47 protein-coding genes and 1 tRNA gene are annotated in these 52,927 nt (G+C 41.5%); 20 read left to right on the top strand and 28 right to left on the bottom strand.

The annotated features are described in order from the left end of the window. Positions 1–152: 152 nt before the first annotated feature. Positions 153–1,061 carry a polyprenyl synthetase family protein gene (locus tag NI468_RS10810; RefSeq protein WP_253101794.1) on the bottom strand — a complete coding sequence of 303 codons (909 nt, stop codon included), beginning with the start codon at positions 1,059–1,061 and terminating at the stop codon, positions 153–155. Positions 1,062–1,286: 225 nt separating this feature from the next. Beyond that, positions 1,287–2,477, bottom strand: coding sequence for a 2-methylaconitate cis-trans isomerase PrpF (prpF, locus tag NI468_RS10805; protein ID WP_253101792.1), 1,191 nt, complete (start codon positions 2,475–2,477; stop codon positions 1,287–1,289). Between the two features lie 332 nt (positions 2,478–2,809). Here prpF and NI468_RS10800 point away from each other — a divergent pair, with 332 nt between their 5' ends. The 4 genes from NI468_RS10800 (at position 2,810) to NI468_RS10785 (ending at position 7,630) form a co-directional block, all read left to right on the top strand. Beyond that, a complete protein-coding gene (locus tag NI468_RS10800; RefSeq protein WP_005247009.1) occupies positions 2,810–4,165 on the top strand; it encodes an amino acid permease in 1,356 nt (451 codons plus the stop codon). An 87-nt stretch (positions 4,166–4,252) separates the two neighbouring features. Further along, positions 4,253–4,328: transfer RNA gene (locus tag NI468_RS10795), tRNA-Arg, on the top strand. Between the two features lie 337 nt (positions 4,329–4,665). Next, positions 4,666–6,096, top strand: a complete 1,431-nt coding sequence (locus NI468_RS10790) for an outer membrane protein transport protein (protein ID WP_004646227.1) — start codon at positions 4,666–4,668, stop codon at positions 6,094–6,096. A gap of 313 nt (positions 6,097–6,409) precedes the next feature. Further along, the gene (locus tag NI468_RS10785; RefSeq protein ID WP_114541185.1) at positions 6,410–7,630 is read left to right on the top strand and encodes an OmpP1/FadL family transporter; all 1,221 of its coding nucleotides are present in this window, start codon (positions 6,410–6,412) and stop codon (positions 7,628–7,630) included. A 63-nt stretch (positions 7,631–7,693) separates the two neighbouring features. On the opposite strand, the gene thrH is transcribed toward NI468_RS10785, so the two are convergent. Next, positions 7,694–8,311: a bifunctional phosphoserine phosphatase/homoserine phosphotransferase ThrH gene (gene thrH, locus NI468_RS10780; RefSeq protein ID WP_004646225.1), complete on the bottom strand. Its 618-nt coding sequence runs from the start codon at positions 8,309–8,311 to the stop codon at positions 7,694–7,696. Between the two features lie 204 nt (positions 8,312–8,515). Here thrH and NI468_RS10775 point away from each other — a divergent pair, with 204 nt between their 5' ends. Together NI468_RS10775 and NI468_RS10770 are read left to right on the top strand one after the other, a co-directional pair. Next, on the top strand, positions 8,516–9,250 hold the full coding sequence (locus tag NI468_RS10775; protein ID WP_005104697.1) for a phosphoadenylyl-sulfate reductase: 735 nt from the start codon (positions 8,516–8,518) through the stop codon (positions 9,248–9,250). A 462-nt stretch (positions 9,251–9,712) separates the two neighbouring features. Then, positions 9,713–11,095, top strand: coding sequence for a WS/DGAT/MGAT family O-acyltransferase (locus tag NI468_RS10770; protein ID WP_004646223.1), 1,383 nt, complete (start codon positions 9,713–9,715; stop codon positions 11,093–11,095). A 208-nt stretch (positions 11,096–11,303) separates the two neighbouring features. On the opposite strand, the gene NI468_RS10765 is transcribed toward NI468_RS10770, so the two are convergent. From NI468_RS10765 to NI468_RS10740, 6 genes are all read right to left on the bottom strand, one after another. After that, complete coding sequence (locus NI468_RS10765) at positions 11,304–11,477, bottom strand: PA1571 family protein (RefSeq protein WP_004646222.1); 174 nt, start codon at positions 11,475–11,477, stop codon at positions 11,304–11,306. Positions 11,478–11,609: 132 nt separating this feature from the next. After that, complete coding sequence (gene rng, locus NI468_RS10760) at positions 11,610–13,064, bottom strand: ribonuclease G (protein WP_216985880.1); 1,455 nt, start codon at positions 13,062–13,064, stop codon at positions 11,610–11,612. A gap of 38 nt (positions 13,065–13,102) precedes the next feature. Then, complete coding sequence (locus NI468_RS10755) at positions 13,103–13,669, bottom strand: Maf-like protein (protein ID WP_216985879.1); 567 nt, start codon at positions 13,667–13,669, stop codon at positions 13,103–13,105. Beyond that, positions 13,657–14,148: a rod shape-determining protein MreD gene (gene mreD / locus NI468_RS10750; RefSeq protein ID WP_004730376.1), complete on the bottom strand. Its 492-nt coding sequence runs from the start codon at positions 14,146–14,148 to the stop codon at positions 13,657–13,659. Before mreD ends, NI468_RS10755 begins: the two co-directional genes overlap by 13 nt. Next, positions 14,135–14,992: a rod shape-determining protein MreC gene (gene mreC, locus NI468_RS10745; RefSeq protein ID WP_004279362.1), complete on the bottom strand. Its 858-nt coding sequence runs from the start codon at positions 14,990–14,992 to the stop codon at positions 14,135–14,137. The genes mreD and mreC overlap by 14 nt, the downstream gene beginning before the upstream one ends. Positions 14,993–15,008: 16 nt before the next feature. Continuing rightward, positions 15,009–16,055, bottom strand: a complete 1,047-nt coding sequence (locus tag NI468_RS10740) for a rod shape-determining protein (RefSeq protein ID WP_004279360.1) — start codon at positions 16,053–16,055, stop codon at positions 15,009–15,011. A 132-nt stretch (positions 16,056–16,187) separates the two neighbouring features. Here NI468_RS10740 and gatC point away from each other — a divergent pair, with 132 nt between their 5' ends. The 5 genes from gatC (at position 16,188) to NI468_RS10715 (ending at position 21,811) form a co-directional block, all read left to right on the top strand. After that, a complete protein-coding gene (gene gatC / locus NI468_RS10735; RefSeq protein WP_005262428.1) occupies positions 16,188–16,502 on the top strand; it encodes an Asp-tRNA(Asn)/Glu-tRNA(Gln) amidotransferase subunit GatC in 315 nt (104 codons plus the stop codon). 52 nt (positions 16,503–16,554) lie between these two features. Further along, positions 16,555–18,033: an Asp-tRNA(Asn)/Glu-tRNA(Gln) amidotransferase subunit GatA gene (gene gatA / locus NI468_RS10730; protein WP_216985878.1), complete on the top strand. Its 1,479-nt coding sequence runs from the start codon at positions 16,555–16,557 to the stop codon at positions 18,031–18,033. Next, positions 18,033–19,514: an Asp-tRNA(Asn)/Glu-tRNA(Gln) amidotransferase subunit GatB gene (gene gatB / locus NI468_RS10725; RefSeq protein WP_253101790.1), complete on the top strand. Its 1,482-nt coding sequence runs from the start codon at positions 18,033–18,035 to the stop codon at positions 19,512–19,514. Before gatA ends, gatB begins: the two co-directional genes overlap by 1 nt. An 82-nt stretch (positions 19,515–19,596) precedes the next feature. After that, positions 19,597–21,138, top strand: a complete 1,542-nt coding sequence (locus NI468_RS10720; RefSeq protein WP_253101788.1) for an FRG domain-containing protein — start codon at positions 19,597–19,599, stop codon at positions 21,136–21,138. Positions 21,139–21,205: 67 nt separating this feature from the next. Beyond that, a complete protein-coding gene (locus NI468_RS10715) occupies positions 21,206–21,811 on the top strand; it encodes a hypothetical protein (RefSeq protein ID WP_005096158.1) in 606 nt (201 codons plus the stop codon). Between the two features lie 151 nt (positions 21,812–21,962). Here NI468_RS10715 and NI468_RS10710 read toward each other — a convergent pair whose 3' ends face one another. The 4 genes from NI468_RS10710 to sbmA all read right to left on the bottom strand — a co-directional run bounded on the left by NI468_RS10710 (position 21,963) and on the right by sbmA (position 26,097). Further along, the gene (locus tag NI468_RS10710; protein WP_004279354.1) at positions 21,963–22,358 is read right to left on the bottom strand and encodes a lysozyme inhibitor LprI family protein; all 396 of its coding nucleotides are present in this window, start codon (positions 22,356–22,358) and stop codon (positions 21,963–21,965) included. 77 nt (positions 22,359–22,435) lie between these two features. After that, entirely contained in the window at positions 22,436–22,957 is a 522-nt protein-coding gene (locus NI468_RS10705) for a hypothetical protein (protein ID WP_005251208.1), read from the bottom strand. A gap of 277 nt (positions 22,958–23,234) precedes the next feature. Beyond that, a complete protein-coding gene (locus NI468_RS10700; RefSeq protein WP_228722556.1) occupies positions 23,235–24,215 on the bottom strand; it encodes a hypothetical protein in 981 nt (326 codons plus the stop codon). Between the two features lie 688 nt (positions 24,216–24,903). Then, complete coding sequence (gene sbmA, locus NI468_RS10695; protein WP_004279349.1) at positions 24,904–26,097, bottom strand: peptide antibiotic transporter SbmA; 1,194 nt, start codon at positions 26,095–26,097, stop codon at positions 24,904–24,906. A gap of 503 nt (positions 26,098–26,600) precedes the next feature. On the opposite strand from sbmA, the gene NI468_RS10690 reads away from it, so the two are divergent. The 3 genes from NI468_RS10690 to NI468_RS10680 all read left to right on the top strand — a co-directional run bounded on the left by NI468_RS10690 (position 26,601) and on the right by NI468_RS10680 (position 30,129). After that, on the top strand, positions 26,601–26,795 hold the full coding sequence (locus tag NI468_RS10690; RefSeq protein ID WP_004279347.1) for a hypothetical protein: 195 nt from the start codon (positions 26,601–26,603) through the stop codon (positions 26,793–26,795). Positions 26,796–27,857: 1,062 nt separating this feature from the next. Then, entirely contained in the window at positions 27,858–28,739 is an 882-nt protein-coding gene (otsB, locus tag NI468_RS10685; protein WP_114541524.1) for a trehalose-phosphatase, read from the top strand. Beyond that, positions 28,696–30,129 carry an alpha,alpha-trehalose-phosphate synthase (UDP-forming) gene (locus tag NI468_RS10680; protein ID WP_005247031.1) on the top strand — a complete coding sequence of 478 codons (1,434 nt, stop codon included), beginning with the start codon at positions 28,696–28,698 and terminating at the stop codon, positions 30,127–30,129. Before otsB ends, NI468_RS10680 begins: the two co-directional genes overlap by 44 nt. 25 nt (positions 30,130–30,154) lie before the next feature. On the opposite strand, the gene NI468_RS10675 is transcribed toward NI468_RS10680, so the two are convergent. The 7 genes from NI468_RS10675 to katE form a co-directional block, all read right to left on the bottom strand. Beyond that, positions 30,155–31,399, bottom strand: a complete 1,245-nt coding sequence (locus tag NI468_RS10675; RefSeq protein WP_253101786.1) for an MFS transporter — start codon at positions 31,397–31,399, stop codon at positions 30,155–30,157. Positions 31,400–31,604: 205 nt separating this feature from the next. Next, positions 31,605–32,318, bottom strand: a complete 714-nt coding sequence (locus NI468_RS10670) for a glycosyltransferase family 2 protein (protein WP_253101783.1) — start codon at positions 32,316–32,318, stop codon at positions 31,605–31,607. Further along, positions 32,315–32,929, bottom strand: a complete 615-nt coding sequence (locus tag NI468_RS10665) for a class I SAM-dependent DNA methyltransferase (RefSeq protein WP_005267169.1) — start codon at positions 32,927–32,929, stop codon at positions 32,315–32,317. The genes NI468_RS10670 and NI468_RS10665 overlap by 4 nt, the downstream gene beginning before the upstream one ends. Continuing rightward, on the bottom strand, positions 32,919–33,704 hold the full coding sequence (locus tag NI468_RS10660) for a PIG-L deacetylase family protein (protein WP_121980081.1): 786 nt from the start codon (positions 33,702–33,704) through the stop codon (positions 32,919–32,921). Before NI468_RS10660 ends, NI468_RS10665 begins: the two co-directional genes overlap by 11 nt. Continuing rightward, positions 33,692–34,675: an acyl-CoA dehydrogenase gene (locus NI468_RS10655; RefSeq protein ID WP_253101780.1), complete on the bottom strand. Its 984-nt coding sequence runs from the start codon at positions 34,673–34,675 to the stop codon at positions 33,692–33,694. The genes NI468_RS10660 and NI468_RS10655 overlap by 13 nt, the downstream gene beginning before the upstream one ends. Before the next feature lie 52 nt (positions 34,676–34,727). Beyond that, positions 34,728–34,937 (bottom strand): hypothetical protein, encoded by a 210-nt coding sequence (locus NI468_RS10650; RefSeq protein ID WP_121980087.1) that lies wholly within the window; start codon positions 34,935–34,937, stop codon positions 34,728–34,730. 69 nt (positions 34,938–35,006) lie between these two features. Continuing rightward, entirely contained in the window at positions 35,007–37,130 is a 2,124-nt protein-coding gene (katE, locus tag NI468_RS10645) for a catalase HPII (RefSeq protein WP_253101777.1), read from the bottom strand. A gap of 759 nt (positions 37,131–37,889) precedes the next feature. On the opposite strand from katE, the gene NI468_RS10640 reads away from it, so the two are divergent. Next, the gene (locus NI468_RS10640; RefSeq protein ID WP_004646199.1) at positions 37,890–38,390 is read left to right on the top strand and encodes a Dps family protein; all 501 of its coding nucleotides are present in this window, start codon (positions 37,890–37,892) and stop codon (positions 38,388–38,390) included. Between the two features lie 329 nt (positions 38,391–38,719). Here NI468_RS10640 and NI468_RS10635 read toward each other — a convergent pair whose 3' ends face one another. From NI468_RS10635 to NI468_RS10605, 7 genes are all read right to left on the bottom strand, one after another. Further along, on the bottom strand, positions 38,720–39,436 hold the full coding sequence (locus tag NI468_RS10635; protein WP_004646198.1) for an ABC transporter ATP-binding protein: 717 nt from the start codon (positions 39,434–39,436) through the stop codon (positions 38,720–38,722). Then, positions 39,429–40,652: an ABC transporter permease gene (locus NI468_RS10630; RefSeq protein WP_253101775.1), complete on the bottom strand. Its 1,224-nt coding sequence runs from the start codon at positions 40,650–40,652 to the stop codon at positions 39,429–39,431. The genes NI468_RS10635 and NI468_RS10630 overlap by 8 nt, the downstream gene beginning before the upstream one ends. Next, positions 40,649–41,872, bottom strand: coding sequence for an efflux RND transporter periplasmic adaptor subunit (locus NI468_RS10625; RefSeq protein ID WP_253101771.1), 1,224 nt, complete (start codon positions 41,870–41,872; stop codon positions 40,649–40,651). Before NI468_RS10625 ends, NI468_RS10630 begins: the two co-directional genes overlap by 4 nt. Before the next feature lie 331 nt (positions 41,873–42,203). Then, the gene (locus NI468_RS10620; protein WP_228733305.1) at positions 42,204–42,761 is read right to left on the bottom strand and encodes an MlrC C-terminal domain-containing protein; all 558 of its coding nucleotides are present in this window, start codon (positions 42,759–42,761) and stop codon (positions 42,204–42,206) included. Further along, a complete protein-coding gene (locus NI468_RS10615; protein WP_228733304.1) occupies positions 42,704–43,735 on the bottom strand; it encodes a M81 family metallopeptidase in 1,032 nt (343 codons plus the stop codon). Before NI468_RS10615 ends, NI468_RS10620 begins: the two co-directional genes overlap by 58 nt. A 30-nt stretch (positions 43,736–43,765) precedes the next feature. Next, entirely contained in the window at positions 43,766–43,909 is a 144-nt protein-coding gene (locus tag NI468_RS10610) for a hypothetical protein (protein ID WP_216985871.1), read from the bottom strand. Positions 43,910–43,912: 3 nt separating this feature from the next. Next, positions 43,913–45,094 (bottom strand): MFS transporter, encoded by a 1,182-nt coding sequence (locus NI468_RS10605; RefSeq protein ID WP_216985870.1) that lies wholly within the window; start codon positions 45,092–45,094, stop codon positions 43,913–43,915. 118 nt (positions 45,095–45,212) lie between these two features. On the opposite strand from NI468_RS10605, the gene NI468_RS10600 reads away from it, so the two are divergent. Continuing rightward, positions 45,213–46,151, top strand: coding sequence for a LysR family transcriptional regulator (locus NI468_RS10600; protein WP_253101769.1), 939 nt, complete (start codon positions 45,213–45,215; stop codon positions 46,149–46,151). Positions 46,152–46,482: 331 nt separating this feature from the next. On the opposite strand, the gene NI468_RS10595 is transcribed toward NI468_RS10600, so the two are convergent. Further along, complete coding sequence (locus NI468_RS10595) at positions 46,483–47,475, bottom strand: Fic family protein (RefSeq protein ID WP_180071930.1); 993 nt, start codon at positions 47,473–47,475, stop codon at positions 46,483–46,485. An 88-nt stretch (positions 47,476–47,563) separates the two neighbouring features. Here NI468_RS10595 and NI468_RS10590 point away from each other — a divergent pair, with 88 nt between their 5' ends. From NI468_RS10590 to NI468_RS10575, 4 genes are all read left to right on the top strand, one after another. Beyond that, a complete protein-coding gene (locus NI468_RS10590) occupies positions 47,564–48,256 on the top strand; it encodes a Fic family protein (RefSeq protein WP_004730429.1) in 693 nt (230 codons plus the stop codon). 212 nt (positions 48,257–48,468) lie between these two features. Beyond that, on the top strand, positions 48,469–48,795 hold the full coding sequence (locus tag NI468_RS10585; protein WP_004730431.1) for a DUF4236 domain-containing protein: 327 nt from the start codon (positions 48,469–48,471) through the stop codon (positions 48,793–48,795). 75 nt (positions 48,796–48,870) lie between these two features. Continuing rightward, the gene (locus tag NI468_RS10580) at positions 48,871–50,532 is read left to right on the top strand and encodes an ATP-dependent DNA helicase (protein WP_276534292.1); all 1,662 of its coding nucleotides are present in this window, start codon (positions 48,871–48,873) and stop codon (positions 50,530–50,532) included. A gap of 2 nt (positions 50,533–50,534) precedes the next feature. Beyond that, a partial coding sequence (locus NI468_RS10575) for an ATP-dependent helicase (RefSeq protein WP_253101763.1) occupies positions 50,535–52,927 on the top strand: 2,393 nt, incomplete at its 3' end.

Below are 52,927 nucleotides of genomic sequence, written 5' to 3'. Positions count from 1 at the left end.
TAAAAGCTTTATTTTCACCCGATAAAATACCCATAAAACAAGAGGAAGCTCAAATGAGCTTCCTCTTGTGAAAAATTGTGGGACAGCAATGACTTGAAGTCCTCTTTTTTTATGCGGTTACTTTAAACTTTTTTAGAAAAATAATTTTTTAATCAGCTTTTGCGCGTGAGCAAGAACTGGGTAATTTGCATCAACTCTTCCGCCTGACCTTCAAAATGGTTCAAGGCATTGATCGCCTGATCATGTAATTGCTGGGCATAGGCTTTGGCCTGCTCCAGCCCCATCAATGCCGGATAGGTTGATTTTTCAACCTGTTCATCCTTGCCGGCGGTTTTCCCCAACACTTCGGTATCGGAAATAATATCCAGAATATCATCCTGTACCTGGAAGGCCAGACCAATCGCCTGTCCAAACTCACGTAATTTAGGAATGGCCAGATCGGTGCCTTCAAAGATTGTCACCGCCGCCATCATGATCGCAGCGCTAATCAAAGCACCGGTTTTATTGCGATGAATATTTTCCAGTGCTTGCTGATCGATTTTCTTGCCTTCAGACTGCAAATCTAAAACCTGACCATTCACCATTTTCGAAGAGGCTGTTGCCAGAATCTGCATCTGCTTCAGTACGATGGGAGCTTCTACCGCTGGACCCTGATCAAACAGACGACTACCCAAAATTTCAAAAGCCATAGACTGCAGGATATCACCTGCCAAAAGCGCGGTATCTTCTCCATAAGCCACATGACAGGTTGGCTGGCCACGGCGCAACAAATCATTGTCCATACACGGCAGATCATCATGGGCCAGTGAATAGCAGTGAATAAACTCGATCGCAACCGCTGCACGGCGCACTGCAGCACTATTCTGGTTGGGTTTTAATGCGGCGGTAGCATAGCATAGCGCTGGACGTACTCGTTTACCGCCAAGCATCACAGCATGATGGACTGCCGACCTTAAAGGTTCCGGAATGGCAAAGGCTTCCAGAGCGGTCAATAAATCCTGTTGAATGCGATGTTGTGCTTGTGTGAGTGCATGGGTTGATACGTCAGTGATAGATGACACATTCGCCTCGAATACGTAGTCCAGAAAAATAAAATGACAAGCGAATAAATGCCTGTAAGCTGATTCAGGCATTGTACCTAGAAATGCCTTGAATTTTCAGCCATAAATCGTATTGTTCTGCTGAAATTTACTATTCAACATCAAATAAGCAAGGCAGAGATTTTAAACCATAAAAAACCACCGCAGAACCGGTGGTTTTATTCAAGCTAAATGTATGCACGGCATTTAAACGAGAACATCTTCTGGTACGCGCACCCAGCCTTCCATCAACACGCGGGCACTACGGCTCATAATCGCTTTCGTCACTTTCCACTCACCATTTTCAAAACTTGCTTGTGCACCCACTCTCAACGTCCCGGAAGGATGACCGAAACGCACCGCTTCACGCTCTACCCCACCTGCGACCCGGTTCACCAATGTTCCGGGAATGGCAGCTGCTGTACCAATAGCCACCGCAGCCGTGCCCATCATGGCATGATGGAGTTTACCCATAGACAAGGCCCGAACCAGAATATCGGTATCCGATTCGGTAACCGTCTTGCCACTGGATGAGGTATAAGTTTTAGATGGGGCAATAAATGCAATTTTCGGGGTATGTTGTCGGGTAACTGCTTCTGCAATATCCTGAATTAGTCCCATGTGCTTCGCCGCATAGGCGCGAATCGTTTCGAACTTTGTCAGGGCTGCCACATCATTATTGATATGATCCTGAAGTTCTGTGCCCTTATAGCCGAGATCTCCAGCATTTAAAAATACGGTTGGAATGCCGGCATTAATCATAGTCACTTCGAAGCTGCCAATATTTGGAACCACCAGCGTGTCGGTTAAATTTCCAGTTGGGAACATTGAACCGCCTTCAGCATCGTCATCAGCTGGATCCAGAAACTCGATCTGCACTTCGGCTGCAGGAAAGGTTACGCCATCCAGTTCGAAATCACCCAGCTCCTGCACCTGTCCATTCTGCATCGGCACATGTGCAATAATGGTTTTCTGAATATTGGCCTGCCAGATGCGTACTGTGCACAACCCATTTTCAGGAATACGTTCGGCATCAACCAGACCATTAGAAATAGCGAATGCACCTACTGCCGCAGTCAGATTGCCACAGTTGCCACTCCAGTCCACAAAAGGACGGTCAATTGACACCTGACCAAATAAATAATCGACATCATGATCAGCGTGTTGGCTTTTTGACAGGATCACCGTTTTACTGGTACTGGAACTGGCGCCACCCATGCCATCAATCTGTTTCCCGTATGGATCGGGGCTACCAATCACGCGCAGCAAAAGCTGATCACGAATCCGGCCCGGCTGTTGTGCTTCTACAGGCAGGTCATCTAGCTTAAAGAAAACACCTTTACTGGTGCCTCCACGCATATAGGTTGCAGGAATCTTGATTTGGGCGGCAAAACTCATGAATTATCTCATCCTTTGACTTGTCTTTGTTTTCGTACAGGTTATTCAATATTTATATTCAAAGTATAGTATGTTGAAAGCAGAACTGCTTGACTGCCAGACCTTAGTATAAAAAAACGGCATTTGTATTTTATCCAAGAAAATAGAGAACTCATCAGTAACAGTTTCAATAAAATTAATATATTGATTCATTTATATTTTATTTCAGTTATTTATATGAATATTTTTTATTATTCCTCCAACAATATTTCATTCTTAGGATGGACTAGGCTTCTTTAGTCTGATCAATTACAATCAGCCACTTATCATTTTCCATTGTCGGGCTGAACACTTTGAATAACGAGTCTTCACAACTTCAGCGTGGCTTAAAGAACCGTCATATTCAGTTGATCGCCATGGGCGGTGCAATTGGCACAGGCTTATTCTTAGGTTCCGCACAGGTGATCCAATCTGCGGGTCCTTCTATTATTTTAGGCTATGCCATTGGGGGCCTGATTGCATTTTTAATCATGCGTCAATTGGGTGAGATGATTGTTCATGAACCTGTCGCAGGTTCATTCAGCCATTTTGCTTATAAATACTGGGGAAAATTTCCCGGTTTCCTTGCGGGTTGGAACTACTGGATTCTGTATATCCTGGTGGCCATGACCGAACTTACTGCGGTTGCGAAATATATCAACTACTGGTGGCCGCATATTCCAGCCTGGGCATCGGTACTGTTTTTCTTTATCGTGATTACACTGGTCAACCTCGGCAATGTGAAATTCTACGGTGAATCGGAATTCTGGCTTTCTATCATTAAAGTGACTGCGGTCATCTCGATGATTGTCTTTGGCTTGTATCTGATCCTGACTGCTGATGCTTCTTCAGGCGCATCTTTTAGCAATCTTTGGACCGCGGGCGGTTTCTTCCCGAATGGTTTTGAAGGTCTGTTCTACATGCTGGCCTTCCTGATGTTTGCCTTCGGTGGTATTGAACTGATCGGCATGGCGGCTGCAGAAGCTGAAAATCCGGAAAAAACCATTCCGAAAGCCATTAATCAGGTGGTTTTCCGTATTCTGATTTTCTATGTCGGTGCTTTGACGATTCTGTTGTCACTCGTGCCTTGGAATCAGCTTGAACTTGGTGGTCTGGACAAAAGTCCGTTCGTGATGATTTTCAGCCAGCTTGGCATTGACTGGGCAGCACACTTACTGAACTTTATTATCCTGACAGCAGCATTGTCTGTATATAACAGTGGTATGTACGCCAACAGCCGTATGCTCTATGGTCTGGCTCAACAAGGAAATGCACCTAAAGTCTTCATGAAAGTGAATAAGCAAGGTACGCCAATTCCTGCTGTATTGTTCTCTGCCGCGCTGATTTTTGGCTGTGTACTACTTAATTACTTCGTGCCTGAAGATGCCTTAAGCCATCTGATTTACATCGTAGTGGGTGCATTGGTATTAAACTGGGCCATGATTACGCTGACCCATCTCAAGTTTATTCAAAGCATGAAAAAGCTAGGACAGAAGACTTCCTTCCCTGCGCTTTGGTCTCCGGCGGGTAATATTCTGGTTCTAGGTTTCATTCTTACGATTCTTTACATCATGTGGACGCAAGGATTCCAGGAATCTATTTTGATGATCCCGCTTTGGATCGTGGTCATGTTCGGTCTGTTTAAGTTACTTAAGCCTAAAAATACCTAGACAACTCCTGTAGCTATGAGTCCTTAAAAGTTATTGCTTCGGCAATAACTTTTTTTGTATTTTTTACAGTACAATAGCCTTCTTTTCGCGCCCTTAGCTTAACTGGATAGAGCAGTTGCCTCCTAAGCGACCGACGTGGGTTCGAGTCCCGCAGGGCGCACCATCCTTTCAAAATGTGATCTATACTTCAAAAAATTAGCGTTAATCTTCATATTTTTAGAATATTTTTTATACAAAAAATCATTTTTTCTTCATTATTTTATTTCTTTTACTTTCAAATACTTATTTCAAAATGAGGCTATTTTTTGGTGTAAAAACTCTATTTTGATGCTTTTTTAGACTAATTAGTTTTTTCTAGAGCATTTACTCTTATTTTAATTGTGCTATTTTTGTCACATGGAGTAACAAATGATTGCGGATAAATACCCGAAATCTCCAAGAATTTAATAAGTGCAAACAACAACGCTAGATATAAATTTGTACCTCAAGGAAAGACGTAAATGAAATTAAAAACATTAACTACTGCAATGATTCTTGCAACTGTACCAATGACGGGTGCTTTTGCAGCAGCTCTAGATCGTTCAGGCCAATCAATGGCGGCCTTCCTGCAACCAGGTAATTATTTTGAAGCAGGTATTTCTGTCCTAGACCCAGATGTATCTGGTAAAGAAGCTGGTACAAGTGAAACACGCCGTAATATTGATGATATGGCTGGTGATTACTATTTCCCAAGTGCAGCATTAAAGTTTCAACCTACTGAAAAATTCTCAGTTGGTATTTTATATGATCAACCATATGGTGCTGATGCTGAATACCAAGGCACTAATGTCTTTACTTCAAACCCAGGTACAGACACTATCTTATCAACTGGTGCAATAAACAATATTGTACGCGCTAGAGCAGTTGCAGCTCTTGAAGCCCTAGGAGCACCAGTAAATGAACAAACGCTAGCAGGTGCTGAAGCACAAGTTAGAAGTAGTCCAGCTTTTCAACAGTTAACTGGAGCACTTGCTGCAGGTAATAATTTCTTAGGCGAAGGCAATACTAAAGTTGAAGTAGATACTCAAAACCTATCTTTAGTTTTTGGTTACCAACCGACTGAAAACTGGAATATCTATGGTGGTGGTGTCTATCAAACCGTTAAAGGGAATCTAAGCTTACGCGGTCAAGCATATAGCCTTTTCAATGGTTATGATGCGACATTTAAAGAAACAAGTGGTACAGGCTGGTTAGCAGGTTTAGCCTTCCAAATCCCAGATATTGCTTTAAAAGCTTCTGTAACTTATCGTTCAGAAATTGACCATGATATTTCAGCTTCTGAAGACTTATCACTTTTAAACTTCCCTTTACTAACAACTGTATTAGGTGGTCTAGGTGTTTCTCCTGCTCAGCTTGCTACTCTAGATGATTCTGGAAAAACCAAAATTACTACACCTCAATCTGTAAACTTGGATTTCCAAACAGGTGTAATGGCAAACACTGTAGCTTTCGCTAATGTACGCTGGGTAGACTGGTCAAACTTTTCTATTCGTCCTTACCAATTTGGCAATGTAAGTGAAGCTGTAGGCCCTCTAATAGGTCGTCCAAATGGCTTTAATCTGGTTGAATATGAAGATGACCAAATTTCAGCAACTGTAGGTGTAGGCCGTAAATTTAATGACCTATGGGCTGGTAACGTATCAGTAGGTTGGGATTCTGGTGCAGGCAACCCTGTATCTACACTTGGTCCAACTGAAGGTTACTGGAATGTTGGCCTAGGTCTTCAATACAGCCCAACCCCAGCCACTTTCATTGCTGGTGGTGTAAAATACTTCATGTTAGGTGATGCAAAAGCACAAACTGGTGCACAAGCTGGTGGTCCTGAGTATGTTGCTGAATTTGAAGATAACGATGCATGGGCATATGGTCTGAAAATCGGCTATCGCTTCTAAGCTCTGATTAAATAAAAACCACTTTCGAGTGGTTTTTATTTTTTAACTCTAATTTTATACACTTGCATATCATTCGATTATTTTAGCACCAATTAAAATTAACAGAACTTCAATCCTTTCACATTATTTAAAGTTAATTTAATCTGATATTTTTCATATATTTATACCAATAAAATTAGTATAAAAACTCTAATCAAGCCCTTTCCTTAACCGCCTTAGTTCATTTCTTCGACAAAGCTGAGCATTTACTCTTTTTAAATTTATGTTACTTTTCCATCACATTTTTGTTACAGATGGCATCAGGGAACGTACCATGAAGCTTAATAAAATTTATTCTGCTATTTTACTTAGCACTTTACCTCTTTCTGCAGTTCAAGCAGCTGGCTTAGACCGTTCTGGTCAATCTATTTCTGCTTTTTTACAGCCGGGTAACTATGCGGAAGCAGGTATTTCTGTTTTAGATCCAGAAGTTCAAGGTAAAGACAATGCCGGCAATAAAGTCAGCGATATGGCTGAAGATTACTACTTCCCTACTGCTGCTATAAAAATTCAGGCAACTGATAAAATATCTCTGGGTTTACTTTATGACCAGCCATTTGGAGCTGACTCTCAATATGCGCCTGAATCTAATGCTTTTGCTACAGTAAATACCAATACTGGTGTATTGGAAGGCACTTCTGTTGAAGTAAAAACCAATAGCATTACAGCACTTATAGGGTATCAGCCAAATGAGAACTGGAATGTTTATGCCGGACCTGTCTATCAAAGCGTAAAGGCGAAAGTCTCCCTACGTGGTACAGCTTATAGAGGCCCGCAAGTTCTTGGCGGTTATGATATTGACCTTAAAGAAAGTGAAGCTTACGGTTGGTTAGCTGGTTTTGCATATTCTATTCCTGAAATTGCCTTAAAAGCTGCTGTGACTTATCGCTCTGAAATTAAACATGAATTAGATACCACAGAAACCTTCGGTTTTGGTACAGATGGGGCTTTATATATTCCTGGATTAACTGGCACATTATTGGGTAAACCAGTAATTCCAACTTACCATAAAGCGGAAATTACTACACCACAATCAGTCAACATTGACTTACAGTCAGGCATTGCAAAAAATACCTTAGCCTTTGCTAATATTCGCTGGGTACATTGGGATCAGTTTGCAGTAAAACCTGCTTATTTATCTCAGCTAACTGGCGCACTCACCGGAAAACAGCAGAATCTTGTCGATTATTCAGATGATCAATGGTCTGCAACAGTAGGTTTAGGTCGTAAATTTAATAATAAATGGTCAGGTTCAGCTTCTGTAGGTTATGACTCAGGAGCGGGCAACCCGGTAACCACCTTGGGTCCAACTGAAGGCTACTGGAATGTAGGTTTAGGCGGTCAATACAGTCCAGCTGAAAATTACTTTATCCAAGCTGGTGTCAAATACTTCTGGCTAGGTGATGCAACTGCACAAACTGGTGGAAATCCAGTTGGAAAATTTGAAGACAATCATGCAATCGGCTATGGTATGAAAATCGGTTACCGCTTCTAATTCAAGCGAACCCAATAAAAAAGGCGCATATTGCGCCTTTTTTTATTGCTTAAATTTTAATACTTAAGCTGGAATATCACGTACTGAAGCATTACGAATCGCTTCTTTTAACGCATCATAACCACGAATTGGCGGGAATTGTGGGAATTCAGCAATCACGTTCTCAGGGGCATCAAACAGGAAACCATGATCTGCTTCACCCAGCATTGTCGTATCGTTATAAGAATCCCCTGCCGCAATCACACGGAAGTTCAAACCATGCAGTGCTTTAACAGCTTGACGTTTCTGATCTGGCTGACGAAGTTTATAGGCTGAGATCATACCTGCTTCATCTGTTTCCAGTTTATGACAGAAAATAGTTGGCCAATCCAGCTGCTTCATTAGTGGATGCGCAAATTCATAGAAAGTATCTGAAAGAATAATCAATTGAAAATGCGTACTCACCCATTTCACAAATTCTTTTGCTCCCGGGAACGGCCCCATTTCTGCAATCACTTCCTGAATATCGTTCAAGCCTAAACCGTGCTGTTTTAAAATATTCAGACGTTGGGTCATCAGTACATCATAGTCAGGAATGTCACGAGTCGTCGCTTCAAGCTCTTTAATACCGGTTTTTTTAGCAAAGTTAATCCAGATTTCTGGAACCAACACACCTTCTAAATCTAGACATACGACTTCCATGAACATTCCCTCTAAGTTGTATTGAAAAAATTTTGCACTATCATAGCTGAAGAAACAGATTTTGCACTGTACTTTTTTAAATCTATTTTTTTCATAAGTATTTATTTTTTAGTGATAAGTCAATTAAATCAATTCTATTAAAATAGATGTGAAATTAACTAATATAGGCCATGTCCTTTCCAAGCCTATATCGCCAGGACTCTCATGACCATCATTCCTACTATTGATCGTATTGATGCGCTTGCATCTGAATATGCTGATAAATCGCCCAATGAAATTTTGGCACTTGCACTGAGCCAGCAAGGTGAAATTGCGATTTCATTTTCTGGTGCTGAAGATGTTGTATTGATTGATATGGCGTCGCATCTCGGTAAACCGTTCCGGGTATTCAGTCTGGACACTGGCCGTCTACATGCAGAGACGTATCAGTTTATTGAACGGGTGCGTAAGCATTACAACATCGAAATTGAAATCTGCTTCCCTGAAACGGATGCAGTACAAAATTTAGTGACCACCAAAGGTTTATTCAGTTTCTTTGAAGATGGTCATCAGGAATGTTGCGGTATACGCAAGGTTCAACCGCTACGTAAAAAACTGGCCACATTAGATGGCTGGATTACTGGTCAGCGCAAAGACCAAAGTCCGGGTACACGCAATGAAATTCCTGTGGTTCAGGCCGATCCAGGTTTCTCCGGTCCTGGAAAGCAGTTGATTAAGTACAATCCTCTAGCCAACTGGTCCAGTGCAGATGTCTGGAGTTATATCCGTATGATGGAAGTACCTTATAATACCCTGCATGAGAAAGGTTTTGTTTCAATTGGCTGTGAACCTTGCACCCGCCCTGTGCTGCCAAATCAGCATGAACGCGAAGGCCGCTGGTGGTGGGAAGAAGCCACCCATAAAGAATGTGGCTTACATGCTGGCAATCTAAAAAAATAAAGTTAAGTTTTATCGTTCCTATTGATTGAAAGACTATTTTTTAATAAAGATAGTCTTTTTAATTGATAGTTTTACATTTAGTGACAAGATAGAAATTACCTTTTATCGGGATAATATTATTTTAATTAAAAAATTGATAAAATTTTAGCTCATTGATTTATTTGCATAAAATGTGAAATTGAACATAATGCTATTCTTCTAATAACACATAATTATTAAGTTACACTCCACTTTGCCTAGTAAATACTATTTTTAGAAAACTATTTTAAAACTAAAATTTTCACATTTCATAAACTTAGGAAGATATTTTGTTCTTGTCAATAGCCACTTTTTCACAGTTGAGGCAAGATAAAGCAGTTCATTTATATGCTAAAAAAGATATACTTTAAAAACTAAAGTAATAATTCTAACAAGGCTTTTTAGCAAAAAAGCCATAGAGAATGCAGTGAGGCAATCCACGCTATGCGTCCATTACATCCAATTGATTTTATTTTCTTAACTTTAGAGAAACGGCAGCAGCCTATGCATGTAGGTGGACTATTTTTATTCCAAATTCCCGATAATGCACCCGCTTCCTTTATTCAGGATCTTGTTACGGATATTCAAAATTCGAAATGCTCCCCAATCCCACCTTTTAATAATTATTTAAACGGCCTGTTTTGGGATGAAGACCAGGAATTTGATTTAGATCATCATTTTCGTCATATCGCCCTGCCAAAACCGGGCCGTATCCGTGAATTGCTGACCTATATTTCTCAAGAACATAGTGCCCTGATTGATCGTGCAAAACCTTTATGGACCTGTCATATCATTGAAGGTATTGAAGGTAACCGTTTTGCCATGTATTTCAAAATTCACCATGCCATGGTGGATGGAATCGCTGGCATGCGTCTGGTCGAAAAATCACTTTCATTTGACCCCCATGCCAAGAGTATTGTACCGCCATGGTGTGTGGAAGGGCCACGTGCCAAACGCCTTAAAGCACCTAAAGTTAACAGGTTTAAAAATGTCCTGCAGACCATTAAGGGGCAACTGGAATGTGCGCCACGAGTTGCTTATGAACTGTCGCAAACTGTCATGAAGGATATGGGACGTAATCCCGATTATGTGTCCAGCTTCCAGGCACCAAGCAGTATTCTGAATCAACGCGTCAGTGCTTCACGTCGCTTTGCCGCACAGTCTTTCGAATTTTCACGTTTACGTCATATTTCCAAAGCGTTGGGCGTGACCATTAATGATATCGTACTGGCCATTTGTTCAGGTGCATTACGTGAATATTTATTATCGCAAAATGCCTTACCGAAAAAACCGTTAATCGCCATGGTTCCAGCTTCGGTTCGTAGTGACGATTCAGATATATCCAACCGTATTACCATGATTCTGGCCAATCTGGGCACACATAAAGAAGATCCGCTGGAACGTCTCAAGATCGTACGCCGTAGTGTACTGAGTGCCAAAGAGCGCTTTAAACGTATGAATGCCAATCAAATCTTGAACTATAGCGCCTTTGTCTATGGTGCCGCAGGTCTGAATATTGCATCCGGTTTAATGCCGACACGTCAGGCATTTAACGTGATTATTTCCAATGTACCTGGACCACAAGAGCCCCTTTACTGGAATGGTGCACGTCTTGAAGCACTTTATCCGGCTTCTATCGTACTGGATGGTCAGGCCTTGAATATCACCATGACCAGCTATCTAGACAAACTGGAAGTCGGCTTAACTGCATGTCGTAATGCCCTGCCGAAAATGCAGAACTTGCTGACACATCTGGAAGAAGAAATTCAACGTTTTGAACTTATTGTAGATGGCGAACCTGTCCCAAAGTTACGGGCGGTAAGCTAGCCGCGGATGAATAAATAAGATAGATGGACTGCCAAAGATGCTGATCATTTTTGCCAGTCTTAGAGCACAGAATAAAGGGACCGATCTGGTCCCTTTTCTTTATTTTTGGAAATCTTTTTAAATTATTTTAGAAATTTTGGATGACTTCTCTATTTAAACGTCTATCCAAATCACTTTTTGATAAGTTAGAAACAATGCACAAATGCAATCAGCTTTTAATGGTACGGCACTGTTGTAATAATTGATGGCAGACATTACGGATCATGCTCGCGGTAATCTGAACTTCATTACCGCGCTCATCGACGATATATCCCGCATGTACAGTCTTTGGTTCTAATACGTGTTTTAGGCCTTTATGGATTACTGCTTTACTCATACTCATCACACACTCCTTTTGCTAAGCCTGAAACTGGGAGAAACGGCTTTGGCTAATTCATGTATCTAGTATTGTAAATAAAGGCCCGATTGTAAAATTTCAGATGTAACAAGTGTTTAACGATATTCTGTTACAATTTCAGCTGAGAATGATATCGTATTGCTCTTGCGTATACAGATTTTCTACTTGGAACTTAATCACGCGATTAATGAAATGTTCTAGATCAGCGACTGCAGGCGCTTCTGCCGTCAATAACCGATCAATGACAGCAGGATGCGCGACGACAGTAAAGCCACTCTGTGACTCATAAGCACGGGCATAACGCAGAATTTCCCTGAATATTTCGTAACATACTGACTCGGCTGTTTTGACATAACCACGTCCCTGACAGGTCGGACAAGATTCACAGAGCAGATGTTCCAGCGATTCACGGGTGCGTTTCCGGGTCATTTCCACCAAGCCCAGTTCCGACACCTGAGTAATCTTGGTTTTGGCATGGTCACGTTCTAGCATGCGCTCAAACTGTTTCATCACTTCTTCACGATGCTGCGCTTCCTGCATATCAATGAAGTCGATGATAATAATGCCGCCGAGATTACGCAGACGTAACTGACGCGCGATAACATCCGTCGCTTCCATATTGGTTTTAAAAACCGTATCTTCCAACGAACGGCCACCAACATAAGAACCGGTATTGACATCAATTGTGGCCATGGCTTCAGTCTGGTCAATCATCAGATAACCGCCAGACTTCAATGCGACGCGAGTTTGCAATGCCTTTTGCAGGTCTTCTTCGACATTATACAAGTCAAAAATTGGCCGCTCGCCCGGATAATGCAGCAAACGGTCTTTCATGTTCGGGACAAATTCTTCGACAAATTCCTGTAACTTGGCATGAATTTCACGTGAATCGACGTAAATTTTGGCGGTTTCTTCATTGGCCAGATCACGAATCACCCGTTGCGGCAAAGGCAACTCTTCAAAGATCAAAGAAGGTACTGCAATAATCTTTTGCTTACGCTGGATATATTCCCAAAGCTTGGCCAGATAAGCCATATCCTGTGCGATGGCTTCTTCTTCAATCCCTTCTGCTGCAGTACGTACAATCACTGAACCTGGCAGCTTATGTTCTGCCTGAATCCGCTCAATGATGGAACGCAAGCGATTGCGCTCTTCCTCAGACTCAATCCGTTGTGATACCCCGATATGATTACCATATGGCATCAGCACCAAATAACGCGAAGGAATAGAGAGATCGGTAGACAGGCGCGCACCTTTGGTACCGAGCATATCTTTCATCACTTGAACCGTGAGGATTTGTCCAGGTTGAAGCAGCTCAAAGACATTCGGCGTCGGTTGATTGCGTGGCCAGACCATATCATTGATATGTAAAAACGCAGTGCGAGAAAGTCCGATATCCACGAAAGCAGCCTGCATGCCGGGTAAGACCCGCACCACTTTTCCTTTATAGACATTTCCTACCAGACCACGCTTGGCCGTACGCTCGACAAACAGTTCATTGACCGTGCCGTTTTCAATTAACGCGACCCGACATTCCATCGGCGTGACGTTAATCAACAACTCGTCAGACATAACTACACTCAAAACATTATAAGAATTCTTTTCAGCAGTTAATTTAGTGCCTTAACCGTCTGTAATAACTGTACTGTCTCATATAAGGGCAAGCCCACCACATTGGAATAACTGCCCTGCATTTTTGGAATATAACGTGCTGCAATTCCTTGAATCGCATAAGCCCCGGCTTTACCGAGTGGCTCACCTGTCGCCCAGTAATTTTCCATATCTGTGGCGTTCAGGATTTGAAATTCGACCTGTGTGCGTACCACTATACTGTATTTTTCATGCTTTGTACGAACACAGACACCGCTATAGACATCATGCCACCGACCGGAGATTTTTGTCCACATTTCAATCGCATGTTGTTTGGATTCAGGCTTGCCCAAAATCTCCTGATCCACCCCCAGACTGGTATCCGCAGCGATAATGATGGCATCTGGATAACGCTCGGCCACGGCATCGGCTTTGGCACGTGCCAGACGTTCAACATAGGCTGCGACCGACTCGCCTGCTTGTACAGATTCGTCGATCTCGGGACTGTAAATATCGAAGCTCAGCCCGAGTTGTTGCAATAACTCACGACGCCGGGGTGAGCTCGAAGCTAGAATTATATGCGCCATTTTTTGAGCATATAATAAATAGCAGGCCAAACCAGAATACTGGTCAGCATCGGAATCCAGTGCCGTGCATAAGAAAATTGCACGCCAGCTATAATCTGGGTAAAAAAGATCATCAGCAGATATGCGACAATCGCCAGCCCCATAATCACCCAGAGATTATTAAAGGTCAGGATACGGCGTTCACGGGTCAGAAAGCGAGCTAAAAAGGCAATAATGATAAAGCTCAGCGCATTCAGACCCAAAGGTGCATCCAGCAGCAGATCAATAAAAATACCCGTACCAAAGGCAAACCAGATCCCGCACCAGGTTGGCTGACATAACACCCAGAAGAGCATGATCATCAGCATAAACAGCGGACGCCAGCCCGAGAGATTATAGGAAAGTGGATAGACCATTAAAATAGAAGCTACAATCACCGAAATGACAATAGCCATTAAAGGATCACGATGCTTTCTGGATTTCATCTTAGCGATTGACATGCGGTTGCTCCATCGCTAATGAATCGGAAAATAACACCACCACATGATGTCCACCGGCCAGCTGAGCCGCAGGCGTCACATCAATCTGGGCAAATTCACCAGAATTATGGCGTTGTACTTTAGATACCTGCCCCACCAGATAACCTGCCGGGAAATGTTGTCCCAAGCCCGAACTATAGACTTTTTCACCGACCTTGATATTGGCACTGGTCGGTACATATTCCATTTTTAAACGTCCCAGATCACCTGTGCCCGAAACAATGGCACGCATACCGGTATGTTCCAGGCGCACTGACAGTGAATGTTCTTTATCGGACAACAGCATGACCCGGCTACTATGCGGATAGACATTGATAATCTGTCCCATGATACCCTTGTCATCCAGTACCGTTTGCCCGACTTTCAGCTCGTTATTTGAACCCCGGTTGATCACGATAATATGCCGTAATGGATCGGCATCGGTACCAATCACTTCGGCAATTTCAATACGCCCATCAATGATCAGCGGCGTGTCCAATAGACCGCGCAAACGTGTATTTTCAGCAGAAAGTTCAGAGATTTTTTGTAAGCGTACCTGTGCCTGTAACAGCTCGGCCTGCATCGCGGTATTTTCCCGACGCAATTGAGCTTCAGACTTGGTTTGTTGATTCAACCACTCTCGCGACAATACCGGATAGCTGGCCACCGCATAAATAGGATTATAAGCAGCGTACAGGACATCCCTTGCAGGTTGAACAACATGCGGCATGCGCCAATCAAAGAAAAGCACCACCAAGCATGTTACCAATGCAATGATAAAAGAGCGAAAAGATGGCGGTTGTCGAGAAAACAGATGTGCTTGCACCCGCCGGATCCTTTTCTTAGCCTACGAATAACATGTCATGATTTGGGTTGTCGAAAAATTCGAGTACCTTGCCGCCACCACGTGTCACACAAGACAGTGGATCTTCTGCCACCACCACCGGCAGGCCAGTTTCTTTGGCAAGCAGCTTGTCCAGGTTACGCAGTAATGCACCACCACCAGTTAACACGATACCACGTTCAGCGATGTCCGAAGAAAGCTCAGGAGGGGTATGTTCTAAAGCAGATTTCACCGCAGACACGATGTTTTGTAATGGATCAGAAATCGCTTGGGTGACTTCGTCAGAATTAACCACGATTGCGCGAGGCACACCTTCTGCGAGGTTACGGCCACGAACTTCAATTTCAAGCGGTTTAGCACCTTCATCTGGCAACGCCATACCCACTTCTTTTTTGATTACTTCAGCCGTGGTTTCGCCGATCACACAGCCATGCGCTTTACGCACATAGTTAATGATCTGCTCATCAAAGACATCACCGCCGATACGTAAAGAATCTGCATAAACACAACCTTGCAGCGAGATAATCGCAATTTCAGTAGTACCACCGCCCACATCAACCACCATCGAACCACAAGCCTGCTCGACTGGCATCCCTGCACCAATCGCTGCTGCCATTGGCTCTTCGATTAAACGTACATCACGTGCGCCCGCATTAAACACGGCTTCACGAATGGCACGGCGCTCAACCAGAGTCGATTTACATGGCACGCAAACCACCACACGCGGTGCCGGAGTAAATAAACGGTTTTCATGTACTTTGCGAATAAACTGATTCAGCATGGTCTCAGTGACTTCAAAATCCGCAATCACACCATCTTTCATCGGACGGATCGCTGAGATATTGGCTGGGGTACGACCTAGCATTTGCTTCGCTTCAAGACCGACTGCCGCAACAATTTTATGTGAACCACTATGACGGATGGCTACAACCGTTGGTTCATTTAATATAATGCCTCGTCCTGGCGCATAAATAAGTGTATTTGCTGTACCTAAATCAATGGCAAGATCGGGCGAAAACAAGCCTATTAGTCGTTTTAGAATCACGGGGACGTTCTCAGTTAAACTTTATATGGACGCAAGGTCGCCACTTTAACTAAATGTGATGATTTGGACAAGTCAATCGCTTATCATAACGCATGATAATTTGAATTTTTTTAATACTGATTAGGTAATATTATGTCTACATCGGATGCACAGCATTCTGCAGATTTAAGTGCAGAAACAGTTTCAGCTATTGCCAACCTTGCAAGGTTATCTCTCAATGATACGCAATCTGCTGAATATGCTCAAAGTTTAAATAAAATTTTAGGCATGATGGAAACCCTGAAAGGCATCAATACCGACGGTATTGAACCCCTGAAAAGCCCTTTCGACCACCCTCAGCCGCTACGTGATGATGTGGTTACCGAAACCAATCATCGTGAGCAATACCAAGCAGTTGCACCAGCTGTTCAGGATGGCTTGTACCTCGTACCGCGCGTGATTGAGTAATTACTACCCAGTTCATTCTTTTTATTAAATTAAACGTAAAGAATTATTTCTCATGACAGATTTACATCGCTTATCCATTCGTGAACTTAGTGAAGGTCTGGCAAATGCCCAGTTTTCATCTCGCGAATTGACTGAACACTACTTAAAGCGCATCGCAAAAATTGATGTACAGGTCAAGGCTTATGTGACGGTAACTGCTGAACAGGCATTAGCTGAAGCTGATGCTGCCGATGCTGCAATCAAAGCTGGCAATGCCTCTGCCCTGACTGGTGTGCCAGTTGCCCACAAAGACATTTTCTGTACCCAAGGCATCAAGACCACTGCCGGTTCAAAAATGCTGGACAATTTTATCTCTCCTTACGATGCAACCGTAGTAGCGAAAGGCAAAGCTGCGGGCCTGGTCACTTTAGGTAAAGTGAACATGGACGAATTCGCGATGGGTTCAACCTCTGAGAACTCATATTGCGGCGCAACGGCTAACCCTTGGAACCTGGGTCATGTCCCTGGCGGCTCTTCTGGTGGCTCTGCAGCAGCTGTGGCAGCGGATTTAGCACCATTTGCAACTGGTACTGATACCGGTGGTTCTATTCGCCAACCTGCGTCATTCTGTGGCCTCACCGGCCTTAAACCGACCTATGGCCGTGTATCGCGTTTCGGTATGATTGCTTATGCCTCATCACTGGATCAAGGCGGTCCGATGGCGCGTTCGGCGGAAGACTGTGCTTACCTGATGAATGTGATGGCAGGTCATGATGCCAAGGATTCAACCTCAATGGACAAAGACGTTGATGACTATGTGGCAAATCTGAACGCTACCTCAGTAAAAGGTTTGCGTATTGGTATTCCAAAGCAATATTTCAATGTGGAAGGTCTGGATGCAGACGTAAAAGCACGTGTCGAAGAATCACTTAAAAAGTTAGAAGAGATGGGCGCTACGCTTGTTGAGATCGACCTCAACATGACTGAAAGCTATGTTCCGACTTATTACCTGATCGCACCTGCCGAAGCTTCTTCGAACCTATCACGTTTTGATGGCGTACGTTATGGCTATCGCGCAGAAAATCCTGTGGACCTGATGGACCTGTACAAGCGTTCACGTTCAGAAGGTTTTGGTGCAGAAGTGCAACGCCGTATCCTGATTGGTACGTATGCCCTGTCTGCAGGTTATTACGATGCTTACTATGTAAAAGCACAGAAAGTACGTCGCCTGATCCAGCAAGATTTCCTTAAAGCATTTGAATCGGTCGATGTCATTGCAGCACCTTCTGCGCCAACGACTGCCTATAAAATTGGTGCAGATTTAACGCCAGTTGAAATGTACCTGGGCGATATTTATACGCTTGCGGTAAATCTGGCAGGTCTTCCTGCGATTAACGCGCCTGTCGGTTTTGACCAAAATAACTTGCCAGTTGGCTTACAGCTGATTGGTAATTACTGGTCAGAATCTCAATTGTTGTCTGTGGTACACCAGTATCAACAGGCCACCGATTGGCATACAAAACGCGCTGCAATTGCTGAGGAGAACGCATAATGGCTCAAGCTCAAAAATCGGCTAAACCAAAATCCAACCTGATTGATGGTTGGGAAGTCGTTATTGGTATCGAGATTCACACTCAGCTTGCCACCAATACCAAAATTTTTTCAGGTTCATCGACTGTTTTCGGTAATGATCCAAACACGCAAGCCAGCCTGGTTGATTTGGCTATGCCGGGCGTATTACCGGTATTAAACAAAGAAGTGGTTGATCTTGCGATTCGCTTTGGTTTGGGCATCGATGCTTACATCGATCAGGCGTCTGTATTTGCGCGTAAAAACTACTTCTATCCGGACTCTCCAAAAGGCTACCAGATCAGCCAGATGGACAACCCGATTGTGGGCTTGGGTCATATCGACATCCAGCTTGAAGATGGCACGGTTAAACGCATTGGCGTAACCCGTGCGCATCTCGAAGAAGATGCGGGTAAATCGATTCATGATCAGTTCGAAGGTATGTCAGGCATCGACTTGAACCGTGCTGGTACGCCGCTGCTTGAAATCGTTTCTGAACCGGATATGCGTTCGGTTGAAGAAGCGGTTGCTTATATCAAGGCAATTCACACTTTAGTGCGCTGGTTAGGTATTTCTGACGGTAACATGGCGGAGGGTTCGTTCCGCTGTGACTGTAATGTATCTTTACGTCGTCCGGGTCAACCGTTTGGTACACGTTGTGAATTGAAAAACCTGAACTCATTCCGTTTCATTGAACAAGCGATCAATGTTGAAATTGAACGTCAAATGGGAATTCTGGACTGGGATGGCACCATTGATCAGGAAACGCGTCTGTTCGACCCTGTAAAGATGGAAACGCGTTCAATGCGTTCTAAAGAAGAAGCGAACGATTACCGCTACTTCCCTGACCCAGACTTGTTGCCTGTGGTGATTGCTGATGAGCAAATCGAAGCCATTAAAGCAACCATGCCTGAGCTTCCTGCTGCACGCCGTGCACGTTTCGTGGCGGACTTTGGTGTGACTGAGTACGATGCACACGTTTTAACGCTTACACGTGAAATGTCAGAGTTTTACGAAGAAGTTGTCGCTGCTGCTGGTGGCGCTGCACAAGGTAAAGTGTCTGCAAACTGGGTGATGGGCGAATTCTCAGGGGCGCTAAACAAAGCAGGCTTAGATTTGGCGGATTCTCCTGTATCTGCGGAAAAACTTGGCGGTATGATCGCGCGTATTGTGGATAACACGATTAACGGTAAAATCGCGAAGCAAGTATTCGGCTTTATGTGGGACGAAGGCAAATCTGCGGACGAAATTATTGCGGAAAAAGGCTTGAAACAGGAAACTGATACAGGCGCAATTGAAGCGATTATTAAGGAAGTGCTTGCTGCCAACGAGAAGATGGTTGAGGAATATAAGTCTGGTAAAGAGAAAGCCTTTAACGGTCTTGTGGGTCAAGTAATGAAAGCTGCAAAAGGTAAAGCCAACCCTGCACAAGTCAATGAATTAATGAAGAAATTGATTGGTTGATAATTGACTAATTAGTTATTTTCATGAGATAAAAACCTCGCTTAGTGCGGGGTTTTTATAATTTCAAGGATTATCTTTATAAATGAGTTTTTTCAATATATTACAAGTTAGCAATGAACATCAAATTACTCAGAATGATGAAATATATCAAATTAATTTTCATTCGAGTCGTTTCCTAGAATATACAGATGAAGATATTCGTATTTTATATAAAACATTAACCCAAGAAAAATTAGATTTACTCAAAAAATACCCTGCTCTAGTTACTATGGAGCGTTTTGAAAAAGAAATTTCATTAGGTAAAATTTTAAACATTACATATTATTCTGAAGAACAAAATATAGTTGTTGAATTTAATAAATTACATTCTATAAATATTCAAACTAGAGAAGATATCACATACACAGATGAAGATACTAAGGAAACTTGGAAACAAAAAAATAAGGATTTTGATTTTTATTTAAACACAATTAAAGAATATTTAAAATTTGAAGGATTAGAAGAATATAGAAATCATTGGGCTTTAAAATCAGGAGATATCTTTGCTCTATCAGCGAATAATCCCCATTTCCAAATATTCAACAACAGCACTTACATAAATTTATTTCCCACCTATAATGACCCTCTTCCATTACCTCAATATATCTCTCCCTCTCCAATAAGTAGTTTAGATGTAACTGTAGTAGCTGAATTAGAAACTCAACCACAACACACAATTGCTAGTGTTTCTCAATTCATAGATAAAATCAATGAATTAAGCACTGAAGATGAACTTAAAAATCGCGAACTATTTTTCCGAGGCCATAGAGATGCCTTGCGTTATTTTTTACAACCAAGCTTATTTAGACAATATAAATCAAAAGGACCTATTTATTTAAAGTCCGAAAAAAGTTCATTCATGGACTTACTCACAACAGAGCCTAAATCTTTTTCAAATGAAAGTAGATGCTTTGATATTCTTACTCATATGCAACATTATTCGTTTCCAACAAGATTGTTAGATATTTCTAGTAACCCATTAGCAGCACTATATTTTGCTTGTGAAATTGAAAAAGATGATAAGGGTAAAGAAAAGGATATTGATGGTGAAGTCATATTATTCTATATAAAGAAAAGCGAGATTAAATATTTCGACTCAGATGCTGTTTCTTGTGTGACAAATTTAGCAAAATTGACAGAATCACAAAAAAAAGAATTAATTAAACTCATAGAGCAATGTGAATCAGAAACTCCTCCTAGAAAGGCTTTCAAGTCCACAGACTACGAGAACAATGAAGCATATGCTAGTTACATTCATTTTATTAGACAAGAAAAGCCATACTTTGAACCTAAGATTAAAATTTCTGATTTGAACAAGGTTTTATGTGTTAAGGGACGATTAACACAGGATAGGATTATAGCTCAAGCAGGCTCTTTTTTACTTTTCGGATTAGATGCAAGCCTGCCTGAAGATGGCAATGATGTCTTTAAGATAAAACGGATTAGAATTAAATCAGCTAACAAAAGCTCCATTTTAAAAGAGCTAGATCAGCTAAAAGTTAACCTTCGTACTATTTATCCTAGTCTAGAAAATACAGCGAAATATATAAAGTCAAAATTAGAACTCGAAGCAGATTCTAAGTAATATTATTAAATTAGACTCTTTTAATTATTAAAGAGTCTTTTTCTTCCAACATATAAAAAATCTCAATATGACCATCAAAAAAGTATCCTCTATCGCCAAACTCGAAGACTTAGGACGTATTCAGCTTTCAAAGTCTTTATTTATGCGTGACTTCCTCTATAGCGAAATCGCCAACTGGTACGGTGTACCCAACTTCCCCGATCATCCTGACATTGCAATCCGTACAGGTACAGAACTTTGCCAACAATTGTTAGAGCCACTCCAAGACAAGTTTGGACGTATTGCGATTCGTTCAGCTTATCGCTCTCCAAGCGTGAACCAACTCGGCAATGAAAAAGGACATAACTGCGCAACGAACGAGAAAAACTTTTCCAGTCATATTTGGGACTATCCTGATGCAAAAGGTTATGGGGCAACGGCTTGTATTGTCATTCCATCATTTTTAGAACTTTATGAGAAAGACCAAAGTAGCTGGCAACAATTGGCGTATTGGATTCATAACAATCTGAACTATAGCCACCTGCAATTTTTCCCAAAACTCTGTGCTTTTAATATTGGCTGGCATGAACAACCTGCACGCGAAATTTATAGTTATATTCAACCCAAAGGCTATTTGCTGCGTGGTGAAGCTGTGAATAAAGAATTTGAGAAATTTTATCCTGATTTATTGTAATCATTAATCCCCCCAAATCCCCCTTTTTCAAAGGAGGACTTGCCACGTCATCAATTGATACGCGTGGTTCCCTCTCCTGAGCAAGTTTTAAAGCACTGCTTTAAAATGAAGCGCAAGAAAGGATGAGGGCTAGGGAGAGGATTTTTTTAAATTAATACTCTTCTCTTAAATTTTCTAATTCAGTCGCACGTGCGGCAGTCGCTTCCATGTAACAACTATTGCTATTTACAGTTGCAATCGTCCCTCCATTCGGGTCGGCATAAAAATCGCAATTGGCATCACGATAGCGAATCCAGAGACGCTGAACCTCTTGAAGCTGTTTTTTACGGTTTGCATTCAGCGATGCCATCGTCTGTTTATAGGCATTATTTAACCGTGTATCTTGGCGATCTGTTTCGGCCGCAATACAATCCAGCATATTTACAGTAACGCCACCTGAGCGATCCATACAATTTGAGTATTGCCGACTCAAATCATTGTCCCCTGCGTACAGCGCAGGAGGAAGTATAAACATACTTAAACCCAATAAAGCAGTGCGTTTGAACATAACAACCCCTATCTTTTCATTTATGTTATTCATAATAAATACCATAATTGAACCCTGGCACGCATGCATTCAATCAGTTATTTCCCTCTTAACTCACCCAACTTATTCCACACATCCGGTGTCAAGAAAGTGACCACCAGTTTATTTAAATCCACATAACGCAGCACACCTTTAAGCTGACTTTTCACTTCAGGATTTTCTAAAATTTCCTCACCGGTAATCCGTCCAAGTTCCTGAAAACTGTCACCCACCGCTTGTACGCCTTCCGCAGCAATTACCGCTTTGGTCTGTGCAGAACATTGCTCTACCAATATACGCTGCAATACTTGGGCTAAATTTTTATCCAGCTGGGTTCTTTGTGCTTCATTCACATTACTGAATTTCTTCAATTCCGGATGTGCAGATAAGGCAACAAAGGTCCATTGCAGCACCGTTGTTTTATCTGCTGCCGTGGTGGATTTCACCAGACAGTTACTCAGCTGCTCGACGGTTGGCCCCGCAATAGCCATTTGGGTGGTAGCCATCAAGGCCATTGCCATTAATCCCCACCGAATTTTAGCTGTAAATCTGCGACGGATAACCTCAGTTTGGCGTGACATAAGCGAATCTCTTTTTTAACAATCAGCTACTTTGTATCATAGACTCGCACCTTGCCCGTGTTATTACTCTGTAATTTATGGCAATACACAAGCCACGGGCAAAAGACCGATATCTGATTAGGTGTATTGAGTGTAAATGTGAGTTTGAGATTAGAAATCCCCGTCTCTGTTCAGCATTTTTTAAGACGCCACTTTAAAAAAAAGGCGAGTGAAAGCATCCTCAGAATGTATTTTAAGGATGCTCGAAAGAGGATGGATTAAGAAGGAAAAAATAGTCCTACTTCACCTGCCTGAGCATATTCTTGGCTCCGGCATGATTATAATTATTGGCCAAATTCTGCAAAATCCGCTTGGATTGCGCTTTAGCATTTGGGAAACGGCTGGCATAGACCGGAATACTGTTCAGACAGCGTGCAACCAACATCCCTGATTCAGTATAGACACGTGTTCCCTCAGTGCCCTGCAATTTACCGTAGTTATAGGCACGCTGGGCGTTGTTACAGGCATTATTCAGATTCTTGCCACTATTAATATCACGTCGCGCTGCCACATAAATCTTCATCTGATGTTGTTGCGGTGTTTCTGCTATTGTAGCTCGAGCTGATGCCGCTGCTAGCTGCTTTTTTTCTGCTTCTTTTTTCTCAAGCTCTTTTCTTTCTAATTCCTTTCGCTCTAATTCTTTCCTCTCCAGCTCTTTACGTGCTGATTCCTTCAGTTCATTTGTCGTCTTTGCGACAGGAGTCTTAGGAGGAGTCATGGTTTTTATCAATGCAGGGGTGGTTTTCTCCACAGCAACCCTGGCTTTAGTTGGACGATAAAAGTTTTTTGCTTGAGAAGGGCTCATGACCTGGGTGAGTAGTCGAACACTACGCGTCTGGCTAGATTTATCAACTTGTCGTTCAGAAGTTGGTTCAATCGAGACAATCCAGCTTTCAGTCAGGTCATCCATACGACACTGATAGGCACCGCTACCTTGTACAACACCCCGATTGGCACTCAGGCGTTTACGCTGGGCAACATCTGCCACGGCACTAAAATTACTTTTATACAGCAGGGAAAATTTACCGCCCTGTTCATGACAATATTGCGTCAGTATCGAACGCGGATACATGGCCTGAGTCGTGTTATTTTTCTGAGCTTGTCCCCAAAGATAAACATAATCTTTTGCACTACCATCACGTTGATTCAAAGCCCGTTTGGCAATTAGTTCTTCCGGACTGGCAAAAGGATGTAAAACCTCTGATTTCAACCGATTCACGCTATTACATCCAGCTAAAGCTGCTGCCCCTATTATTAGAATTATTACTTTTAGCTTCACAGCAAATATCTCAACCCCAAAATCCCGTATAACATAGCTTAAATAGCACAAAACAACAAACACAAGATATTGATAAATATAATATTTAAACGGTAAAAAGGCACATATCAGCTTCAACTTTGCTGATTATGCCAAGCTTCATGTGATAAAAATTGACACAAGTATCATTTTTAAATCAGTTCAAATAATAAACAATTCCATTCAGGACTCAAGAAAAAGATAGAAAAAACACATAAAAAACCGAAGAAAGCGGTGAGTCCTTCTCCGGCGGCTTATTCAGGGAACGCTACAGACCTTTATTATAATGGGTAATAAATTTACTTTTTATCCGCTATAACATTGCCTGAACAAGATCAGCATAAGAATAATTTCCTCAACGTACATTTGTTATTTTTATACGTCAAACCACCGGAAATTAAACGCCATCTTGGCTGGCCCTTAGGATTTTAGACAAGAAAAAAATATCTGAATACCCCAATATTGGGAGGTTCTGACACGATTTACCCAAGTCATCTGACCAACGGTCAGATCGATATTTTCCATTGGATTTTGTAAATTAACTCGCCCTAAAAAAAGCCAAACCTAAAACTGTTTGGCTGATAAAGCAGGATAATAATATGAGAAAAAATTAATCAATATGTGATTCAAATGCTTTTAAGCGTTTATAGATCGACATCAGTTCAATAATCGTCGGCCAAGACAGAATCAGATACTGGAAAGATTCCCGCACTTTGCCAAATACATTCAGGATTTGCATCATCAAACCAAGAGTAATTGCCCCTGCTGCAATACTTGGAAACAGAATAAATAATCCGTAAATATTGTCTAACTGCAAGTACCAGATCCGAACCATGTTGAAATAAGCATAGTGAAAATACAACCGGAAATAATTCCAGCGTACCCGGCTAAACAGTTCTTGTAATGTCAGCGGATGTGCGCGATCAGCATAGTCTTCGCCATAGACCAGCTCTTTACGATAGGCTGCCTCAACTTTCTGGTTATTGAACTCCAGTCCGGGCAATTTCATTCCCACGACCATTAAAATGACCGTACCCAATACCGCCCAACCAATCGAGGCCCACATTAAAGCATGCGGTATTTCCCCTACAATTGGTAAAACTTTCACATGACTAGAGAGCTGATATAAGATCGGCAGGAATGCCATCAGCAACATCAGCGCTTCAATCAAGGAAACACTTAACTGCTCCGTGGTTTTGGCAAAGCGCATGGTATCTTCCTGGATACGTTGTGATGCACCTTCAATATGACGTAACTGCTCCCAATGTGCGGTGTAATAATCATTCATCGCGGTACGCCAGCGGAAGACATAATGACTGACAAAAAACAGGTTAAATACCGCTAAAGTGACATAAACCATCGCAATATAAATAAAGGTTAATGCGCCTTGATACAGCAATGAAACATCCCCACCACCCTTCGTGAGCATTTGTTGAATCTGATCATAAAACGGGCTATACCATTCATTTAATACGACATTGACCTGTACCCCGAACCAGATATTAAACAGAATAAATGCCGAGCCCCAGACCGACCAGCGCTGCCATCGGTGTCCGGCTTTCCATTGCCAGAACAGCGCAAATATCGTAGTTGCCATGAAATACCAGAGATAAAACCAGATGAATTGAGCTGACCAGAAACGCCCGATACCGATTGTAAGCTTTTCATCAAAATAATTTTCAGGAAAACCCAGATAGGTTCCCCATCCTGATCCGCCACTATGCCAAAGCACAAGATTAATGATAAACCATAAAATCAGGCTGCTAAAAAACCAGACGGGTTGCGGGAAAAATGACTTAAACATACCGACCCAGTTCTCCTTATGTCTCTTGGTCATCCAAATGACGCCTAGTTTATTCTTATTTTAGATTTTTACTGTTATAAAGCATTAATTTTCAATTTAGTGTAAAAAAGGATAGAAGGATATCGAGTCTCTAGAAACTTATTTTTATCATTCAGCTCTGCGTTATGATTTTCCTTATATTCTCGATTTTTATCATTCAGTAGAGCGATACCAAAAAACAGAAAAATCATCATGTTTTTGATCTTTCGTTATTTTGATAGACTTTTTTATGCCTGTTATCTGTCGGGTTTATGTAAAAGAGCTTTATGCTTCCGAGCACTGCGAGAATAGGGTGAAAATCAGGCATACTGCATGTCTTCTAGGTATCTTTTATCTAAATAGAGCACTTCTCCCTATTTGAATAAGTCATTGATCAAGTTCTCAGTTTTTGAAGAAACAGTTAAATTTTTAAAAATCATGCTATGATTTAATTATCGAAAAGTAATCTTATTTTGGAAAAAACTATGGAAAGTTCAGTAATTGAATTACTTAAACCGGTGACTCTACAAAAAGAAAACTGCGACCCTATTATTTTTGAAGCCGGTACTGTTCTGAAAGTGGTCATGCAGACTCCAACCAGTCTTCTGGTCAGTAATGATGATGACTTTAACTTTACCATTCCTTTAAAAGACAAAAATGAAGTGTGGCGAGAAATCTGAGTATTTTTCTCTTATGCAAATAGATGGGTTGTATCTGAGTTTGGTTTCTTAACTTATATGATACGACCCTTAGCTTCTCTCCACTTTGATTGCTCTTTTATTATTTTTTCAAAAAACTATTTCTTTCCTCTTCTATCCTCACTTTCTGATTTTAAATTGGCTCATCCATTTGGGTAGAAAAATTTCTTTTAATTGAAACATCACTTAGTTTTGTAACCTATGTAAGATCACTGATGATCTGTTTTTCCGTCTTTTGTATCTGCTCTGTCTTTGCAATACCACCCTTACATCTCTTCTCTCTGTTTAGTTCAACTTCATCTAATACCTACGCTTCGATTCAAAAAAAGAATATTCAAGTTATTTTCAGAGTTCAGTAATAGAACTGGAGTTCGTCTTTCTTCGATTTTTTATCCTCTGATAAAATTTACCAATAAGAATTAAAAAATAATCTGAGATGCTAAATTAAGAGGCTGTTTAAATTGTATAGCTCTCCAATTAGTCCCGGGAAAATTTAATAATACGAAATTTCCCTCTAGACAATTCTAGTATTTTTTCCTTTTAAGACAGCTTAGCCAATCTTAAAAATTATTAACTTTCATAAACTTAAGCTAAAAATTTTAATTATATATGCCCAATTTATAAATTTATTTAAATTATTATATTTAAAAATATCTCAAAATTACATCTCCCCATATATTTAAAAAATAAAATACAAATTAATAATAAATACTATATTCTGAAAAATTAATTACAAAATACACATTCAAAAATAACGATTAAATAATAAATCTTATTATCTAAAACCCTGAAAAACAATCAATCCAAGAAAACTTTAAAATATAAAATCCTTATAATTTATTTTTAAAATTTATTAACAATACTGGATTTCTACCAAAATATTTCTAAATCTTACAAAGTAACTGTACTTGTTAAAAGTGTTTCGTTTCTGCACTTAAAGCCAGTCTGTTAAATGAAATATGTTATAAATTTACTCAGATCAATGAACATTCAGGTAGTTTTAACTTTTAAATCAATTTAATTTCAGAGGTTTAGGTAGTATTTATGTCGATTCTCAAAGAAGATCAAGACCTAGAAGATTCACTTGCTACATCTTCTTATATATTACCTCAAGTGATTTTAAATCAGCTCAAACCTATTATTTATTCTCACAAACTTGTTTTATTTCTTGATATTGATGGAACCATTTCTGAATTCCACCCAGATCCAGCAAAAAGTATAATTAAGAGCGGAACCTTAAATACCTTAAAAGAGTTACAACAATATATTCAGCTAATATTAGTGACCGGTCGCTCAATTGCACAAGCCCAAAAAATTATTTATCCATTTGACTGGAATATTGCCGGTTCTCACGGTCTGGAATTAAGCTATCAATCGCGTTTAAGCAAGTTAATTGATTTAAATCCTGAACAGTTTGAATTATTAAAAAATTATATTACAGAACATAGTAATAATATTCCTCAGACTCGAATAGAAATTAAAGACTATTCAGTCGCCCTGCATTTTCGTGAACATCCCTATTTAGAGCATCAAGTGCATGCATTTGCCTTGAATTGTCTTACTCATTTTCAGGATTTTGAACTTAAGGCTGGAAAGTTTGTATTCGAACTGGTGCCCAAAGGGGCAAATAAAGGTTCAGCCATCCAGCAAATCATTCAGCAATATCACTTAAGTGATCATTACCCCATTTTTATCGGAGATGACCTGACCGACGAAGCCGGTTTTCAAGTCATCAACACATTCAAAGGCTGCTCTATCAAAGTCGGTACAGGCAACACCGTGGCACAACATCGCCTCGAAAACGTGACTCAAGTACAGGCTTTTCTAGCAGAATTTTTAGAAATACTGAAAGCACAACAACAATTATTATTGGAGAAATTACATGTCGAAACTCATAGTGTTATCAAATCGTGTAAATCTACCTAAGTCAGACAATACACAGGCAGGTGGATTAGCGGTGGCATTGCAGGATGCTTTGCAGGATATAGGCGGTATCTGGGTTGGCTGGAATGGATCCCGAGTTGACCAGACGAAAGAGCAGAAGTTTCAAATCCTGAAGCATCAAAATGTTGAATATCACACGAGTCCATTGACTGAATCCCAATATCAAGGCTTTTATTGTGGTTTTGCCAACAATGCATTGTGGCCGCTGATGCACGATCAGCATCAACTTGTAGATTATCAGCCGCAGGATTTTAAGATCTATCAGGATGTCAATTTACGCTTTGCCAAGCACCTGAAACAGGTAGCATCTCCACATGATATTATCTGGATCCATGATTATCATTTTTTAAGCGTGGCGCATTATTGCCGTAAACTGGGCATGCGTAACCGTATTGGCTTTTTCCTGCATATTCCCTTTCCTGAACTAAGGCTCTGGCAGACTTTACCCGCCCATCGCGATCTGGCACATCATTTGGCCAACTACGATGTACTGGGTTTGCAGACCTCTCGCGATCAGGAAAACTGTTTAAATTTCCTTGAACAGACCTTAAAAGTGCAGCATCGTCACAATGAAATCCTGAATTATCAATCTCGAAAGATTCATGTGAAATGCTATCCGATTGGTGTGCATCCTGTGCAACTACAGAATCAGGCCTCAGATACCCATCTGGAAAAGCTTCCCTTTGATCTGGATACAGTGCAGCCTTATAAAACCATCATTTCAGTTGACCGGATTGATTATAGTAAAGGCTTATTGGAAAAAATCGGATCGTTGCAGAGCTTGCTAGAAGATCAACCGGAGTTTAAAAATCAATTCCAGCAATTACAAATTGCCTGTCCATGCCGACTGGATGTAAAGACCTATAAGAACCTGTATACGCAATTTAAAGCTGCTGTGCATGAACTCAATAGCCAGCATGGCACAGCGGACTGGTTACCCTTCGATTGCAGCTATGATACTTTGGGCCATGAGGCCTTGATGCAACTGTATCGTAAGGCAGATATTTGCTGGGTAAATTCGATCCGGGATGGTATGAATCTGGTCGCCAAGGAATATATTGCTGCACAGGATCCTTTAGATCCGGGTGTCTTGATTCTATCTAAATATGCCGGTGCTGCTGAACAAATGAAAGAAGCCTTACTGGTCGATCCTTATGAGCATGACAGTATGGCTAAAGCTTTGAAGAAGGCGCTGCGCATGTCTAAATCAGAACGTTTAGAGCGCTATCGTTATTTAAGCCAAGGCTTGAAAAATTTCGATATTATTCGCTGGCGTGATCAGTTTATCACTGACCTGAAAAACTCACAAAGCCTGCGGATCTATCGTCCGGTGGCTGCAGGAGCTTCAAACCAGTTCAGTGTACATGCCTAAATTTTTAAGTAAAAAAACACCAGCATTAAGCTGGTGTTTCATTTTGAAGAGGAGCCACAATCTCTTCGCTTTGTTGTACTTCGCTTGGGTCTGCAGTGAGATGATTTAAAATCACAATACTCAATAGACCAATCGCAATGACGCTAAATACTAAGCTCAATCCGATGATTTCACTACCAAAGCCGACCAATGCTGGCCCAATCAACGAACCTGTATAAGCAAATACCGATACATAAGACAATGCCACATGTGAAGACAAAGTTTTTTGGCGTCCTGCACGAGAAAACATCAGCGGTACAATGTTGGCACTACCTAAACCTAAAATCGCATAGCCGACCAACACCACTTGCCAGACTGGGGCAAAAACCACGGTTAATAAACCGGTTGCCGCCAAGAGTGCACTTAACAGAATCGTATTTTTTTCACCAAACTGCTGAATAATCAGGTGACCGCTAAAACGTCCTAGTACCATCAAACCCGCAAAGAAACTATAAGCTAAACCGGTTTGCGCCGCAGGCAGGCTGAACTCAGTAGCAAGATAAATACCACTCCAGTCCATAGCTGCACCTTCTGACAGAAAAGCCACAAAACAGATCAGACCAATGCCTAAAATCGCCCAGGTCGGTGCTGCTTTTTTCACTGGCTGTTCTGATGATGTGTCTTCTACCGCTGTTTTTGGCTCAGCACCCAAACTTAAAGGAACAGCGAATAAGGCAATAAGCAGCAAAATTACACTGACAATCACCGCACCGGTTAAAGGCGCCAAGCCAAGTCCCATTAACATGGTCATGCCCAGTACGCCTGCCAGACCACCTAAACTACACACGCCATGAAAACCCGACATTAAACTTTTACCAAGTTTTTTCTCAATCTGTGCAGCCTGAATATTGACAGTCACGCCCAAAGCACCGGCACTGGCACCAAAGAAAAACAGGCTGATGGCCATCATTAAATGATTCGGACTATAAGCCAGAGCAGGCAGAATGAACAAAAATGCACTGAGAATTACGGCTAAAACAGTACGGCAACCCAAGGCATTGGCCAGTCGGCCAGCCAGTGGCATCGCCAGCATTGAACCGATTCCGGCACACAGCAATAACAGACCAAAATCAGCATGATTTAATAACAGGCGCTGCTGTGCATATGGAATTAAGGGTGCCCAAGCCGCAGTACTAAAGCCCAAGCTAAAGAAGCATAACGCAGTCGCTATTTTCTGCCATAGATATGGTGATGGAGACTGGATTCGAGAAAGCAGTGTTTGATTGAACATTGTATTACCAAAAAAGAAGGCTCAGGCATCCATTACCGTTCATCCATAGAAAAACCCCACAGACTTATAGCTAGAATGTATAAGTTTGCGGGGCTGAATTTGCGTGAATTATAAACAGAATAAATTTAAATGGAATAGTTTTTAGAACTAAATTTGAAGATTTTTTACAAGTATCTGATTGTATAAAATTTATAGTTTTATGCTTTTATTTGCATAGGCTGATCGGTTTTTTCGCGGCCTGCTTAAGCTCAAGTTTTTGTAGAAAATGGGCAAAACCTGCGGCAATTTTGGAGCTGAGCCGACTGCTGGTGGTGACTCTCAATTGATTCGACCAGACAATCTGCGCGCCGGCTTTTTCTAAACGGTGGATGAAATCGACATCTTCATGGCAGTCCAGTTGCTGAAAACCATTGACCTGTATATAAGCCGAAGCTTTAAAACACAGGTTTGCGCCATGAATATGTCGATGCCCCATGCTGTCCTGATAATGACGGAGATAAGCCTGACGGGTTTTCCGGCTTAAATGATCCCATTGATCTAGCTCGACCACACCACAAATCGCATCGGTGGGTTGATGCTGTAACATCACCTGAAACCAGTCGTACTGTACGAATGAATCGGCATCGGTACAGCAAATCCAGTCACAGCCTTCCTCGATCATTTGCTGAATCCCCAAATGGCGTGCCTTACCGACATTTCGGAAGTCGCAACTGATAGCTGGAATCCCCATTTGCTGAACTTTAGCAGCGGTGCTATCGGTACAGTGGTCCAAGACCACGAGAATATGAATTTCCGGAAGATTTTCTATTGTTTTAAAGTATTGAAAAAAATAAGTTTGTGCTGATTTTAAAGCCAGCAGGCAGCGTTCAATATAGGCTTCTTCATTACAGGCCGGAATCACCACACCGATTTTTTTCATCTTAAACCCTCCTGCTCTGCTACGGATTGCGCTGAATTCAGCCAGAGATCTATCAAAAAATCGGAATCCTGCAAACTTAAACGATGGGAATAGTTTAAATGCGCTTTGAGATACTGATGGACATCTTCACCATTTAGGCTAAATCCCGAGATTGGCGCGCGCCAATGACAACTCAAGATACATCCGCCCGGTTCCAGTGCAGTATGCAGCCATGTCAGCACCTGTTGCAGAGCAATCGGGTTCAAATAATATAAAATCTCACTGACGACAATGAGCTGAAATTTCTGTTCGGGCAAATCATCTGGCACGATCCGCTGTAACACCTGTACATGCGGATAAGCTTGTAAACGCTGCTGCGCCAAATGGATCGCAGTATTATTGGCATCCAGACACATTAAGCTATTTGTCCGCCGCGCCAGTTCCTGACTAAAGATGCCATTACTGCAACCAATCTCAATCGCGGAGTCAAACTGCAAGTGCGGCAAGATCGCCAGACAAATCTGCCGTTTGCGCTGTTCATACCAACGCTGTTCATATTGCCAGGGATCTCCCTGATTCAGTGCATATAAGGCATCGAAATATTCCTGATCATAGGCTGCTTTACTGTTCATACAGATACACCTCCCAGGGCTGTAAAATACGTTGTAATGCCTGCTCTGGCAGAATCGGTGATTGATCTATCGTCGGATCAAGCTCGATCTGGCTCTTAAAACACCGCGCAGCTCGAGACTTATATTGTAATTCTTCCTCAGTTAATTTGAGTTGATGAGCGACGGTCCAGGGAATTCTGGTATCTCCAGGTGTTGCCCAATGCCATGCCCAAATCAAGACCTGAATACAGGGCAAATGAAGTTCAGTGGCCAGCTGCTGTGTGACCTGCCCCGTAATTTCATGATCTGGATGTCCATCATGAACAAATGTGCTAATTAACACATCATTCGGTTGCAGATAAGATTGCAGATGCTGTTGCAACACATCCCGCTGTTCGGCCACCTTGCCATCTTGAATATCTAAAGCGATCCGCAAGATATTCTGTTTTAAAGGTAACGCTTCTAAAGCTGCTCGCGTTTCAGCAGGACGAATCTGGTTCAACTCTTCGGGAGTATACAGACTAGAGCCGGGATGACTGGCTGTCCCATTGGTAACGGCAAAAAGTATGATCTGATAGCCAAGTTTGTCCAGACGCTGAATCAGGCCTCCACAGCCCAAAATTTCATCATCAGGATGAGGGGCAATGATGCAGACTCTGGCATCTAGAGGAATAACCTTAGGAATATCAAATTCCGGCATCTGTTGCAGGATCTGACAGGAACGCCATTCTTCAAGTCTTGTGCCTTCACCATGGATGACACGATCCCCTACAATCTCATGTCTTATAACGTCCATAATTGTTCCTCCTGTGCAGTCAGCTCGCCAATCCGCTCCAAGTCAAATGCAGCATGACTTTGACGAATAAATACCGGAAGATCTGCTGCAAGCCGAGCGAAATGCGGATGCTCACAATACGGCCCAGCACCAAGTGCCTTACCTACATGAGTTAGTACATTTAAGGCAGTCGCTTCCACCTGAGCACGTAGGCTACGAATCTTTAACTCATGTGCGTGTTGCGGTTGCTGATCAATCAATGCAGCAACTTGATAAAATAAGGACTGTGTCGCTAAAAGCTCCCGACTAATTTCACCGAGATACATGGCCTTATAGGCATGCGGTTTTAACAATACTGCCTGTCTTAAATATTCAGCCAAACGCACGGTTGCGCCATACCAGCACGCGGCCACACCTGCGGCGCCATGCCAGAATCCGGGCCGATCCAGATAGGTATTTGGAGCTGCGACTTTTTCCGCCTCAACATGATCCAGTTCCAGCCGGGCAGTCAAGGTATGCTGCATGCCCACTGCCTGCCAAGCATCCTGATGATGCTGAATGCCTTCTTGCGACAAATCTAGAATCAGTAATTGTGAATATTGCTGCTCATCACGGTGAGTCAGCAGACCGTGTTGCACCCAGACCGATGCAGAACACCAAGGCTTAATTCCGCTTAGCTTTCCTGCTTGCAATGTTAAAGGTTTGGGGCCACCTTCTGCTGCCCATACTGCCCATAAGCCTTTTTGTTCTACCGGAATATTCAGTTCATGCAGAATAGCTAAAGCATCTAAATGCGATTCATAGAGTTTACCCAGACTCAGATTGCTGGCTGAAACCTGGCTGAGTATCTGCCAGCGTTTTAAGGTCGCTCCGGAAGCGGGATAAGGCACCTGTTCGGAAATCGCCACCAGTTCCATTAAAGTGTGCTGAATTTTTTCTTGTAGCTCCAGAGGAGAATTTTCAAATCTTTGTAATATTGAACCGAGGTTCATGCATGCGGTTCCTCATAAAATACGGATAATGTTGTTGTGTTTTTAAAGTCAGTTAATGAGAAAGCTTGCGCATTTGTTTTAAACGTGTGGTCAGCCCTAGTACCTTACGCCGTGCATTAATCTCTTCTTCATTGAAACAGAGTTGCTGCATTAGTTCAGCTAAAGGCAAATGATTATGTTCAATGAGATAAATGTCCTGTTCTCTGCTCCATTTGGCTTGTTGTGCTTGAGCCAACAAATTTTTGACATCCAGTCTTACCATCTCTTCATCCATTTTAAAACCATGAGGATAGAAGCCTTAGCCTCTATCCTCTAACATAAATTGAATCGTTTAGGCAGGAATCGCTTCCGCAATCGCTTCACGCGTCCAGACACGATGGTTTAGGATTAAAGTCTTGAAGCTATCTTGTACTGCTTCAAACTGTCCGTTTGCCAGAGTTCCTTCATCGCTAACCAAACGCAGATCTTCAATCAGCTTGCCTTTATCACCCAAGAACACGATTGGTTTTAAATGCTTGTAGGCTTCCAGCAGATAATGAGTCGCCACACCGTCTTTCATTACCACATCGTAATTATCACCGTCAGCAATCACCACGGCATCATAGGCAATGGATGGTTCTGCTTTTTGCATACCATCGGAAGGAATCACCTCGCCTTGCTGACCCAGTACCGGGCCCGGTTTTGGGGTCAGTACATCGACCACAGCCCCTTCTGATTCTGCCCAGGTTTGAACAGCTTTGATACTGGCCTCATTGGCTTTATCGTGTACCAGTAGGGCAATTTTTCGTGCTTTGATATCTTCAGGTTTGAATGCCTCGAAAGATAAGCGTGGTGAAACCTTCACCTCTGGCAATTTCGCAGCTTTTTTCTCTGCCGGAATTTCAATGCCCAATTGGTCAGCCACCTGCTGTGCCAAGTCCAGATCGATATTGCAGAGCACTTCAAGCACTTCACGCTCACGAATATATTTGCGCTCCACCTTGCTCAGCTCGAAGACATAGGCATCGACAATATGCTTCTGTTCATGCGGCGTCTGGCTGCGGTAGAAAAGACGGGGCTGACTAAAGTGATCACTGAAAGATTCGCTACGCTGACGGATCTTGTGTCCATCAATACGTTCCTGATAACTTTCAAAACCACCGCCTTGTGCTGCGGGCGGAGTTTCAGCCGGCCAGTTATTGTCAATCGAATTCGGCTCATAACTGGCTTGACCGGTATGTACAATACGCTGATGTAAACCGTCACGCTGGTTATTGTGGAATGGACAAACCGGCTTGTTAATTGGGATCTGGTGGAAGTTTGGACCACCTAAACGACTGAGCTGAGTATCGGTATAGGAGAACAGACGTGCTTGTAATAATGGATCATTGGTAAAATCTAGTCCTGGCACAATATGTCCCGGACAGAAGGCCACCTGCTCGGTTTCACCGAAGAAATAATCAACATTACGGTTCAGTACCATTCTGCCAATCGGTGTCACCGGCACCAGTTCTTCCGGAATAATTTTGGTTGGATCCAGCAAGTCGAAGTCGTACTTCATCTCATCTTCTTCTGGAACGACCTGTACACCAAGCTCCCATTCCGGATAGTTACCGGATGCAATCGCTTCATATAAGTCACGACGATGGAAATCCGGATCTTTACCCGCCAGTTTTTGTGCTTCATCCCAGACCAGTTGGGCGAGACCCTGTTTTGGCGTCCAGTGGAATTTCACAAAAACCGCCTTATTCTCGGCATTGATAAAACGGAAAGTATGCACACCGAAGCCTTGAATGGCTCTTAAATTACGCGGAATACCCCGATCCGACATGGCCCACATCACCGCATGTGCAGATTCAGGCACTAAAGAAACAAAATCCCAGAAAGTATCATGTGCAGATGCACCGGTAGGAATCTCGGTCTGAGGTTCAGGTTTGACTGCATGTACAAAATCCGGGAACTTGATCCCATCCTGGATAAAGAATACCGGCGCATCATTCGCTACCAGATCGAAGTTACCTTCATCCGTATAAAACTTGGTGGCAAAACCACGGATATCACGTACCGTATCTGCTGAACCACGTGGTCCCTGTACGGTAGAAAAACGCACAAATACTGGCGTTTGCACACTGGTATTGGTCAGGAAGCCTGCCTTGGTCAGTTTTTCATTCCCCGGATAAGCCTCAAAATAGCCATGTGCGCCGACACCGCGGGCATGCACAATACGTTCTGGAATTCGCTCATGGTCAAAATGGGTAATTTTTTCCCGGAGAATAAAATCTTCGATCAAGGTCGCACCGCGAACGCCTGCCTTGAGACTGTTCTGGTTATCGGAAATTTTAACCCCTTGATTGGTAGTGAGTGCCTGTTCGGTCGCATCACTGCGATATGCGTCGAGCTGTTCACTTTTTTTATTGGTATTTTGTTTGTCTAAACCGTCTTTACCAGTCGCGGGGCTATTGGCCTTAATTTTCATGATGTATTCCTTGCTGAGCTTGAGTTTAGTTCAGATATTTTTGGTCTATCTCAAAGTCGCTTGAGCTTATATATTGCATGGCTTACCGAATCAAAATCATCCCGCAAGTCAATCTGCTACAGCCGATCCTGTATCAGCCTCACATTTCTTCTGAATATGCTGACTCGAAGCATTTTTGCTTTTCTGGGAATATTGTTATTGGTTTCGCCTGTGTCCTAACATAACTGCATTTGAGAAAGAGATTTATTATTGTTTGTAGTGCCTTGTTTAATTAAGGCAGCATTGTGTTATTTTTTATAAATTTCGGGTTTATTTATGATTTAAATTTTTATCTAAGTTATTTATTTAAAATAAAATATTAAAATTTCACAGAGATATTTCGAAATAAAGATTCAGTATGGTGATATGTGATCTTGCTCACAAATAAGCGTCATAACCCAAAACGATGTTTCAATCCTGAAATGATTAGGACTTTTTAGAAGTTCAATTTGCTATGAGAAATTAACGTGCTACCGCTGAAGTATAGTCAAAATTTGACAGATTTAAATAGTTACAATCCCGCGTCCTGCTTATACATAATGACTAAACTTCCTGCCTTTATATTGATCTAATATCTATAACTTATAACCACTTAAATCTCTTAGCCTGTTAGATCAAATACAAAGTCATAGAGATCATTTCATCTCTTGGCTCGGGCTTCAGATACATCCGACTTTATTTTAATACACCGTATCGCGTTAAGTTTGAAGGAGTAAGAGCATGGCCTCTTCTAAAAAAGAATCTAAAGCAATGAAAATTGATATCGGGATTTCGCATGATGATCGCGCCAAAATTGTCGATGGTTTATCCAGACTTTTAGCAGACAGTTATACCCTGTATTTGATGACCCATAATTTCCACTGGAATGTCACCGGCCCCCAGTTCAACAGCCTGCACAACATGTTTATGACTCAATATACCGAGCAATGGAATGCGTTGGACATCATTGCTGAACGTATTCGTGCTCTAGGTTTTGCAGCACCCGGCACTTATAAACAGTTTGTAAAACTCACCTCCATTAAAGAAGTCGAAGGTGTGCCTAAAGCCGAAGAAATGATACGTTTACTGGTAGATGCACATGAAACTGTGGCACGTACCGCCAGAAGTATTTTTTCGATCATTGAAGAAGCCAATGATCAGCCGACCGCTGACATTCTCACGCAAAGACTGGAAGTACACGAAAAAACTGCCTGGATGCTGAGAAGCAATCTGGAACAATAAAATCGGATCGAATCTTTGAAATCAGGCTTATTCACAGGATGAAATGGAAACTTGCGGTAGTGCCATTAAAGTTCGGCTTCATCCTGACGTTTATATTAGAGGGATTTATCGGCACTCAATGATTAGATCAAGCTAAAAGTCAGGATCATTAAAATTAAACCATCAAAATTTAAGGATGTAGGCAATCGCATACATCCTTTTTTAACAAACAGATTGTTTACAGATTATTTCAATCTCATATATGGCTATCATTTTTTGAAAGCTATAAATCTGAAATATCTTTTCGATCGCTTCAAAAAATTAGCCCTCCTGGCTCCTTACAGTACAGCTTAATCTTGAGGAGAATTGCTCGAATCACTTTCAATCCGGCCATCGACCAGATTGATGGTACGATCACAAGTGGCAGACAGGCGCGGATCATGCGTGACTAAAAGTACGGCGCAGTCGCGTTCACGATGCACTTTACGAAACAGTTCAAACATATCAGCCGCGGTCTGGGTATCCAGATTACCTGTCGGTTCATCGGCCAATAATAATGCCGGCTCAGTAATCAAGGCCCGAGCAATGGCCACCCGCTGCTGCTGTCCTCCGGACAATTCATTCGGTTTACGCTCGGCAAATTTTTCCAGTCCCACTGCCGCTAGTAAATCACGTGCGCGTTGCATTGCCTGCTGATTCGGTTTGCCATGCGCCATCATTAAAGGCATGAGAATATTATCCAGTGCACTAAATGCCTGAATCAGATGGTGAAACTGAAATACAAATCCGATGCTGTTGCCGCGCAGCGCCGTACGGCCGGTATCATCCATCGCACTGGTAGGTTGTCCCAACAAATACAGCTCGCCACTCGTTGGTTTATCTAGCAGTCCCAGAATATTCAGTAAGGTACTTTTTCCAGAACCGGAAGGGCCAATAAGTGCAGCAAAGTCGTTGCGATCAATGCGCAGGTCAATGCCATGCAAGACCTCAACCTCATTGGGCTGTCCAATATTATAAGATTTTCGCAGCGCTTCCAGACGCAGAACTTCCTGAGATTGCTCAGACATGACGAATCGCCTCCACCGGGTCGAGTGCTGCTGCCCGGCGTGATGGCACCGCTGCAGCCAGTACGCCTGTTAATGTCGCCAACAATAGCGCCAAAATCACCAGTTCAATCGAAATTGGAATATAGAATAATCCCGGCCCAAAATTATTAAATACCCATACCAGACCATAACTGACTATGCTGCCCAGCACTGAACCGAGCAAGCCAAAGATTGCACCCTGAAACAGAAAAACTCTCAGGATTTGCGATTGGGTTGCACCCGTCGCCCGCAAAATACCAATTTCCCGGGTGCGCTGCACCACACTGACGGACATGACGCTGGCAATCCCGAAAGCCACTGAAATTGCGACAAAGACAATGATCATATTGGTGGACAGGCTTTGTGCAGTAATGGCATTCATCAATTGTGCATTGGTTTCAATCCAGCTTTCGGCTTTTAATGAGGTCAGGCGTCCGACTTGTGCGGCAACCTGGTCTGCCTCAAAAATATTGGCAATGGTCAGGTCAATCACCGTTACCCCGCCTGGCAGACCGAGTAAGGACTGCGCCTGCTTAAGATCCAGATAAACATAACGCGCATCCAGTTCGCGCACGCCCAGCTCAAAAATACCAGCAATATTCACCAAAGCACTATTTTGTTGGCCAGTATCTAGCCGCAACTTGCTACCGACCTGAACACCGAGGTCTTTGGCCAATTGACTGCCGATCAGTACCTCATCCGCGCCAACCCGCAACTGGCCACTGGTTAAATATTCTTTTAATGGAATGATCTGCTGATAACGCTCCAAATTCATTCCGACCAAGGCCACGGATTCAATCGCATCACCCCGTTGTACAAAGGCAGGGCCAGACACCACCGGCGAGACAGCGGTCAGTACAGGTAACTGGTCCAGTGTTTCGGTAATCTGTTGCCAATTGTTGATTGAACGCAGGCGCTGCGCCCGCTTATCTTCCTGCAATAATTGCACTGTTCCGGCGGGAGGTGACACAATCCGGTTGACTTCATCCGGTGACAACAGGCGAATATGCGCCTGTGTACCTAAGGTACGTTCGACAATATTGGCTTGCAGCCCCTGAATCAACGCGGTGATAAAGACGATCACCGCTACGCCCACAGCAACCCCGATGGTGATCATGATGGACTGCGCGCAACCCTCACGCAAAAAACTGACCGCGATTTTCCATTCGATCCAGAGCCGCCCGAATAAATTTTTCAATCGAAGTTCACCGGTAATTCATTTTTACTATTGGCCATATCAGCAGAATTCTGTAATGAACTCTGTTGTGGTTTTAAGCGAACTCTGGTGCCATCCTCCAATGAAGATTCGGCATCTGCCAGCACCTGATCACCCTCGCTCAGCCCGGTTTTCACTTCTGACATGGCCAGGCCACGCAAGCCCAAAGTAATCTGCTGACGCTGTACTTTTCCAGCACGTACCATTAAGACCACAGCTTTATCTCCTTTGATACTGCTTAAAGCATCATTCGGAATAGCCAGTGCCCGTGTTCGTTTGGCCGTCTCGACATTCACCGATACCGTCATGTCCTGACGCAGAAAATCAGGTACGGGGTTGACAGTTAACCTGACCTCTACTGTACCGCGCTGTGGGTCAATACTTGGCGCAATAAAATTGATCCGAGCTGGGAAAGACTGATCCGGATAGGCATCGCTAATGACGGTCGCATTTTGCTGCAAGGCGAGTTGCGGTAAATTCCGCTCATCTAGCGGTACCCGGATTTCTGTATTCCCTGTTAACGCAATGGTAAATAAAGTTTGTCCCGGCTGAACCAGATCACCCGGCTCGACATCGCGTGTCAGTACTGTGCCGGCGACCGCAGCCCGAATCTTGGTTTTGGCCAGTTGAGCCTGTGCCACTGCAAGCTGCTCCCGAAGCGACGCTTCTTCGACTTGACCCGCAGCCAATGCGGCTGCTTTTACCCGAGCTGTCTCATAATTATTGCGCGCGACTCTTTCTGCTTCCACAGCCTGTTCGACTTCTTCCCTCGACAGGATACCGGCTTCTGCATTACGTCGACGTGTAGCTTCTCGGCTGGCTTGCTCCAGTTGGGCTTTGGCACTGGCCAGTTCTGCTGCAGCCTGTGGCCGTCGGCTGCTTGCCAATTCGGTCAATGCCAGCTCGGCCTGTCTGACTTGGGCCAGCAATTCATCCGATTTCAATACCACCAGCAGATCACCCGGTTTAACCTGATCGCCTTCCTGCACCAGACGTTGCAGAACCACACCACTAATTTCACTGCCTACCTGGGCACGTGAAACTGTCGCAACACGTCCGGTCGCAACAACATTTTGTACCAGCGGCATGGCACTCAGCGTATAACTAGGCACCACTGGCCCCTGCCACCAACGAAATAGAGCAAACCCTACTGCCAGTAGCAATACGATAATGAGCAAAATTTTATAGCGGGCAGCGCGCAATGAGAATCTCCGGTTGATTGTTCTAATTTAAAATAAGAAAGTCAAAACTGTATTTGTTTTTCTCCTAAGGTTTAATTTACAACAAGTTTCTAATTGGAATTATAGGTATTTTGTTGAGTTTGAAAAGAATATTGAATTCCTGTCCGCTTTTTTTAGCTAGCCCTGTTTGATATCAGACTAGTCCATCTTTGGCAGATTCAGACGCGGGATCAGGTGCCAGAAAATTATATTGAGTTTAAGGAAATGAAGATGTGATCAAAAAAAACAGGCTTGATCGTGATAGAGCTCGCCTGTTCAATCGCTTGGGTGTTAATTGGATATTAGTTAAATGTTAAACAGTACGACGCAATGGCTGATCACGTTGCGCCAGACTTTCGCCCATCGGCACGAGTCGTCTATCAGGATCAATCTTTTGCCAAGGCAGGTCATTCGGGTCTGCTTTCATGGCTCCAGGCGCTTTCGCGACTAAAATGGCAGCAGCCATGTCCTGAAAATCTGCACGAAAATGTACCGAGCTTTTCACCACGATGATCGATTTATCTTGAGGCACAACACCAAAAATTCTAAACATATTACGATCGAGCAACTGGGCTTTGTAGGAACTGACTGCAATTTCAATACCATCTATTTCCAGTAATACACTCGGGCCAATATCCGCCTCAACGTCATGCATCATGGGCCCGCCATAGCTGAATTTTCCATCGCTATAGGCTTTGATTTTAAATTCAGCGCTAAATGGAGCATCCCCCGCAATACCCGATGTTCCACCCAGTTTCGCATAAAAATACTGACCAAGCTCAAGCTGATAGGCTTGCCGTACTACCACGGGATCTACGATGAGGCCAAGCAATGCATTTTTAACCTGATGCCGATGTAGCGCCGATAACATCCCGGTTGTATTCGAATCACCACTGGCTCCCGGATCGGATTATCCTGAGTATCTGCAATCACCACGGGTCTGGTCGAATGATGCTGTTGGTATAATTGTAGCGCCTGCTGCACGGCATGATCCGGTGATAAGAAATCCATATTCCAATGCGCTTCTTGTTGCAGCACATAGGCGATATAGTCTTGCATGGCCTGATCTAACTGCTCAGCATTTTCACTATAACCCCAGATACAACCACCACATTCGGCAAAGTCTGCCGCTGGAAAACCCGGCGTAAAATTCATCTGGACAGAATTATTTTGCTCTAGCTGTTCAAGTAAATTCATACAAGACTGGGTAGGTTCCAACTCGGTACATTGTGCATTCAGCGCAATCAAAAACGGTAGCTTATACATTTTCTTGTGTAGCTTTTTACCCTGGAATATTTGATACAGCACTTGGGCACAGCGTTGTCCGGTTTGGGCCATATCTACATGCGGATAGGTCCGATGATAGCAAATCAATGCATCACTATGGGCAAACATTGCCTGCGTGACATTGGCATGGAAGTCCAGACTGGCAATCACCGGAATGTCCGGCCCGACTGCTTCACGAACCCGTCTTAACAATTCGCCTTCGCCATCATCCACCTGTTCACTGACCATGGCGCCATGCAGATCCAGATACACCGCATCTGCCGGATGCTGCTGGATGCTTGCAATAATTTCATTACAGATCTGCTGGTAAGTGTCCTGCTCTACATGCGCTGAAGGTGAAGTTCCAGCCCAGATCACCGGTAAAAGTTGATACCCGAATTGTTCTGCTTGTTGAATAAAACCGCCAATCGGAATGTTCTGTTCCCAAAATTTCAGGACATCTGCGCCGCGGCTGAGCGGCGGAAATCCCCCACCCTGGACAAAATCGACGTAGCTTGCTTTGGTCGGGGCAAAGGTATTGGTTTCATGTTGAAAGCCTGCAATGATGATTTTCTTCATATCTTGAATCCTTCCTAAGCTACGTATTGATTATTTATCGACGATTAGAGCAGTGTGTGTTGTTTGCTGAGGCGCAGCTTGCTTTTTCAGTCTGAAGGTATAAATCAGGAAAGTGCCTCCGAGCATCATGATCACAGCAATCGTGAACCAGCCTGCCAGCATGGAACCGGTCATTGACTACGCCATGCCCATAATATTTGGACTGACAAAACCACCGAGTAATCCAATACTGTTAATTAAGGCAATTCCGCCTGCTGCCGCACTACCGCTTAAGTATTTCGATGGAATCGACCAGAAAATGGTATAGGCACTAAACATGAAGGCCGTTGCGGTACAGATCGCAATAAAGGACAGCAGGAAATTCGCACTGATCACCGACAATATCAAGCTGACTCCGGCCAATACCGTAGGCACTACACAATGCCATTTCCGTTCCTGCCATTTGTCCGAGCTGCGGGCAAAAATGATCATGAAAATTGCGCCGCATAAATATGGAATCGCCACCAGCCAGCCAATCATCTGCAAATTCTGGATACCGCCCGACTTCAGTAAAGATGGTAGCCAGAAGCCAATCGCATAGATCCCACAGATAATGGTGAAGTAGGCCAAGGCCATGAAATAAATCCAGGGATCCTTTAATACCGCTTTAAAATTACTATGACCAGTGGCAGACTGATGTTGGGAAATTTCTTTCACCAATAAGGCTTTGTCCTCTTGAGACAGCCATTTTGCTTGTGAAGGATGATCGGTTAAATAAAAGTACGCTACGCAACCCAATAGCACGGTTGGCACAGCTTCTAATAAAAATAACCATTGCCAGCCAGAAAGATTATAAATCTGATGAAAAGTACTCATAATTTGTGTCGATAACGGCGCACCTAACATGCCAGCCAGTGGCCCGGCCAGCATGACAATCGCCATCACGCGTGCCATGCGTGCACCAGAATACCAATAGGTCAGATAGAAAATCATGCCTGGGGCAAAACCGGCTTCGAATACACCTAGTAAAAAGCGCAAGACATAGAACATCTGCGGGGTGGTGACAAATAGCATCGACATGGAGGTCAGGCCCCACAAAATCATGATGCGGGTAATGGTTTTTCTGGCGCCGACTTTTTCAAAATACAGGTTGGTTGGTACTTCAAACAGCACATAAACTAAAAAGAATATGCCGGCTGCCATGCCATAAATTGCATCGTTAAAGCCCAGCTCCTGCTGCATTTGTAACTTGGCAAATCCGATATTGATCCGGTCCAGATAAGCAAAGAAATAACACAGCAATAAAAATGGCAGTAGCCGCCAGCTTACTTTCTTGTAAATCTGGTCTAACCGTTGTTGACGGGAAGTTATTAAATCCATCTAAAACTCCTTTTTATCTAGATCTTCTTATTGTTCAAAATCCATGTAAGCATGCTCCTGACTTGATAACAATGTAATTTATTTAGCATACTGATGCTTTAAAAGCATCAGAGTTTTTATGGACAGAAACTTGCAATTCCTTGCGCCACTGAACGGAATCAATAAAAAGCGTTTGCGTTATTTCTATACGGTGATGATGTTTGGCTCGATGCGCAAAGCGGCAGATATCCTGAATATTGAACAGTCCGCCATGAGCCGACAAATTCAACTCTTTGAATCAGAATTAAAAATAAACCTGTTCAAACGTAAGGGTCGGCATATTATTCCGACTGAAGCCGCCTATCTGGTACTTGAGTATTTCAAGGAAAATAAAAATCGTGAAAATGAATTATTTGATAGTTTATTTCAGCTGCAATCTTCTCAACTCGGCAAAGTGAACATTGTTTCAAGTGAAAGTTATATGCAACACATGATTTATGATGTACTTCGACATGTGCATTATAAATATCCAAATCTTGAAATCCAGTTAGAATTAATGAGTGCCCAGCATGTGGTACGACATATTGTGGACAGCCTGGCGCATATTGGACTGGCGTATAATCCTCCATTTCATATAGACATCAGCACCATTGCCCATAAAACAGAACCTTTTATTCTGGCTGTTCCTGCCGGTCATCCTCTTGCCAAGCTCAAGCATCGCATTTGTCTTTCCGAAATTTCAGACTATAAATTTGCCTTAATGCCCGTAGGGCATGGTTTCCGTCAGCTACTCGACAGTGAAATGGTGCGCTTACAAGTGAACCTGAATATTGGTCTGACCACCAATTCTATTTATGCCTTAAAAAATTATGTGGTGGCTGGACATGGGATTTCCGCCATGCGCTATGCAGATATCGCAGATGCGGTTAAAGAAGGTCAGGCCGTTGCCTTAACTATTGATTCCGAGCTGTGCAACACGGCTCAGACCCAATTGATGGTCCGCAAAAATACCCATTTGTCAGAGTCGAAACATTTATTAATTGAGCGTATTCGTTCTAGTTTTGATTTGCTCTTTTAAATTGCTTATAAAATTTAGGCAATAAAAAAGCCACTTAAATAAGCGGCTGATTTATAACAAGAATTTTGGTGGAGGTGGCGTCAATTGAACTCAAAACCTAACTCATTCATTTTAAAGCTCTTTTATTGAATAAAAAAATTCATTGACCCAATTTTGACCCAAATTAGATTTAGTGCATTGAATCACTTTAAAATCTTGTTCAAATCCGAATTCAGGATTTGAAGTGGCGTACGGCATTATAGCAGCAAATTACACCTAGAAATAAATGCAATGTTATAACATTTCAATTAGCTCATTATGATATTAATAATCACATCAACTTCAGTACAGTTCAATTTTTTAATTTGTACTTTTGCTTAGGACTCTTAGGCTTATCAGGAAGGGTACGTTCAATCACACCTGCTTCTAATGCTGGAGTTAAATAATTTTTTTGGAATGTGGCTCGATGGGACAAGTCCAATAGAGCCATAAGCTCAGTTAAGCTATATTCTTTCTGCTCCATATTCTGGATGAGACGTTTAACTTGATCGCTAACTTGTACGCTAGCTTGAGCGATATCTTGATCGCTGGCATCAGAACTAAGTATTGCATCTAGAATCATCTGCAAAATAAACTCAATAAAAGGTGCAGAATCTGAACGATCTGTGCTCGCTTGCAATGCATCGTAATAAGCTTTTTGGTTTTGATAAATCAAGCTTTCTACAGGGATGTTGAGAAAAATACGATTCCACTGGCTTAAGATTAAAGTTTGCCATAAACGCCCCATCCGCCCATTGCCATCAGCAAATGGATGTATAAACTCAAATTCATAATGAAATACTGAACTCTGAATTAATGGGTGCTCATTACCTTCAGCTAACCAGTGCAATAATTCTCCCATTAAACGCTGGACTTGATTTGCAGGCGGAGCCATATGCACGACTCGATCCCCTGACATCACACCAACACCGCCATGACGATACTGTCCAATTTCATCAATCAGTCCTGTCATCAATATTTGATGTGCTTTCAGCAAATGCGATTCTTGATCAGGATTCCAATCTTGAATTTCTTCATATGCCTTTAGGGCATTACGTACCTCTTGAACTTCTTTAGGTGGAGCGGTGACAGGCTTACCATTAAGGATCGCTGTGATTTGCTCTGTACTCAAGGTATTTCCTTCTATCGCTAAAGACCCTTGAATCGTTCGAATACGATTGGCTTTTCGCAATTTAAGCCTATCTTGGATTTGAGTTAATGCAGTCAAACGCCCTATTGATTCACTAATTTGTGCAATCAAGTGAATAATTTTAGAGGTGATCGTATAAGGCGGTTGATATTTCATTTGATCCCTAAACAGCGTATAAAGTTTTGTTTAATTAAACTCTAAAAGTACGAGTTTTCAAAGTTATGAATACAGCGAGATTTTATATTTGTTTACTCTCATAGATGATCTTAAACATAGACTAGATCAGTGCAGACCTTTGTCAGACTTTACATCAAGTAATATTGAAGAGGATCTTTTTCTTCGATTGATCTACAACTCGAATGCCATCTCAGGCAATAAGCTCAGTCTACTTGAAACTAAAGTTGTTTTAGAAGGAATCGCTATAGGGGGTAAAACTCTAGAAGATCATTTACAGGTCATCAATCAAAGAAAAGCTATTAATTACATTCAAAGCATCATTCGTAAAAAAGAAAACTTTTCAACAGAACAAATTTTTAACATTCATCTCATCATTTCAAATAATGTCAACATTCTACATTCGGACAGTACGCTGCCCAACTATACATCTTTAATTAAAAAAATAGCTCCACTATTGGATTGGTACAATACAGAAGCACATAAGCTTCACCCTGTTGAACGTGCTGCTAAAGTACATGTGGATTTTGTAGGCATTCATCCGTTTATTGATGCCAATGGACGTACATCGCGTCTCTTGATGAACCTTGAGTTGCTCAAAGCTGGATACCCTCCTTGCATTATTACAGTCGAAAATCGCTTAGCTTACTATGAAGCATTGGATCAATGGATGGCTTCTGGAAAGACCGAAGCATTTATTGAACTTGTTGCTGATGCTGTACTAGATGGATTTAAACCATATCAGGTTGTTTTAGGAATTTAAGTAGCTTGTACGGTAGCTTGTACGGTAGCTTGTACGGTAGCTTGTACGGTAGCTTGTACGGTAGCTTGTACAAAATATCTAAAACCTTAGGTTTGAACAAATATTTATATCCAATAAAAAAGGGACTAGAATTTTTACAGCTATTTAATGTTCGGATTGTTCATTCACGATAGAATAAAATCCTTAAAACTTAAACTTTATTAGATGAAATCATGTCATTCCGATTTAAAAAAAGTATCAAAATTATTCCAGGTATTAAGCTAAATATTTCTAAAAATGGGCTTAACAGTGTAACCATTGGAAAACCAGGAGCATCTGTCAATATTTCAAAAAAAGGGAAACAGGCTACTGTTGGTATTCCTGGTACAGGTCTGTCATATTCACAGAAATTGCCTTCTCGCATAGATACACATTCAAAATCTCCTTCCATTCCCTCGTCAGCCGAACCGAACACTAAACAGACAATTAACCCAACAAAAATAATTATGATTAGCCTTCTTGTAATATTTGCTTTCTTAATAGGTGCTGTTTTTTTCTAATAATGAGTTAATGACTAGTCAAAATATACCGTTAACCATAAACTAATTCGAAACTTCATTTTCAAAATTAAGAATATGCATATTCAAAATCAGATAAGAGATTTTTTGACATCAACTACTTCAAAAGTATTAATTATTACTGGCAGTGCAGGAACTGGAAAAACTTCTCTAATTAAAGAAATTGTAACGTATTTAAATAGCCACCAATTAGACTATTACTTACTAGCGCCAACGGGTAGAGCAGCACACAATTTACAAAATCATGTTTTTGAAGAGACTGAAATAGCTCCGACCACTATTCATTCTTTTTTGTATAAAAAAGATGATGAATCACCTCAAGACATTCCTGAAATTTTAAAATTTTCAGTAGTAGAAGAAAAAGTAGAAGACAAGGCTGTAGTCATTATTGATGAGGCTTCCATGCTTTCACATGAAGCAACGAGTGAAAAAGACTTTCTCCAATTTGGTTCTGGAAATCTATTTAAGGATTTAACTGATCACTTAGATTTACTAAATTCAAATCGTAAACTAATCCTTGTCGGTGATCCATCCCAACTTCCACCTATTAATGTATCGAAAGCTAAAGTACTCAATATAGAGTATTTACAACAGTATTTTGAGATAAACAATATAGAGCATATACACTTAAACGAAGTGCATCGCCAACTTCGAGACAGTGCTATTTTAAAATCATCAACGGCATTAAGGGATAAATTAGAAAAAAAGGATTTTTTACAACTTCCTATTGATATAGATTATGATGAAATTCAGCATTTAAATATGGATGATGCTTTAGCGAAATATCTATGGGATTATGGCAATAACTCAATATTTTTATCTTATACCAATAAAGATGTTCATAACATTAATCTTAAATTTAGAGAACTTCTAAACTTAAAACCTAGAAAATTAGAAAAGAAAGAACGTCTTATTTTGATGAAAAACTCTTGGATCAATTCTCAATATTTTTATAATGGTGATTTTTTTATCATTGAAAATTTGGGAGTTATAGAAAGTTCTACAATCAATATTCCTCAAAAACAAGGAAGTCCTATTCCTATCACTTTAGAATTTCAGGATATTGAATTAAGAAAAGAAGATTCATTTGCTAGTATCAAATGTAAAGTTTTACATCACAAAATTTGGAATGAAGAAAACGAAACTTCTACTAAAGAGCTTCAAGCTTTAGTTATTCATTTCAAACAACGCCACCCTCATTTAAAACGTGGTACTCCTGAATATAAACAAGCGATTCAAAATGATCCTTATATAAATGCCTTATATCTACGTTTTGGCTATGCTATGACTTGTCATAAAGCTCAAGGAGGTGAATGGGAAAATGTATATATTAATTTAGCTCGCCCTCAAAATGACTTAAAAACGTTAAATGGATTTAAATGGACCTATACAGCTTTAACACGGTCAAAAAAGTATGCTTATTTAATTAATTGCCCTGTTAATAATAAGGCCTTTGATCCTCAAAAACCTTTCGACACATTAATAGTTAAAATCCAAAGTCAATTAAATCAGAATGGCTTTCAATTGTTATCAACTAAACCTCTTGAATATGAACTTCAGCTATTTATCCATAAAGATAATATCAATACTAGTTTTAAAATCTATCGAAATGGCAAAATGAAAATTACTCGCCTCATGGCTATGCAACAGTCCATTCATTCCAAAGAATTAGAAGTTTTATTGAATACTTTTGTTGATACGTCTTTGGTGGAGAATTAAAAATGAACACTAGCTTTTTAGATGAACTTAATGAATCACAGCGCAAAGCCGTTGAAACTACTGAAGGGTATATTCGCTTAACTGCAGGAGCTGGTTCAGGTAAGACTCGCGCATTGGTTAGTCGCTATCTTTATCTAACTGACATTGATGGTATAAGCCCTGATAATATTTTATGTATTACTTTTACTCGTAAAGCTGCTGATGAGATGAAAAAACGCATTAGAGATATCAGTAATACCAATCTAGAAGGTGCTTTAATTAGTACATATCACGGTTTTTGCTATAAAGTTATTCGTGAAGATGCTCATCGCCTACACTTAAAAAAAGAATTTGAGATTATCGATGATAATAAATTAGAAAAAACCTTCAGAGATATTTACAAAGATTTAAATCTCACCATAAAAGATGGCGAACTAAAATCTTTACAAATGGCTCTTTTTCAATATAAATCAAATTTTCCTTATGTCACTAAAATGACAGGATTAAGTAATTATACTTATGCAGAAAACGTCTTAAACTTTAATCACCAATTAAGCAATTTATTATCCCAACCAAATTATCGATACCTAGCAGATGAAATCTCACGTTATTCTGATGTTTTAGGTCATTATTTAGCTCGACAAGTAGAATATGCAAACTATGACTTCTTTGATTTACTAGAGTTTACTTTATATTTGTTTGAAACTGATCCCTATGTATTAGATAAATGGCAAACTTGCCTTGAATACATTATGGTGGATGAATTTCAAGATAGTAGCCTTCGTGAAAAGACTTTAATTTCTTATTTGACAGGTAAACATCATAATCTTTTTGTCGTAGGTGATCCTGATCAGTCTATTTACTCGTTCAAGGGTGGAGACATTTCTGTTTTTTTAGATTTTAATAAAAACTTTCCTGATGTTATAGATTTGCAGCTCTATGAGAATTATCGATCAACTCAGCAAATTGTTGAAGTTTCAAATCAACTCATTTCAAAAAATGAGATACGTATAGATAAATCGAGCATTCCTAAACGTGGTAAAGGTGAAGATGTCACACATTTTCATTGCAAAAAAGATAAACAAGAAATGCAATTTATTGTTGATGAAATTAATAAAATCATTCAGGAAAAAACATATCAAGCAAAAGGTAAAAATACTCCATATTCATGGAAGAATATTGCCGTTATCGTCCGTTCACATCGTTCAAAAAAACCAATTGAAAGTGCTTTTGTTAAAGCTGGATTTCCCTATACCATTGCTGATGGTATAAAGTTCTATGCGAAAAAAGAAATTCAAACCGCTATTGCTTATATCAAAATGATAGAAAATGATTGCAATGAATCATTTTTAAAAAGTATTAAAGAACCCAAAAGACGTGTAGGAGAAATCTTATTAAAAAAAATTGAGCAGACTTCAGATCTAAAACTTTGTAGTTATTACGAAGCTCTTAAATACTTACAACAATCTAATGATCCTGATTTCAATAAAACTTCGGCCGGAGAATATATTGAAGTCATAGAACTCATGCGAAGTAAAAAAACATCAACAAAACTTTCGACCCTAATTCATAATGTATTAAGAGCATCAGGATATCTCAACTATTTGAGAGAAGGTACTAACGAGCAACGCATTATTAATGTAGAAGATTTAATTGATTCAGTTTTACAACTCGAAATTCGCAGGCAGCAAGATGTACCATTATCAGAATACATCGATATTCTTAATGAACATACTCGTGAAGCTGATGAAGATGAAGAAAAAGATGAAATCCAAATTATGACCATCCACTCTTCTAAAGGCCTAGAGTTTAAAGCTGTTTTTTTACCTCATTTTAATGATGGATCTTTACCAAACGCAAAATCTCTTTCAGATAGAGTCAAACTAGAGGAAGATCGTAGATTAGCTTATGTTGCTTTCACACGTGCTGAAGACTTATTGTACATCACTGAATCTGAAGGCCTTACTGAAAGAGGATCGAATAAAATCCCTTCACGTTTCTTGTTTGACTTTGATCGAAGTTTATTGAATGAGCCCTCTCCTTTAACTCAAAAATTTATCGAATCTCTACTTAAAGATTTTGCACATTCATCAGGAGATACAACAGCTCAACATGAATTAAATATTGGGGATCAAGTCAAACATCATAAATTTGGTCTAGTAACAATTAAGGCAGTGACTGATGCAAATTATATTATCCAATTTGGTGATCCTCCTATTAAAGAAAGAACTATCAGTAAAAGCTATCAATTTTCTGCAGCTGACGTAACAGCAGTCAATTTCAGCTCAGAGAAAATCTCAACTAATAATCAGTTACATGTATCAGATGTATCAGATGTATCAGATGTATCAGATGTATCAGATGTATCAGATGTATCAGATGTATCAGATGTATCAGATGTATCAGATGTATCAGA

Source organism: Acinetobacter lwoffii (assembly GCF_024129355.1).
Lineage (GTDB): Bacteria > Pseudomonadota > Gammaproteobacteria > Pseudomonadales > Moraxellaceae > Acinetobacter > Acinetobacter lwoffii_I.
This window is presented reverse-complemented; position numbering and strand designations above follow the sequence as displayed.

Excerpts from the sequence above, each read along its gene's own strand:
- prpF (WP_253101792.1), bottom strand. The coding sequence starts at position 2,477 with ATGAGTTTTGCCGCCCAAATCAAGATTCCTGCAACCTATATGCGTGGA.
- NI468_RS10790 (WP_004646227.1), top strand. The coding sequence starts at position 4,666 with ATGAAATTAAAAACATTAACTACTGCAATGATTCTTGCAACTGTACCA.
- NI468_RS10785 (WP_114541185.1), top strand. The coding sequence starts at position 6,410 with ATGAAGCTTAATAAAATTTATTCTGCTATTTTACTTAGCACTTTACCT.
- thrH (WP_004646225.1), bottom strand. The coding sequence starts at position 8,311 with ATGGAAGTCGTATGTCTAGATTTAGAAGGTGTGTTGGTTCCAGAAATC.
- NI468_RS10775 (WP_005104697.1), top strand. The coding sequence starts at position 8,516 with ATGACCATCATTCCTACTATTGATCGTATTGATGCGCTTGCATCTGAA.
- NI468_RS10770 (WP_004646223.1), top strand. The coding sequence starts at position 9,713 with ATGCGTCCATTACATCCAATTGATTTTATTTTCTTAACTTTAGAGAAA.
- NI468_RS10765 (WP_004646222.1), bottom strand. The coding sequence starts at position 11,477 with ATGAGTATGAGTAAAGCAGTAATCCATAAAGGCCTAAAACACGTATTA.
- rng (WP_216985880.1), bottom strand. The coding sequence starts at position 13,064 with ATGTCTGACGAGTTGTTGATTAACGTCACGCCGATGGAATGTCGGGTC.
- NI468_RS10755 (WP_216985879.1), bottom strand. The coding sequence starts at position 13,669 with ATGGCGCATATAATTCTAGCTTCGAGCTCACCCCGGCGTCGTGAGTTA.
- mreD (WP_004730376.1), bottom strand. The coding sequence starts at position 14,148 with ATGTCAATCGCTAAGATGAAATCCAGAAAGCATCGTGATCCTTTAATG.
- gatC (WP_005262428.1), top strand. The coding sequence starts at position 16,188 with ATGTCTACATCGGATGCACAGCATTCTGCAGATTTAAGTGCAGAAACA.
- gatA (WP_216985878.1), top strand. The coding sequence starts at position 16,555 with ATGACAGATTTACATCGCTTATCCATTCGTGAACTTAGTGAAGGTCTG.
- gatB (WP_253101790.1), top strand. The coding sequence starts at position 18,033 with ATGGCTCAAGCTCAAAAATCGGCTAAACCAAAATCCAACCTGATTGAT.
- NI468_RS10720 (WP_253101788.1), top strand. The coding sequence starts at position 19,597 with ATGAGTTTTTTCAATATATTACAAGTTAGCAATGAACATCAAATTACT.
- NI468_RS10715 (WP_005096158.1), top strand. The coding sequence starts at position 21,206 with ATGACCATCAAAAAAGTATCCTCTATCGCCAAACTCGAAGACTTAGGA.
- NI468_RS10710 (WP_004279354.1), bottom strand. The coding sequence starts at position 22,358 with ATGTTCAAACGCACTGCTTTATTGGGTTTAAGTATGTTTATACTTCCT.
- NI468_RS10705 (WP_005251208.1), bottom strand. The coding sequence starts at position 22,957 with ATGTCACGCCAAACTGAGGTTATCCGTCGCAGATTTACAGCTAAAATT.
- sbmA (WP_004279349.1), bottom strand. The coding sequence starts at position 26,097 with ATGTTTAAGTCATTTTTCCCGCAACCCGTCTGGTTTTTTAGCAGCCTG.
- NI468_RS10690 (WP_004279347.1), top strand. The coding sequence starts at position 26,601 with ATGGAAAGTTCAGTAATTGAATTACTTAAACCGGTGACTCTACAAAAA.
- otsB (WP_114541524.1), top strand. The coding sequence starts at position 27,858 with ATGTCGATTCTCAAAGAAGATCAAGACCTAGAAGATTCACTTGCTACA.
- NI468_RS10680 (WP_005247031.1), top strand. The coding sequence starts at position 28,696 with ATGTCGAAACTCATAGTGTTATCAAATCGTGTAAATCTACCTAAGTCA.
- NI468_RS10675 (WP_253101786.1), bottom strand. The coding sequence starts at position 31,399 with ATGTTCAATCAAACACTGCTTTCTCGAATCCAGTCTCCATCACCATAT.
- NI468_RS10670 (WP_253101783.1), bottom strand. The coding sequence starts at position 32,318 with ATGAAAAAAATCGGTGTGGTGATTCCGGCCTGTAATGAAGAAGCCTAT.
- NI468_RS10665 (WP_005267169.1), bottom strand. The coding sequence starts at position 32,929 with ATGAACAGTAAAGCAGCCTATGATCAGGAATATTTCGATGCCTTATAT.
- NI468_RS10660 (WP_121980081.1), bottom strand. The coding sequence starts at position 33,704 with ATGGACGTTATAAGACATGAGATTGTAGGGGATCGTGTCATCCATGGT.
- NI468_RS10655 (WP_253101780.1), bottom strand. The coding sequence starts at position 34,675 with ATGAACCTCGGTTCAATATTACAAAGATTTGAAAATTCTCCTCTGGAG.
- NI468_RS10650 (WP_121980087.1), bottom strand. The coding sequence starts at position 34,937 with ATGGTAAGACTGGATGTCAAAAATTTGTTGGCTCAAGCACAACAAGCC.
- katE (WP_253101777.1), bottom strand. The coding sequence starts at position 37,130 with ATGAAAATTAAGGCCAATAGCCCCGCGACTGGTAAAGACGGTTTAGAC.
- NI468_RS10640 (WP_004646199.1), top strand. The coding sequence starts at position 37,890 with ATGGCCTCTTCTAAAAAAGAATCTAAAGCAATGAAAATTGATATCGGG.
- NI468_RS10635 (WP_004646198.1), bottom strand. The coding sequence starts at position 39,436 with ATGTCTGAGCAATCTCAGGAAGTTCTGCGTCTGGAAGCGCTGCGAAAA.
- NI468_RS10620 (WP_228733305.1), bottom strand. The coding sequence starts at position 42,761 with ATGTTATCGGCGCTACATCGGCATCAGGTTAAAAATGCATTGCTTGGC.
- NI468_RS10615 (WP_228733304.1), bottom strand. The coding sequence starts at position 43,735 with ATGAAGAAAATCATCATTGCAGGCTTTCAACATGAAACCAATACCTTT.
- NI468_RS10610 (WP_216985871.1), bottom strand. The coding sequence starts at position 43,909 with ATGACCGGTTCCATGCTGGCAGGCTGGTTCACGATTGCTGTGATCATG.
- NI468_RS10605 (WP_216985870.1), bottom strand. The coding sequence starts at position 45,094 with ATGGATTTAATAACTTCCCGTCAACAACGGTTAGACCAGATTTACAAG.
- NI468_RS10600 (WP_253101769.1), top strand. The coding sequence starts at position 45,213 with ATGGACAGAAACTTGCAATTCCTTGCGCCACTGAACGGAATCAATAAA.
- NI468_RS10595 (WP_180071930.1), bottom strand. The coding sequence starts at position 47,475 with ATGAAATATCAACCGCCTTATACGATCACCTCTAAAATTATTCACTTG.
- NI468_RS10585 (WP_004730431.1), top strand. The coding sequence starts at position 48,469 with ATGTCATTCCGATTTAAAAAAAGTATCAAAATTATTCCAGGTATTAAG.
- NI468_RS10580 (WP_276534292.1), top strand. The coding sequence starts at position 48,871 with ATGCATATTCAAAATCAGATAAGAGATTTTTTGACATCAACTACTTCA.